The organism is Amycolatopsis sp. NPDC101161 (genome assembly GCF_044768185.1).
Lineage (GTDB): Bacteria > Actinomycetota > Actinomycetes > Mycobacteriales > Pseudonocardiaceae > Amycolatopsis.
In genome coordinates this window covers 993,837-1,047,178 of record NZ_JBIWPI010000001.1, presented here as the reverse complement: position 1 = coordinate 1,047,178, position 53,342 = coordinate 993,837, and the positions used below count along the sequence as shown (strand labels likewise).

General features: G+C 72.3%; 62 protein-coding genes and 1 pseudogene (2 of these 63 cut by a window edge). 26 read left to right on the top strand and 37 right to left on the bottom strand.

Annotation, left to right across the window (positions count from 1 at the left end; genetic code table 11):
• The 3 genes in view from ACIRSS_RS05130 to ACIRSS_RS05120 are tightly spaced (at most 27 nt apart) and all read right to left on the bottom strand, a layout consistent with a single transcriptional unit that may run on beyond the window.
• A protein-coding gene (locus tag ACIRSS_RS05130; RefSeq protein ID WP_400890671.1) for a heavy metal translocating P-type ATPase crosses the window boundary here: on the bottom strand, positions 1-529 show its start. Its footprint begins 1,688 nt before the window's first position; only the first 529 of its 2,217 coding nucleotides appear in the window; its start codon is at positions 527-529; its stop codon lies beyond the left edge, outside the window.
• A gap of 20 nt (positions 530-549) precedes the next feature.
• Positions 550-1,383: a hypothetical protein gene (locus tag ACIRSS_RS05125; protein WP_400890669.1), complete on the bottom strand. Its 834-nt coding sequence runs from the start codon at positions 1,381-1,383 to the stop codon at positions 550-552.
• Between the two features lie 27 nt (positions 1,384-1,410).
• Positions 1,411-1,626, bottom strand: coding sequence for a heavy-metal-associated domain-containing protein (locus ACIRSS_RS05120; RefSeq protein WP_400890666.1), 216 nt, complete (start codon positions 1,624-1,626; stop codon positions 1,411-1,413).
• A 121-nt stretch (positions 1,627-1,747) separates the two neighbouring features.
• Here ACIRSS_RS05120 and ACIRSS_RS05115 point away from each other — a divergent pair, with 121 nt between their 5' ends.
• The 3 genes from ACIRSS_RS05115 to ACIRSS_RS05105 all read left to right on the top strand — a co-directional run bounded on the left by ACIRSS_RS05115 (position 1,748) and on the right by ACIRSS_RS05105 (position 3,526).
• A complete protein-coding gene (locus ACIRSS_RS05115) occupies positions 1,748-2,356 on the top strand; it encodes a TetR/AcrR family transcriptional regulator (protein WP_400890664.1) in 609 nt (202 codons plus the stop codon).
• Positions 2,357-2,441: 85 nt separating this feature from the next.
• Positions 2,442-2,843 carry an ester cyclase gene (locus ACIRSS_RS05110; protein ID WP_400890661.1) on the top strand — a complete coding sequence of 134 codons (402 nt, stop codon included), beginning with the start codon at positions 2,442-2,444 and terminating at the stop codon, positions 2,841-2,843.
• Positions 2,840-3,526, top strand: coding sequence for an SDR family NAD(P)-dependent oxidoreductase (locus ACIRSS_RS05105; RefSeq protein WP_400890659.1), 687 nt, complete (start codon positions 2,840-2,842; stop codon positions 3,524-3,526). The genes ACIRSS_RS05110 and ACIRSS_RS05105 overlap by 4 nt, the downstream gene beginning before the upstream one ends.
• Positions 3,527-3,556: 30 nt before the next feature.
• On the opposite strand, the gene ACIRSS_RS05100 is transcribed toward ACIRSS_RS05105, so the two are convergent.
• Genes ACIRSS_RS05100 through ACIRSS_RS05090 form a run of 3 tightly spaced genes read right to left on the bottom strand, consistent with a single transcriptional unit; the run spans position 3,557 to position 6,525 of the window.
• Positions 3,557-3,871, bottom strand: coding sequence for a DUF4387 domain-containing protein (locus ACIRSS_RS05100; protein WP_400890657.1), 315 nt, complete (start codon positions 3,869-3,871; stop codon positions 3,557-3,559).
• On the bottom strand, positions 3,864-5,228 hold the full coding sequence (locus ACIRSS_RS05095) for an acyclic terpene utilization AtuA family protein (RefSeq protein ID WP_400890654.1): 1,365 nt from the start codon (positions 5,226-5,228) through the stop codon (positions 3,864-3,866). Before ACIRSS_RS05095 ends, ACIRSS_RS05100 begins: the two co-directional genes overlap by 8 nt.
• 19 nt (positions 5,229-5,247) lie before the next feature.
• Complete coding sequence (locus ACIRSS_RS05090; protein WP_400890651.1) at positions 5,248-6,525, bottom strand: MFS transporter; 1,278 nt, start codon at positions 6,523-6,525, stop codon at positions 5,248-5,250.
• Between the two features lie 96 nt (positions 6,526-6,621).
• Between ACIRSS_RS05090 and ACIRSS_RS05085 the strand changes: the two genes are divergently transcribed.
• Entirely contained in the window at positions 6,622-7,338 is a 717-nt protein-coding gene (locus tag ACIRSS_RS05085; RefSeq protein ID WP_400890648.1) for a GntR family transcriptional regulator, read from the top strand.
• Here the strand turns inward: ACIRSS_RS05085 and ACIRSS_RS05080 are convergent.
• Genes ACIRSS_RS05080 through ACIRSS_RS05060 form a run of 5 tightly spaced genes read right to left on the bottom strand, consistent with a single transcriptional unit; the run spans position 7,335 to position 12,087 of the window.
• A complete protein-coding gene (locus ACIRSS_RS05080; protein ID WP_400890645.1) occupies positions 7,335-7,565 on the bottom strand; it encodes an anti-sigma factor family protein in 231 nt (76 codons plus the stop codon). The two genes, ACIRSS_RS05085 and ACIRSS_RS05080, sit on opposite strands and share 4 nt — an antisense overlap.
• A complete protein-coding gene (locus ACIRSS_RS05075) occupies positions 7,562-8,206 on the bottom strand; it encodes an RNA polymerase sigma factor (RefSeq protein ID WP_400890642.1) in 645 nt (214 codons plus the stop codon). The genes ACIRSS_RS05080 and ACIRSS_RS05075 overlap by 4 nt, the downstream gene beginning before the upstream one ends.
• Before the next feature lie 41 nt (positions 8,207-8,247).
• Positions 8,248-9,438 carry a cation:proton antiporter gene (locus tag ACIRSS_RS05070; protein ID WP_400890639.1) on the bottom strand — a complete coding sequence of 397 codons (1,191 nt, stop codon included), beginning with the start codon at positions 9,436-9,438 and terminating at the stop codon, positions 8,248-8,250.
• A 7-nt stretch (positions 9,439-9,445) separates the two neighbouring features.
• A complete protein-coding gene (locus ACIRSS_RS05065; RefSeq protein WP_400890636.1) occupies positions 9,446-10,150 on the bottom strand; it encodes a flavodoxin family protein in 705 nt (234 codons plus the stop codon).
• Positions 10,151-10,161: 11 nt separating this feature from the next.
• Complete coding sequence (locus tag ACIRSS_RS05060) at positions 10,162-12,087, bottom strand: thiamine pyrophosphate-binding protein (protein ID WP_400890634.1); 1,926 nt, start codon at positions 12,085-12,087, stop codon at positions 10,162-10,164.
• 84 nt (positions 12,088-12,171) lie between these two features.
• On the opposite strand from ACIRSS_RS05060, the gene ACIRSS_RS05055 reads away from it, so the two are divergent.
• Positions 12,172-12,786, top strand: coding sequence for a hypothetical protein (locus ACIRSS_RS05055; protein WP_400890631.1), 615 nt, complete (start codon positions 12,172-12,174; stop codon positions 12,784-12,786).
• On the opposite strand, the gene ACIRSS_RS05050 is transcribed toward ACIRSS_RS05055, so the two are convergent.
• Positions 12,776-13,315: a TetR/AcrR family transcriptional regulator gene (locus ACIRSS_RS05050; protein WP_400890629.1), complete on the bottom strand. Its 540-nt coding sequence runs from the start codon at positions 13,313-13,315 to the stop codon at positions 12,776-12,778. The two genes, ACIRSS_RS05055 and ACIRSS_RS05050, sit on opposite strands and share 11 nt — an antisense overlap.
• Positions 13,316-13,430: 115 nt before the next feature.
• On the opposite strand from ACIRSS_RS05050, the gene ACIRSS_RS05045 reads away from it, so the two are divergent.
• Positions 13,431-14,453 carry an SDR family oxidoreductase gene (locus tag ACIRSS_RS05045; RefSeq protein WP_400890626.1) on the top strand — a complete coding sequence of 341 codons (1,023 nt, stop codon included), beginning with the start codon at positions 13,431-13,433 and terminating at the stop codon, positions 14,451-14,453.
• Between the two features lie 6 nt (positions 14,454-14,459).
• On the opposite strand, the gene ACIRSS_RS05040 is transcribed toward ACIRSS_RS05045, so the two are convergent.
• A complete protein-coding gene (locus tag ACIRSS_RS05040; protein WP_400890623.1) occupies positions 14,460-14,819 on the bottom strand; it encodes a hypothetical protein in 360 nt (119 codons plus the stop codon).
• A gap of 99 nt (positions 14,820-14,918) precedes the next feature.
• Between ACIRSS_RS05040 and ACIRSS_RS05035 the strand changes: the two genes are divergently transcribed.
• Positions 14,919-15,587 carry an SGNH/GDSL hydrolase family protein gene (locus ACIRSS_RS05035; RefSeq protein WP_400890620.1) on the top strand — a complete coding sequence of 223 codons (669 nt, stop codon included), beginning with the start codon at positions 14,919-14,921 and terminating at the stop codon, positions 15,585-15,587.
• 134 nt (positions 15,588-15,721) lie between these two features.
• Here the strand turns inward: ACIRSS_RS05035 and ACIRSS_RS05030 are convergent, their stop codons facing one another.
• From ACIRSS_RS05030 to ACIRSS_RS04995, 8 genes are read right to left on the bottom strand one after another with little or no spacing between them, the layout of a single operon-like run.
• The gene (locus tag ACIRSS_RS05030) at positions 15,722-16,735 is read right to left on the bottom strand and encodes a hypothetical protein (RefSeq protein WP_400890617.1); all 1,014 of its coding nucleotides are present in this window, start codon (positions 16,733-16,735) and stop codon (positions 15,722-15,724) included.
• Positions 16,736-16,789: 54 nt separating this feature from the next.
• Complete coding sequence (locus tag ACIRSS_RS05025; RefSeq protein ID WP_400890615.1) at positions 16,790-17,089, bottom strand: EthD family reductase; 300 nt, start codon at positions 17,087-17,089, stop codon at positions 16,790-16,792.
• 45 nt (positions 17,090-17,134) lie between these two features.
• On the bottom strand, positions 17,135-18,286 hold the full coding sequence (locus tag ACIRSS_RS05020) for an alpha/beta hydrolase family protein (protein ID WP_400890613.1): 1,152 nt from the start codon (positions 18,284-18,286) through the stop codon (positions 17,135-17,137).
• Between the two features lie 11 nt (positions 18,287-18,297).
• On the bottom strand, positions 18,298-19,020 hold the full coding sequence (locus tag ACIRSS_RS05015; RefSeq protein WP_400890611.1) for an SDR family NAD(P)-dependent oxidoreductase: 723 nt from the start codon (positions 19,018-19,020) through the stop codon (positions 18,298-18,300).
• Positions 19,017-19,892: a fumarylacetoacetate hydrolase family protein gene (locus tag ACIRSS_RS05010; RefSeq protein ID WP_400890609.1), complete on the bottom strand. Its 876-nt coding sequence runs from the start codon at positions 19,890-19,892 to the stop codon at positions 19,017-19,019. The genes ACIRSS_RS05015 and ACIRSS_RS05010 overlap by 4 nt, the downstream gene beginning before the upstream one ends.
• Positions 19,892-20,818, bottom strand: coding sequence for a VOC family protein (locus tag ACIRSS_RS05005; RefSeq protein WP_400890606.1), 927 nt, complete (start codon positions 20,816-20,818; stop codon positions 19,892-19,894). The genes ACIRSS_RS05010 and ACIRSS_RS05005 overlap by 1 nt, the downstream gene beginning before the upstream one ends.
• Before the next feature lie 17 nt (positions 20,819-20,835).
• A complete protein-coding gene (locus ACIRSS_RS05000; RefSeq protein WP_400890604.1) occupies positions 20,836-21,960 on the bottom strand; it encodes an FAD-dependent oxidoreductase in 1,125 nt (374 codons plus the stop codon).
• A gap of 9 nt (positions 21,961-21,969) precedes the next feature.
• The gene (locus ACIRSS_RS04995) at positions 21,970-22,932 is read right to left on the bottom strand and encodes a cyclase family protein (RefSeq protein WP_400890602.1); all 963 of its coding nucleotides are present in this window, start codon (positions 22,930-22,932) and stop codon (positions 21,970-21,972) included.
• A gap of 83 nt (positions 22,933-23,015) precedes the next feature.
• Between ACIRSS_RS04995 and ACIRSS_RS04990 the strand changes: the two genes are divergently transcribed.
• The 3 genes from ACIRSS_RS04990 (at position 23,016) to ACIRSS_RS04980 (ending at position 26,039) form a co-directional block, all read left to right on the top strand.
• A complete protein-coding gene (locus ACIRSS_RS04990; protein WP_400890600.1) occupies positions 23,016-23,939 on the top strand; it encodes a LysR family transcriptional regulator in 924 nt (307 codons plus the stop codon).
• Between the two features lie 84 nt (positions 23,940-24,023).
• Positions 24,024-25,247 carry an MFS transporter gene (locus tag ACIRSS_RS04985; protein WP_400890598.1) on the top strand — a complete coding sequence of 408 codons (1,224 nt, stop codon included), beginning with the start codon at positions 24,024-24,026 and terminating at the stop codon, positions 25,245-25,247.
• A gap of 129 nt (positions 25,248-25,376) precedes the next feature.
• Positions 25,377-26,039: a lytic polysaccharide monooxygenase gene (locus ACIRSS_RS04980; RefSeq protein WP_400890596.1), complete on the top strand. Its 663-nt coding sequence runs from the start codon at positions 25,377-25,379 to the stop codon at positions 26,037-26,039.
• A gap of 23 nt (positions 26,040-26,062) precedes the next feature.
• On the opposite strand, the gene ACIRSS_RS04975 is transcribed toward ACIRSS_RS04980, so the two are convergent.
• On the bottom strand, positions 26,063-26,635 hold the full coding sequence (locus ACIRSS_RS04975; RefSeq protein ID WP_400890594.1) for a TetR/AcrR family transcriptional regulator: 573 nt from the start codon (positions 26,633-26,635) through the stop codon (positions 26,063-26,065).
• On the bottom strand, positions 26,632-27,354 hold the full coding sequence (locus ACIRSS_RS04970; protein WP_400890592.1) for an alpha/beta fold hydrolase: 723 nt from the start codon (positions 27,352-27,354) through the stop codon (positions 26,632-26,634). Before ACIRSS_RS04970 ends, ACIRSS_RS04975 begins: the two co-directional genes overlap by 4 nt.
• Before the next feature lie 128 nt (positions 27,355-27,482).
• On the opposite strand from ACIRSS_RS04970, the gene ACIRSS_RS04965 reads away from it, so the two are divergent.
• Positions 27,483-28,874 carry a PLP-dependent cysteine synthase family protein gene (locus ACIRSS_RS04965; protein WP_400890590.1) on the top strand — a complete coding sequence of 464 codons (1,392 nt, stop codon included), beginning with the start codon at positions 27,483-27,485 and terminating at the stop codon, positions 28,872-28,874.
• A 196-nt stretch (positions 28,875-29,070) separates the two neighbouring features.
• On the opposite strand, the gene ACIRSS_RS04960 is transcribed toward ACIRSS_RS04965, so the two are convergent.
• Positions 29,071-29,424 carry a hypothetical protein gene (locus ACIRSS_RS04960; protein WP_400890588.1) on the bottom strand — a complete coding sequence of 118 codons (354 nt, stop codon included), beginning with the start codon at positions 29,422-29,424 and terminating at the stop codon, positions 29,071-29,073.
• A gap of 449 nt (positions 29,425-29,873) precedes the next feature.
• Between ACIRSS_RS04960 and ACIRSS_RS04955 the strand changes: the two genes are divergently transcribed.
• The gene (locus ACIRSS_RS04955; protein WP_400890586.1) at positions 29,874-30,419 is read left to right on the top strand and encodes a zinc ribbon domain-containing protein; all 546 of its coding nucleotides are present in this window, start codon (positions 29,874-29,876) and stop codon (positions 30,417-30,419) included.
• 1 nt (position 30,420) lies between these two features.
• Here the strand turns inward: ACIRSS_RS04955 and ACIRSS_RS04950 are convergent, their stop codons facing one another.
• Complete coding sequence (locus ACIRSS_RS04950; protein ID WP_400890584.1) at positions 30,421-30,753, bottom strand: hypothetical protein; 333 nt, start codon at positions 30,751-30,753, stop codon at positions 30,421-30,423.
• Positions 30,746-32,464, bottom strand: a complete 1,719-nt coding sequence (locus ACIRSS_RS04945; RefSeq protein WP_400890582.1) for a hypothetical protein — start codon at positions 32,462-32,464, stop codon at positions 30,746-30,748. The genes ACIRSS_RS04950 and ACIRSS_RS04945 overlap by 8 nt, the downstream gene beginning before the upstream one ends.
• Positions 32,465-32,856: 392 nt before the next feature.
• Between ACIRSS_RS04945 and ACIRSS_RS04940 the strand changes: the two genes are divergently transcribed.
• From ACIRSS_RS04940 to ACIRSS_RS04920, 5 genes are all read left to right on the top strand, one after another.
• Positions 32,857-34,665 (top strand): arabinofuranosidase catalytic domain-containing protein, encoded by a 1,809-nt coding sequence (locus tag ACIRSS_RS04940; protein ID WP_400890580.1) that lies wholly within the window; start codon positions 32,857-32,859, stop codon positions 34,663-34,665.
• 109 nt (positions 34,666-34,774) lie between these two features.
• Complete coding sequence (locus ACIRSS_RS04935) at positions 34,775-35,749, top strand: D-isomer specific 2-hydroxyacid dehydrogenase family protein (RefSeq protein ID WP_400890578.1); 975 nt, start codon at positions 34,775-34,777, stop codon at positions 35,747-35,749.
• Positions 35,742-36,782 (top strand): D-alanine--(R)-lactate ligase, encoded by a 1,041-nt coding sequence (gene vanA, locus ACIRSS_RS04930; protein WP_400890576.1) that lies wholly within the window; start codon positions 35,742-35,744, stop codon positions 36,780-36,782. Before ACIRSS_RS04935 ends, vanA begins: the two co-directional genes overlap by 8 nt.
• Positions 36,779-37,387 (top strand): D-Ala-D-Ala dipeptidase VanX, encoded by a 609-nt coding sequence (gene vanX, locus ACIRSS_RS04925; RefSeq protein ID WP_400890574.1) that lies wholly within the window; start codon positions 36,779-36,781, stop codon positions 37,385-37,387. The genes vanA and vanX overlap by 4 nt, the downstream gene beginning before the upstream one ends.
• Positions 37,368-37,856, top strand: a complete 489-nt coding sequence (locus tag ACIRSS_RS04920) for a GNAT family N-acetyltransferase (RefSeq protein ID WP_400890572.1) — start codon at positions 37,368-37,370, stop codon at positions 37,854-37,856. The genes vanX and ACIRSS_RS04920 overlap by 20 nt, the downstream gene beginning before the upstream one ends.
• Here the strand turns inward: ACIRSS_RS04920 and ACIRSS_RS04915 are convergent.
• Together ACIRSS_RS04915 and ACIRSS_RS04910 are read right to left on the bottom strand one after the other, a co-directional pair.
• Positions 37,813-38,907 (bottom strand): sensor histidine kinase, encoded by a 1,095-nt coding sequence (locus ACIRSS_RS04915; protein ID WP_400890570.1) that lies wholly within the window; start codon positions 38,905-38,907, stop codon positions 37,813-37,815. The genes ACIRSS_RS04920 and ACIRSS_RS04915 overlap by 44 nt on opposite strands.
• Positions 38,900-39,577: a response regulator transcription factor gene (locus ACIRSS_RS04910; protein ID WP_400890568.1), complete on the bottom strand. Its 678-nt coding sequence runs from the start codon at positions 39,575-39,577 to the stop codon at positions 38,900-38,902. Before ACIRSS_RS04910 ends, ACIRSS_RS04915 begins: the two co-directional genes overlap by 8 nt.
• A gap of 87 nt (positions 39,578-39,664) precedes the next feature.
• On the opposite strand from ACIRSS_RS04910, the gene ACIRSS_RS04905 reads away from it, so the two are divergent.
• Positions 39,665-40,114 (top strand): M15 family metallopeptidase, encoded by a 450-nt coding sequence (locus ACIRSS_RS04905; protein WP_400890566.1) that lies wholly within the window; start codon positions 39,665-39,667, stop codon positions 40,112-40,114.
• A gap of 79 nt (positions 40,115-40,193) precedes the next feature.
• On the top strand, positions 40,194-40,442 hold the full coding sequence (locus ACIRSS_RS04900) for a nitroreductase/quinone reductase family protein (RefSeq protein WP_400890564.1): 249 nt from the start codon (positions 40,194-40,196) through the stop codon (positions 40,440-40,442).
• A gap of 21 nt (positions 40,443-40,463) precedes the next feature.
• On the opposite strand, the gene ACIRSS_RS04895 is transcribed toward ACIRSS_RS04900, so the two are convergent.
• From ACIRSS_RS04895 to ACIRSS_RS04875, 5 genes are all read right to left on the bottom strand, one after another.
• Complete coding sequence (locus ACIRSS_RS04895; protein ID WP_400893385.1) at positions 40,464-41,456, bottom strand: zinc-binding alcohol dehydrogenase family protein; 993 nt, start codon at positions 41,454-41,456, stop codon at positions 40,464-40,466.
• Positions 41,457-41,519: 63 nt separating this feature from the next.
• Entirely contained in the window at positions 41,520-41,933 is a 414-nt protein-coding gene (locus ACIRSS_RS04890) for a 2'-5' RNA ligase family protein (protein WP_400890562.1), read from the bottom strand.
• Between the two features lie 90 nt (positions 41,934-42,023).
• Positions 42,024-42,944 (bottom strand): SDR family NAD(P)-dependent oxidoreductase, encoded by a 921-nt coding sequence (locus tag ACIRSS_RS04885; RefSeq protein ID WP_400890560.1) that lies wholly within the window; start codon positions 42,942-42,944, stop codon positions 42,024-42,026.
• 13 nt (positions 42,945-42,957) lie between these two features.
• Positions 42,958-43,431, bottom strand: coding sequence for a TspO/MBR family protein (locus ACIRSS_RS04880; protein WP_400890558.1), 474 nt, complete (start codon positions 43,429-43,431; stop codon positions 42,958-42,960).
• Positions 43,428-44,795: a TIGR01777 family oxidoreductase gene (locus ACIRSS_RS04875; protein WP_400890556.1), complete on the bottom strand. Its 1,368-nt coding sequence runs from the start codon at positions 44,793-44,795 to the stop codon at positions 43,428-43,430. The genes ACIRSS_RS04880 and ACIRSS_RS04875 overlap by 4 nt, the downstream gene beginning before the upstream one ends.
• A gap of 155 nt (positions 44,796-44,950) precedes the next feature.
• On the opposite strand from ACIRSS_RS04875, the gene ACIRSS_RS04870 reads away from it, so the two are divergent.
• From ACIRSS_RS04870 to ACIRSS_RS04860, 3 genes are read left to right on the top strand one after another with little or no spacing between them, the layout of a single operon-like run.
• Positions 44,951-46,519: a cytochrome bc complex cytochrome b subunit gene (locus ACIRSS_RS04870; protein WP_400890554.1), complete on the top strand. Its 1,569-nt coding sequence runs from the start codon at positions 44,951-44,953 to the stop codon at positions 46,517-46,519.
• Positions 46,516-46,884 (top strand): hypothetical protein, encoded by a 369-nt coding sequence (locus ACIRSS_RS04865; protein WP_400890552.1) that lies wholly within the window; start codon positions 46,516-46,518, stop codon positions 46,882-46,884. Before ACIRSS_RS04870 ends, ACIRSS_RS04865 begins: the two co-directional genes overlap by 4 nt.
• Positions 46,881-47,174, top strand: a complete 294-nt coding sequence (locus ACIRSS_RS04860) for a DUF3099 domain-containing protein (RefSeq protein ID WP_400890550.1) — start codon at positions 46,881-46,883, stop codon at positions 47,172-47,174. Before ACIRSS_RS04865 ends, ACIRSS_RS04860 begins: the two co-directional genes overlap by 4 nt.
• On the opposite strand, the gene ACIRSS_RS04855 is transcribed toward ACIRSS_RS04860, so the two are convergent.
• Entirely contained in the window at positions 47,139-47,984 is an 846-nt protein-coding gene (locus tag ACIRSS_RS04855) for a MerR family transcriptional regulator (protein WP_400890548.1), read from the bottom strand. The two genes, ACIRSS_RS04860 and ACIRSS_RS04855, sit on opposite strands and share 36 nt — an antisense overlap.
• A gap of 105 nt (positions 47,985-48,089) precedes the next feature.
• On the opposite strand from ACIRSS_RS04855, the gene ACIRSS_RS04850 reads away from it, so the two are divergent.
• Positions 48,090-48,542 carry an ATP-binding protein gene (locus ACIRSS_RS04850; RefSeq protein ID WP_400890546.1) on the top strand — a complete coding sequence of 151 codons (453 nt, stop codon included), beginning with the start codon at positions 48,090-48,092 and terminating at the stop codon, positions 48,540-48,542.
• A 5-nt stretch (positions 48,543-48,547) separates the two neighbouring features.
• On the opposite strand, the gene ACIRSS_RS04845 is transcribed toward ACIRSS_RS04850, so the two are convergent.
• On the bottom strand, positions 48,548-49,096 hold the full coding sequence (locus ACIRSS_RS04845; RefSeq protein WP_400890544.1) for a TetR/AcrR family transcriptional regulator: 549 nt from the start codon (positions 49,094-49,096) through the stop codon (positions 48,548-48,550).
• Positions 49,097-49,159: 63 nt separating this feature from the next.
• Between ACIRSS_RS04845 and ACIRSS_RS04840 the strand changes: the two genes are divergently transcribed.
• The 3 genes and pseudogenes from ACIRSS_RS04840 to ACIRSS_RS04830 all read left to right on the top strand — a co-directional run bounded on the left by ACIRSS_RS04840 (position 49,160) and on the right by ACIRSS_RS04830 (position 50,669).
• Complete coding sequence (locus tag ACIRSS_RS04840) at positions 49,160-50,098, top strand: SDR family NAD(P)-dependent oxidoreductase (RefSeq protein WP_400890542.1); 939 nt, start codon at positions 49,160-49,162, stop codon at positions 50,096-50,098.
• Between the two features lie 39 nt (positions 50,099-50,137).
• Positions 50,138-50,359: pseudogene (locus tag ACIRSS_RS04835) on the top strand (FAD:protein FMN transferase); the annotation flags it as partial.
• Positions 50,360-50,531: 172 nt separating this feature from the next.
• Positions 50,532-50,669, top strand: coding sequence for a hypothetical protein (locus tag ACIRSS_RS04830; protein WP_400890540.1), 138 nt, complete (start codon positions 50,532-50,534; stop codon positions 50,667-50,669).
• Here the strand turns inward: ACIRSS_RS04830 and ACIRSS_RS04825 are convergent.
• The gene (locus ACIRSS_RS04825; RefSeq protein ID WP_400893384.1) at positions 50,651-52,132 is read right to left on the bottom strand and encodes a tannase/feruloyl esterase family alpha/beta hydrolase; all 1,482 of its coding nucleotides are present in this window, start codon (positions 52,130-52,132) and stop codon (positions 50,651-50,653) included. The two genes, ACIRSS_RS04830 and ACIRSS_RS04825, sit on opposite strands and share 19 nt — an antisense overlap.
• Positions 52,133-52,289: 157 nt before the next feature.
• Positions 52,290-53,342 carry the 3' portion of an MFS transporter gene (locus tag ACIRSS_RS04820; RefSeq protein WP_400890538.1) on the bottom strand. 330 nt of this gene lie beyond the right edge of the window, so the window shows 1,053 of its 1,383 coding nt (coding positions 331-1,383); its start codon lies beyond the right edge, outside the window — the gene reads right to left on this strand; the stop codon is at positions 52,290-52,292.

The following is a 53,342-nucleotide window of genomic DNA, read 5'->3' as shown; positions in this document are numbered from 1 at the left end:
TCCCCGGCGTCCCGGCCGTGCCGAACAGCAGCGCCCACACCGACCACGCGAACGCGGCCAGCACGCCCATCGACACGAGGTTGTCCATGGTCGCGGCGCCGTGGCGCAGGTTCGTCCAGGCCGCCCGGTGGAACGGCCACGCGCCCCAGGTGACGACCGGTGCGGCCAGCGTCAGCGAAATCCACTGCCAGTACGTGAACTGCAGCGCCGGCACCATGGCCAGGAGGATCACCGGCACCGCGAGCGCCGCGCTGGTGATCAGCCGCTGCCGCAGCGGCCGCGTCGGGTCGTCCTCGCCCGTGGCCGGTTCGGGTGCTTCCGGCTGGGGCAGCGTCGCCTGGTAACCGGCGGCTTCGACCGTGGCGACCAGCGTGGCCGGGTCGACGCCTTCGGGGGCGTGCACGCGTGCTTTCTCGGTGGCGTAGTTGACCGAAGCGGTGACGCCGTCGAGCTTGTTGAGCTTGCGTTCGATGCGGTTGGCGCACGACGCGCAGGTCATGCCACCGATCGCGAGTTCGATCTCGGTCATGATCGGCTCTCCTTCCGCGGTCAGTGGCCGGTGGTGAGGGTGAACTCGGCGGTCCGGACGACGCCGCCGTGCCGGAAGTCGAGGAACAGCCGGTAGGTCCCGGCGCTGGGGACCTCGGCGGCGAACTTCACCTGGGGCCCGGCGCCGGGTTCGCCGTCGGGGTGGACGTGCAGGTAGGCGAGGTCGCCTTCGCGCAGCGCCACCAAGTGCCCGTAGGCGCCGAGGTAGGGCTGCAGGTCGGTGACCGGGACGCCGTCGCGGCTGACAGTCAGCGTAAGGGGCGACGTCTTCCCTGCGGTGAGGTCCCCGGCGAGCTCGACGCGGTAGCCGTCGACGGTCGCGACGCGGCTGGGCGCGAAGGTCGCCGGCCGGTAGTCCCCCGCGACCGAGAGGTCGACGCCGAGGGTCATCGGCTTCCCGCCGGTGGGCGCGAAGTCGGCGAACGCGCGGTAGGAACCCGCGGCGGGCAGGCTCAACGGGACGCTCCACGTGCCGTCCGGCGACAGCTCGGGGTGGATGTGCCGGAAGCCCGAGGTGTCGCGGCGGACCACGATCAGGTGCAGCTTCTTCTCGTGCTCGACGTCGAACGCGGTGACGGGCTTGCCGTCGGGACCGGTGATGCGGAACGTGAAGCGCCCGGCTTCCGCGACCGGGTCGGCGAAGGTGTAACCGTCCGAACTGGACGCCAGGCCGCCCGGCAGGTCGGCCGCGGCGGTCATCTCCGCGTGGCCTTCGCCGTGCGCGGTGTCCTCGGCGGCCGCGACCGGCCCGGCCGCCTTGCCCACGGCGAATCCGCCGGCGGCGAGCAGGGCGAGCGCTCCGCCGAACACGGCGAGCCGTGCTGTGGTGTTCATGGTTGTTCCCTCGGTTCCGGTCGCCGGTCAGCCGCGCTGCCCGGCGAAGGTGTACCCGGCTTCTTCGACGGCGGCGCGGACGCGCGCTTCGTCGACCGGCTCGGCACTGGTGACGGTGACGGCTCCGGTGGGCAGGTCGACGGCGACGTCGGTGACACCGTCGATCGCGCCGACCTCCTCGCCGACCGACGCGACGCAGTGCCCGCAGGTCATGCCGGTGACGGTGAACGTGGTCTGGCTCATGGGGTCTCCTCCGGGGTCGGTGTCTCGACCCGGTCGACCATACCCCTAGGGGGTACCAGTATCAAGCAAGTCTTTCCGAGCGATTCCGCAGCGATCGATGCGAAAGAGGTAGGCTGAGGTGATGGAAACCGGGAAGCGCCGCCCGACCGGCCGGCCGCGGGCCTTCGATCCCGACGCGGCGCTCGAGCGCGCCCTGCTGGTCTTCTGGGAGCACGGCTACGAGGGCGCGAGCCTGGCCGGCCTGACCGAAGCGATGGGCATCTCCACCACCAGCATGTACGCGACCTTCGGCAACAAGGAAGAGCTGTTCCGCAAGGCCCTGGAGCGCTACACCGAAGGTCCGAGCGCGTACGTCGTCGACGCCCTGGAAATGCCGACCGCGCTCGAGGTGACCACCGCGCTCATCGCGGGCACCATCGAGACGACCACCCGGCCGGCCGGACCCCACGGCTGCCTGGGCGTCCAAGGTGCCCTGGTCACCGGCGACTCCGGCCGCGGCGCCCGCGAACTGCTCGTCGGCTGGCGCGACGACGGCTACACCACCCTGCGCGACCGGTTCGAACGAGCCGTCGACGACGGCGACCTGCCTCCGGAAGCCGACCCCTCGGTGCTCGCCCGCTTCGTCACCGCCCTCGCGTACGGCATCGCCGTGCAGGCCGCCAGCGGCGTCGCCCGCGAGGAGCTGCAGGAGATGGCCGACGCCGCCCTGCGCAGCTGGCCGCTTTCCTGACCTTTCCGCATCGATCGATGCAAAACGTGCTACGGTCGAATTCCGCATCGATCGATGCGGAACTCGACGAGAGCGGGACCACCCGATGTCCGACCTGCGTGCGTTCTACCTGCGCTACCTCGACCAGCTCAACGCCCACCGGTTCGACCGGATGGACGAGTTCATCGACGACCGCACGACCCTGAACGGCGAGCCCGCCACGCGGGACGACCTCATCGCCGTCCAGAAAGCCGACGTGGCCGCCGTCCCGGACCTCCACTGGGAGCTCCAGGAGCTGCTCTTCGACGGCGACCGCCTGGCCGCGCGCCTGGTCAACACCGGCACCCCGGCGCGGGAGTGGCTCGGCGTCGCGCCCACCGGCGCGTCGTTCGAGATCACCGAGTACGCCATCTACCGCGTCCACAACGGACGGTTCGTCCACATGGCCGCCCTGCACGACGCCGGCGAGCTGCGCCGTCAGCTCGCCGCCGGAAAGGAAAGCGCATGACCGTCACCCTGATCACCGGCGCCAACAAGGGCATCGGGTTCGAGACCGCGAAACAGCTCCTGCGGCGGGGCCACACCGTCTACCTCGGCGCCCGCGACCCCGAGCGCGGCGAGAAGGCCGCTGCCGAGCTCGGCGCGCGGTTCGTCCCGCTCGACGTCACCGACGACGACTCGGTCACCGACGCGCTCGCCACGATCGACGCGGCTGAGGGACGCCTCGACGTCCTGGTCAACAACGCGGGCGTGCTCGGCAGCGAAGGTCTCGACGGGCCCACCGCGCTGCGCGTCTTCGACACCAACGCCGTGGGGATCGTGCGCGTCACCGAGGCGGCGCTTCCGTTGCTGCGCAAGTCGTCGAACCCCACGGTGGTCACGGTGTCGAGCAGCGCGGGTTCGTTCTGGGCGGTGACCAACCCCGAACGCCCGGAGTACCAGCTGCCGCTCGCGCTCTACTCCGCGTCCAAGGCGGCGGCCACGATGCTGACGCTCCAGTACGCGAAGGCCCAGCCGGGCATCAAGTTCAACGCGGTCGAGCCCGGCACCACGGCCACCGACATGACGGCCGCGTTCGGCATCGGCCGGTCGCCGGAGGAGAGCGCCGCGGTCGTCGTGCGCCTGGCCACCTCGGACGCCGACGGCCCGACCGGAACACTGCAGGACGAGACCGGGGTGTTGCCCTGGTAGGGCGCGCCATCCGGTGGTGCCCGGTCTAGCTCACGGCACCACCAGCCGCGCGAGGGGGACGTGGTGCTGGCCCGCGTGCATGTCGCGGTCGCGCAGCGAGCCCTGGCTGACCGGGCGGGGGAAGGAAATCTTGACGACGTTGAGCGACGGGATCCGGAAGATCCGGATCGTGCTCTCCTCCACCCGGTACAGCGCGGCGATCACCCGCTCGTTCAGGAACGTCTCGTCGGCCGCGACGCGGTAGCCGTCCGCGTCGCGCAGGAACAGCTCCATCGTGACCCAGAACGGGCCCGCGTTCTTCGACCGGACCTCGTGGGCCAGGTCCGCCAACGTCGTTTCAGGCACGGGTTTTCCCTTCGACGCCGAACTCGGTCCGGAACAGCTCCAGCGGCGTGCAGTCGACGACGTGGTTCAGCACGAACTCGTACGCCGCGCCGCGCTCGACCTCCGCCGGCGACGACGCGAACGCGAAGCTCGGCAGGTAGTCCATCGACGGCGTCGGCAGGTGCAGCATCAGCGGGTTGGCCACCTTCGCCACGGCCGTCGCGGTCGCCTGGTCGGGGGCGTTGACCAACAGCATCACGCCCACCTCGCGCGGCGGCCCGGTCTCGGGTTCCAGCTCGCCCAGCACCGCGTTGTGGCCGTACAGGCGGAGGTCGAACGCGTATTCGCCGTCGGCCAGGCCGAGGGTCTGGCCGACGCGCTGGGTGATCAGCGTGCGCATCAGCTCGGCCCAGGTGTCGATTTCGGCGAGGACCAGCGGGTCCCGGATCGCCGAGAACGACATCGTTTCGTACCCGGTGATCCGCGCGCCCTCCAGCTTGATCGTGTGCTGGGCGGCGCGGTGGAACTCCGACCCCGTGACGCGGACGATCCGGTCGTCGACGGCGGTGTACTCGGCGGCGCTGACGTCGAGGGTGCCGTCGGGTTCGCGCATCCGATGCGGGTCCGCGGTCTCGTAGAGCATGTGCGCGGCCACCGAGATCGGCGTGCACGCCGACGCCGGGTCGAGCGGCTCGATGGTGAAGCCGTCCGCGTCGATCGTGGCCAGGACGCCGCCGGCGCGCGGGTTGCTGGTGCACTGGCCGCCGCATTCGATGATCTTGGCGGCGTGCCAGGTCGGTCCGGCGGGCATGCCCATCATCAGCGGGTAGGCGGCCGCGACCGCCGTGTCGGTCGCGCGGCCGGCGAGCACGACTTGAGCTCCCGCGCGCAGCGCTTCGACGATCGGCTCGTGGCCCATCGCGCCGACGATGTGCGTGCAGCTTTCGAGGGTCTCGGCGTCGAGTTTTCCCAAGGGCGGCAACGGGTGGATGCGGTCGAGGTACTCCTTGAGGCCGGTGGCGTCCTGCTCGCTGTAGATCCGCGCGACCGTCAGCTCCAGGCCCTCCTCCGCGAGCACTTCCGCGGCGATCCCGGCGACCCAGTCGACGCCGGTGTCCGTGCCGCTCGTGCCGCAGGAGCCGACGACCACCGGGATCCCCGCGCCCGCGGCCGCCGTGAAGAGGCTGCGCAGGTCGCGCGCCACGGCTTTGGCCGTCGTCTTCGCCGTCGCGGCGCCGAGGTAGTACGGGCCGGAGTCGGTGGAGCCGCCGTCGACGCTGATGACGTCGGCGCCCAGGGCGATGCCGCGCTCGACCGTCGCGTGGTCCCAGCCGGCGCCGAGCATGCCGCTCGGCGCCAGCACGCGCACTGCGTCCATGGTCCTCATTCCTCTCGGTTCACCACGAATCCGGCCCGGCGGCCGGGGGGCGGTGGCGCTGCAGCGCGGCGACGCGGGCGACGAGCAGCACCGCGACCGCCGTGACGACGCCGACGTCGAGCAGCATGAACCGCCACCCGGTCAGGTCGACCATGCCGCCGACCAGGGCCGGGCCGGCGAAGCCGCCGGCCGACCAGCCGACCGTGTAGAGGCCGGAGTACGTGCCGAGCACGCGGGCCGACGGCGCGAGGTTCCACAGCACGACCGCCGTGTTGACGATGAACGCCGCCGCGCCCGCGGCCGCGACGCACATCGCCACGACGATGCCGGCGGGCGTCGAAACCGCGGTGCCCAGCACCATCGCGGCGGCGAACACCACCATCCCGGCCAGGATCACGCGCAGCCGCCCGAAGCGCTCGGCGAGCAGGGCGACCGGGTAGGCGGCCACGATGAAGGCCAGCCCGCTGGGCAGCGTCAGCCCGCCCGCGTCGCCGCGGGACAGCCCCAGGGTTTCCATGCCGTAGTTGGTGATCAGCGACCGCGACGCGAACCACGCGCCGCCGAAGGCGAAGACGGCGGCGATGACCAGCAGCCGGCTGCGGTCGGTGTCGCGGACGATGTCGAGCAGGACCTCGCGCATCCGCACTCGCGGCGAACCCTCGCCGGGTTCGGCCCGGTCCTCTTCGAGCGCGGCCCGGTAGGCCGGCGACCGGCTGTCGCGCACCTTCCACGCGAGCACGGCCACCGAGCCCACCATCACCACGGCCGGGATCGCGAACGACAGCTTCGGGAAGTCGTCGATGAGGAACAGGCTGATCAGCGCGGCGACGATCACCGTGATGCTGGAGGCGATCTTGACCGCCGCGTTGGCCCGGCTGCGCCGTTCGGGGGCGATGAAGTCCGGGAGCAGCGACTCGGCGATCGGCTTGAAGGAGTTCGCGACGAGCGCGTAGCCGAACATCGTCAGGATCAGCAGGGGCAGCGAAGCCGCCGCGTGCGGGATCAGGACGAACAGCAGCGCGGCGACCGGCATGCCGACGACGAGGTACGGGATGCGGCGGCCCCACGCCGTGCGGGTGCCGTCCGAGCGGTTGCCCATCCACGGCTGGACGAAGATGCCGAGCAGGTTGTCCATCCCCATCAGCGCGCCGATGAGCGCGGCGCTGCCGAGGTGCTCGCGCAGCAGCGGCGGTACCTGCGAGTCGTAGAGGTTCCACGTCGATTCCTGGGCGAAGACGGCCAGGGCCACGAAGAACGTGATGCGCCCGGTCCGGACGCGCGGGGTGGTCAACGTCATCGTCGGCCCCTTCCGTCGGTTCGTGGCCGCCACCGTACTTTTGCTATAGCAAGACGGTCAAGAGTTGCATATGAGTTTTGCCGTAGGCTGTGCGGCATGCTGGGTGAAGCACTGCAGACCGACACGCTGGCCGACCGCGTGTACCGGGCCCTGCGCGACGCGATCACCACCGGCGAGCTGCGCCCGGGCCAGAAGGTCACCGAACGCGGGTTCGCCGAGCGGCTGTCGGTCAGTCCGACGCCGGTGCGCGAAGCCATCCGGCGCCTGGAGCAGGACGGCCTCCTCGAACGGGCCGGGCCGCGGACGGTCAAGGTGGCGATGTTCGGCGGCGTCGCCGTCCAGGACCTCGCGGAGGTCGAGGTCGGCCTGCGCGGGATGGTGGCCCGCTTCGCCGCGCGGCACGCGACCCCCGAGCAGCTCGACCGGCTCGACGCGATCCTCGACGAGGCCGACGACCTGCTGATCCTCATCAAGCAGCGCCACGAGTCCGGGCAGGAGGTGGCCAAGCACGTCGGCCGGCTCTTCGACGCCGTGCAGCGGTTCAACGGCGTGGTCGAGTCGTGCGCGGGCAACCCGGTTCTCGTGCGGCTGCTCGACCAGACGCGGGTGTTCTCGTCGCCGGAGCGGCGGTCGCGGGTGCTGGAGCGGGTCAGCGTGGACGAGACGTTCGGCTTGGACCGCTACGCGACCCACCGGCAGCTGGTGCACGCGCTGCGGGCCGGCGACTCCGCGGCGGCCGAGGCCCTGGTGCTGGCGGACGCGCGGGGTGGCCTCGGCGATCTGTTGGCCGGCAACGCATCCCCGCCGGATTAGGCCCCGCGCCAATCGCGGAAGGCGCCGAGGACGGTGTCGCGCACGTCGGGCGAAAGGGTTTCGGCCGGTAGCGCACCGAGTTCGGCGATCGTGGTGCGGAACTGGTCGAGGTACGTTTCACAGCCTTCGCACAACGCCAAGTGCTCGACGAACCGGGCTTCGGTCCCGGGATCCAGTGCTCCGTCGAGGAAAGCCGTGACGAGTTCGACGAACTCTTCGCACGTCATGCCGATTTCCCCTCGGCACCCAGGTACTCCGCGAGCCGCTCGCGCACCGCGGCTCGCGCGCGGTGCAGGAGCACCCGCTGGTTGGCCGCGGTGATCTCGAGCAGCGCGCAGACCTCGTCGGCGCTGTGGTCGGCGACGTCGCGGAGGCTGATGACGGCGCGCTGGCGAGCGGGCAGCTCGTCGAGCGCGCCGGCGATCACCTGCCGGACTTCCAGGGCCAGGGCGGTGTTTTCCGGCGACGGCCACCGGGCGGGGAACTGGCGCCAGCCACCGGGGTGGGCGTCGTCCGGGCCGCGGAACCGGGCCGGGTCGACGGTGGGGCCGCGGTCTTCGCCGTCGGGGGCGAGGCTGGCCCAGGGAATGCTGCGGTGCTCGGCCGTGCCGCGTTTCTTGGCCGTGTTGACCAGGATCCGGTACACCCACGTCTTGAACGCCGCGCGCCCCTCGAACGCGTCGAGGCTCTTGACGACGGCGAGCCACGTGTCCTGGACGACTTCCTCGGCGGACGCGTGGGTGGAGACGAACGAGCGCGCCAGGCGCAGCATCGGCGCCGACCACGCGTCGAGGACGGCGGCGAAGGTGCCGTCGTCCCCGCCGCGCAGTGCCGCGAGGAGTTCCGTATCCGGCGGAAGTGGGCTCACCAGCCGAATATAGCTGCGGAAACAGCCGAAACAGGTGACGGTCATCTTACGGGCGCCCCCTCCCGCGACCGCAGCAACGACAGCGCGCCGGCGGGGAACAGCAGCACCGAAAGCAGGCCGGCGCACACGAGCGCGGCCGCGGTCACCGGGGTCATCAGCCCGGTGAGCACGCCGATCTGGGTGGCGGTGACCAGGAACGGCAACGACGTCGCCTGCAGCAGACCGGCCGCGATCGCTTTCCCGGCCCCGAATTCCCGCGCGAACAGCACCGCCGGGACGCCGCGCGCGAGCAGCAGCGCGGCCAGGAACAGCGGGACGCGCGCGAGCGCGGCCGCGTCGGCGAGCAACCCGGACAGGTCGAGCCGCAGGCCGCTGGTGACGAAGAAGACCGGCACCAGGAAGCCGTACCCGATGGCGTCGAGCTTGACCCGGAACCGCGGGTGCGACGCGGAGTCGCGGTCGAGCAGCCCGACGACCGCGCCCGCCAGGAAAGCGCCGAGAATGCTTTCCAGGCCGAAAGTCTCGGCCAGCGCGACGAACGCGACCAGCAGCACCACGGCCGCGCGGACGCGGATCTCGGCCGTGGTGTCCTGCAGCCGCAGCAGGGTCGCGCCGAGCCGGCGCGACCGGCCGGCCAGCGCGACCACGACGGCGGTCACGACGACCAGGCTCACGAAGGCCACGAGCAGCACCAGCCGCGCGCCGGTGCTGCCGCCGGAAGCCGAGAACAGCAAAGAAACCAGCAGGACGGCGGCGAAGTCGGCCACCGACGCGGCGGCGATGACCGCCTGCCCCAAGCCGCCTTCGGCCTGTCCCGCGTCCTTGAGCACCGGCACGACCAGACCGAGCGAAGTCGCCGACAGCGCCACCGCGACCAGGAGCGGGCTGCGTACCCACCCCGCGGCGGCGAAACCCGTGCCGACGGCGAGCCCGATGGCCAGCGTCAGGACGTAGCCCAGCAGCGCCACCCGCAGGGCCCGGCCGCGCAGCCGGTGGACGTCGATCTCCAGTCCCGCCAGGAAGAGCAGGAAAGCGAGCCCGAGCAGGGCGACGATCTGCACCGGCAGGTCCGGGGTGATCCAGCCGAGCCCGGACGGCCCGAGCGCGATCCCGGCCACGATCTCCAGCACCACGGCGGGAACGCGCAGCTTCGGCACGAGGCCGAGCAGCAGCGGGGCGGCGAGCGCGATCGCCGCCACCGCGAACAGGTTGACGAACCCGACGCCGGGCACGGCGGGCTCAGCGGTACTCGGGGTTGGTGAAGTCGAAGCGGCAGCCGGCGTCCCACTCGCTGCGCTGGTTGCCGTGCGCCGGGATGCCGCCCGCGTCCTTCAGCATCCGGGCCAGGTGCAGCAGGTTCCAGGTCATGAACGTCGTGTTGCGGTTGGTGAAGTCGTTCTCCGGGCCGCCGGAGCCCGGGTCCAGGTAGGACGGTCCGGGGCCGGCCTCGCCGATCCAGCCCGCGTCCGCCTGCGGCGGGATGGTGTAGCCGAGGTGCTGGAGGCTGTAGAGGACGTTCATGGCGCAGTGCTTGACGCCGTCTTCGTTGCCGGTGATGAGGCAGCCGCCGACGCGGCCGTAGTAGGCGTACTGGCCGGCGTCGTTGAGCAGGTGCGAGCAGGCGTAGAGCCGCTCGATGACCTGCTTGGTGACGGAACTGTTGTCCCCCAGCCAGATCGGCCCGGCGATCACCAGGATGTCCGCGGCCAGCACCTTTTCGTAGATGGCCGGCCAGGCGTCGGTGGCCCAGCCGTGCTCGGTCATGTCGGGCCAGACGCCGGTCGCGATGTCGTGGTCGATCACCCGCAGCACCTCGACCCCGACCCCGTTCTTCTCCATGATCCCGCGGCTGACGTCGATCAGGCCGTCGGTGTTGCTGGGTTCGGGCGAGCGCTTGAGGGTGCCGTTGAGGAACAGGGCGCGCAGGTCGTCGTAGTTCGGCATGGTCGTCCCTTTCAGAGGAGTTCGGCGTCCTGGTCGACGCAGAGCAGGGTGGGGCCTTCGGCGGCGAAGAGCGCGGTCATGGCGTCGTCGAGCTGCTCGCGCGCGGTGACGCGGATGCCCTTGGCACCACACAGTTCCGCGTAGGCGGCCCAGTCCGGGTTGACCAGCGACGTCTGCCACACCGGGTAGTCCCCGGCGAGCTGTTCCTTGCTGATCTTGCCGAGCGCGTTGTTGTTCAGCAGCACGTGCTTCACCGGGATGCCGTACTTGACGGCCGTGGTCAGCTCGGTCGCGTACTGCCCGAACCCGCCGTCACCGGTGACGGCCACGACCGGCCGCTCCGGTGCCGCCGCCCAGGCGCCGAGCGCCGCCGGGTAGCCGAACCCGATCGAGCCGAGGTAGCCCGACATCAGCACCGGCTGGCCCTTCGACTCCAGGTAGCGGCCCAGCGAGTAGGCGTGGTTGCCGACGTCCACGGCCACGACGGCGTCTTCGGGCAGGTGGCGCGACAGCGCGTCGAACACCGCCGCGGCCGAGACACCCCGGCCGCGGTCGTCGGCGACCCGGCGGGCCTTCTCCGCGCGCCAGATCGCCCAGCGGGCGGCGACATCGGCGCGCTGGTCTTCGGCCTTCGCCTCCCCCAGCTCGGCCGCGAGCGCGTCGAGGGCGAGCCGGGCGTCACCGAGCAGCGACGCCGTGACCGCGTCGAACCGGCCGATCGCGCCCGGGTCGTCGTCGAGCTGCAGGATCGGCTTGTAGGCGGCGATCCCGGTGTGGTTGCTGAACGACGCGCCGACCGCGACGATCAGGTCGGCTTCGTTCATCAGCCAGCTGGCGACCGGCGTTCCGCTGCGGCCCAGCACGCCGGCCCCGAGCGGGTGGGTGTCGGGCACCAGGCCCTTCGCCTTGAACGTGGTGAGCACCGGCGCGCCGAGGCGTTCGGCCAGCGCGGTGAGCTCGGAGCCGGCGCCGCGGGCCCCGTGCCCGGCGACGAACACCGGCCGCCGGGCGTCGCGCAGGAGCGCGGCGGCCGTGGTGACGGCGACGGCGTCCGGCCGGCCGGCCCGGCCCGCGCGGCGGCCGTCCGGTGGGGACGGTGGCGCGTCGCTCGGCTGCACCTGGACCTCGTCGGGCAGCACCAGGTGCGCCACGCCCCGCCGGTCGACGGCGTGCTTGACCGCGAGCGCCGCGAGCTCGCCGTGGTCGCTTCCGCTGTGGACGGTCGTGGTGGACACGGCGACGTCGCGGAAGACGGCGGCGAGGTCGACGTCTTGGAACGCGCCCCGGCCGAGCACCTTCGACGGCACCTGCCCGGAGATCGCGAGCACCGGCGCCCCGTCGAGCTTGGCGTCGTAGAGGCCGGTGAGCAGGTTCGTCGAGCCCGGCCCGGCGATCGCGAAGCACGCCGCGGGCCGGCCGGTGAGCTTGCCGTACGCACTCGCCGCGAACGCCGCCGCGCCCTCGTGCCGGATCCCGAAGTACGTCAGCTCACCCCGGGCTTCGGCGCGGCGCAGGGCCTCGGCGAACCCGAGGTTGGAGTGCCCGACCATGCCGAACACGTGCCGCACGCCCCAGGCCACGAGCGTCTCGACCAGGACGTCGGCGACGGTCCGGACCGCGGGCGCCGGTTCCGGCAGCCGGACGAAGACGCCGTCCGCGCGCTCCTCGACCGGGTAGGTCGGCACCGCGTCGCCGAAGCCCCCGGGCGACTCGCCGGTGACCGGGTCGTAGTCGTAGCCGTGCCAGGGGCAGCGCAGCCAGCCCTTCTCGATCGAGCCCTCGCCGAGCGGGCCGCCCTGGTGCGGGCAGCGGTTCTCCAGCGCGCCGAGCCGCGCGCCGCACCGCGACAGCGCGACGCTGCGCCCGGCCACGGTGACGCTGCGGACCCGGCCGTCCGCGGGCACGTCGGTGGGATCCACCCGATGCCACTCCGCCATGTAACGCCTCCTGGGTTCGGGGACACTGCGGTGACGGCAGGCTCAGTGCCCGGAACCCTCCCGGGCGTTACACGAGGAGTTCGGATGGACTGGGAACCGACGCGCCGGTCGCTGCACGGCGTGGCCGAGCTGCTGCTCGCCGGCCCGCAGCACCGCGCGACCGGGCGCATCGACCTCACCGTGGCCGACGGCGGTTTCGCGACGGCCGCCGAGCCCGCACTGCGCGTCGAAGGGGACGAACTGCTGGCGGGCACCACCCGCGTGCGGCTCGCCGGGCGCACGTTCGCCGAAGTGGCGGCGGAAGCGGGGGTCGAGGCGGGCGCCCCCGCGGGTGTCTACTCCGGCGGTCCCGGCATCCGGCCGGACGAGACGATCGTCTTCGCCGCCGACGCGCTGAAGCTGCTGCTCCAGGCCTTCGCCGACGGCGACCGCGCCCTGCGCGCGTTCCTGCCGGGGTCGGTGCCGATCCTGTGGCCGGAGCACTTCGACGTCGCCATCACGCTCGACGAGGTGAACTACGGCGTCTCCCCCGGCGACGGCCACCTGGGTGAGCCCTACGCGTACGTCGGGCCGTTCACGCCGCGGCAGGGCGAGTTCTGGAACGCTCCCTTCGGCGCCGCCCGGCCGGTCGGCGACCTCGGCGACGCCGGCGCGATCGCGGCCTTCTTCGCCGAAGGTCGCGCCGCGCTCACCTCGTAGGAGCGCTCAAACCGTCCAGGATGAGGGCGAGCATCGACGGCGACCGGTCCTCCGGCCCCGACGCGGCCCGCCACAGCGCGCCGGTGAGCTGCAGGAAGTCGCGGGGGTCGGCGTCGGCGCGGATCGTGCCGTCGGCCTTGCCCGCGTCGAGCAGCCGGGTGATGGCGGCGATGACCGGGCCGTAGGTCTGCTCGGTGATCGCCTGGTGCGCGCCGGGGCTGAGCGCGTCGCCGAGGCCGTGCTTCTTCCGCATGGCCGCCACCAGGTCGACGGTCCACTCGCGCAGCGCCTCCAGCGGGGGCAGCCGCGCGAGCAGCTCCGGGACGGTCTCGAGGAGCCGGTCGACTTCGTCCTGGTAGATGGCCAGCACGAGAGCTTCGCGCGTCGGGAAGTTGCGGTAGAGCGTGCCGGGCCCGACCCCGGCGAGCTGCGCGACCCGGTTCATCGAGACGTCACCCGCCTCGGTGAACGCCGCGCGCGCGACCTGCAGGATGCGAGCCCGGTTTTCGCGGGCGTCCGAGCGAACCATGTGCCGTCCTTGCTATCCGGAGAGGTCTCCACTACCGTAGGTGGAGACCTCTCCGGAACCATAGGCGAGGACGGGTCGCCACACCAACTCCCACTCCGACTTGCGAGGGTTTTCCATGGCTGAAGTACTGGTCACCGGTGGCTCCGGCTACATCGGCAGCTGGTGCGTGCTCGCGCTGCTGGCCGACGGCCACACGGTCCGCACCACCGTCCGCGACCTGAAGAAGGAGCCCGCGATGCGGGCGATGCTGCACGCGGGCGGAGCGCCCGGCGACGCGAAACTGTCCGTCCTGCGGGCGGATCTGCAGGAGGACGCCGGCTGGCGCGAGGCCGTCGAAGGGTGCGACTACGTGCTGCACGTCGCTTCGCCGACGCTAACCAGCGTGCCCAAGAACGACGACGAGATGGTCGTGCCCGCCCGGGACGGCGTCCTGCGCGTGCTGCGGGCCGCGCGCGAGGCCGGCGTCAAGCGGGTCGTGCTGACGTCGGCGTTCGGCGCGATCGGGATGGGGCACCCTGAGAAGTCCCGGGTGTTCACCGAAGCCGACTGGACCGACGTCGACGCCGGGGTCGCGCCGTACCAGAAGTCCAAGACCCTGGCCGAAAAAGCGGCGTGGCAGTTCGTCGCCGAGCACGGCGGCGTCGAACTGGCCGTCGTGAACCCCGTGGGCGTGCTCGGGCCGGTGCTCGGCCCCGACTACTCGCCGTCGCTGGGCCTCCTGCGGCGGATGCTGGACGGGGAACTGCCGGCGCTGCCGAAGTTCGGCATGGGGTACGTGGACGTGCGCGACGTCGCGGACCTGCACCTGCGCGCGATGACCGACCCGGCCGCGGCAGGCGAGCGGTTCCTGGCGATCTCCGGGCACAGCCTGTGGGTGCGCGAGATCGCGGCGATCCTGCGCGACCGCCTCGGCGACCGCGCGGCGAAGGTGCCGACGCGCGAACTGCCGCTCTGGACCGCGCGCGTCCTCGAGCGCGTCAACCCCGGGCTGCGCGTGCTCGGCCCGCAGCTGGGCCGGAACTACGACGCCACGTCGGAAAAGGCCCGGCGGGTACTGGGCTGGTCGCCACGGCCGATCGCCGACACCATCGTCGAGACCGCGGAAAGCCTGCTGGCGCTGAAGAACGTGGCTGCCTGAGGCGTCTTACGGGACGAGAGCCGAGGCGGCGCACAGCGCGGCCCAGGTCGTGGCGAACGCGGCGACCTTCTTGCGGGCGGACCGGTCGGGCAGGTTGGTGCCGAAGACGACCGCGTCGGCGGCGTCGGACGCCACGCGGGCGGCGAACGCGACCTGCAGCGGTTTCCCGACGGGGGCGAACACCATCGCGAGGCCGATCGCCGCGTCGCGGGCGCCGATGCCGGCGGTCAGGGTCCGCACGGCGGCGGTGACCCCGCCGGTCGGCGTCGTCAGGCCGCAGGGTTTGGCCAGCACGCGCGGTGCGGCGATGATCGTGACGCTGTAGGCGGCGGTCACCGCTCCGAGAACGCGGGTCAACGCGGGCATCGGCACTCCTTCATCCGTGGAGTCCCCGCTTACCCGGTGAAAACGCCGGCAAACCGATGCGGGCCCGGCTCCGAATGCCGGGAAAAGGGAGGGGTGCGCGTGCCGACGTGGACAGGCCGGCTGCTCGACGCGGCCGCCGTCGTGCTGCCCGGCATCGGCCGGGTCCGGGCGCAGAAGGAGCCGTTCGCGCGGGCGTGGGAAGAGATCAACCACGCGGCGCTCGCGTCGGGCCGGCCGCTGTGGGTGGCGCTCGGCGACTCGATGACGCAAGGCATCGGCGCGGGCACCGTCGCGGGCGGCTGGGTGCCCCAGCTGAACGCCCGGCTCGGCGCGCCGTTCGCGGTGGTGAACCTGTCGGCGTCCGGCGCGCGGGTCGCCGACGTGCTCGCCGGCCAGCTCCCCAGGTTGCCCGCGGAGCCCGCCTTGGTGACGGTTCTGGTGGGCGCCAACGACATGCTGACCCGATCGCGCCGCCGCGGGGTCGCCGGCCGGTTCGCCCGCCTGCTCGACGAACTCCCGCCGGGCCGGTCGGTGGTGGCAACGCTGCCCCGGCGCAACGCGGCGGCGAGCGAGGTCAACGCGCTGATCGACACCGCGGAGGCGGCGGGCCGGGTGCGGGTGGCGGACCTGCGCGGCCCGGCCCTGGGCCCGATCCGCGGCACCCTCGCGGATGATTGGTTCCACCCGAACGAAATCGGCTACGCGCGCATCGCGGACTTGTTCGAGGCACCGGTCCGCGCGGCTGCGCAGCGCGATTGCCGAGACTGAGGCCGCTGGGCGCGTGGGTTGGGGCTGAGGCCGCGGCAGGTAGGCGCCCGCCGACCCGGGCCACCGCGGGCCAGGCGCACGCCAGCCCGGCCACCCCATGCCAGCGCCGACCTTCCCCAGCCCACGCAACCCCGTCAGTGCGGGAGCGAGTCGTAAACCTTCCTCGCGACTCCCCCTAGGTCCCCGGCCGGCGGGTGATCGGCCTGGTACTCGACCAGCACCCGGTCCCGGCCCGCGCGGAACAGGATCTGCTGCCGGCCATCCGCCCCGGGAGACGTACAACTGACCTCGCCGATCGCAACCGGCGAAGCCTTCCAGCCCGGCTCGGACTCGCACAGGAACCGGGTCTCGGCGGCCGCCGCGTCGGCGTCGCGGTAGATCGTCTGGGTGACCGTCATCGTCTCGCGCTCCGCTGATCCGCGCGTGCAGCTGATCTTGATGTTCGTGCCCGACACCGAAAACGCCTCGTGCTGCGTGAACGACTCGCTCCGGCTGCCGTCCGCCGGGTGGGCCGTGAGCGCGGTGAACAGCCCGTCCGGCAAGGCGTCGCACGGCTTCGCCGTCAGGTCGTACGGCGCCGGGTACCGGTACGCGGGCGCGGGTTTCGGCCCCTCCGCGAGCCGCGCGGCGACGCCGTCGATCAGCTTGGCCAGCACGCCTTCCCCGTCGTGGATGACGGCGACGTGGGTGAGCTGCAGCTTGGCCGCCGGGAAGACCACCACGGCGTCGAGGACGCCGTCCTGGCGCTCGTACCGGATGCCGTGGCTCGTCGCCGGGCCGGTCACCTTCTGCTCGCCGACCGTCAGCAGCACCGTCGGGGCCGAGCTCGCGGTCACCGGCTCGACCGGGCCACCGCAGGAGTTCGGCCCGGACGTCTTCACCACCGCCGACGCGTACTTCAGCCCCGCCGCGGCGACGACGTCCGAAGTCAGCACGGCGCACGCGTCGAACTCGGTGGCGGTCCCCGTGCCGGGGACGGTCTCGACGTCCACCGCGGCCGGAACCGGCGTCGTCGGCGCGGGCGCGGCACTGGGCGCACTGACCCCCGAGACCAGCCCGCGCACCAGCGGGAACAAGACGATCGCCAGCAACACCGCGAGGATCAGCAGGAACTTCCGGTTCCGCCCACCACCGGACAACTCGGTCATCGATTCCTCCCCAGACACGATGAGCAGCAGCTCACCCTACCGGGGCCGGCCGGCTCAGCTCAGCGGGTAGTGGATCAGCTCCGCGCCGCCGGAGGCGTAGTTCGGCACGTCGGCGGACACGGCCTTGCCCTCCGCCGAACCGAGCGCCGCCATCATGGCCTCGGCCGACTCGAAGTCCGCGTGGAAGACCGCGAAGTACTTGCTCTCCCCGCCGAGGGAGGCCACGTCGAACGAGTACTGCCACGCCAGCAGGCCCGGGAGCTTCTCGGCCAGCGGCAGGTGCGTCCGGACGTAGTACTCGCGGAAGTGGGCTTCGTCGGCGGGCGGCGGGTAGAGCACGGTGAGCCGGTGCATCGGGGTCCTCTCGGCCGGGTCGGGTCTCCCCCACCCTGGCACAGATCACCGGTTCCCGGTGGCCGCGAACGTGTCGGCCACCCAGTCCGCGATGTACGTGCTGACGTGGGCCAGGTGGTCCAGGCCGATGTGCTCGGTCGCGCCCTCCTCCGGGGTGAACACCCGCAGCTCGCGACGCGGCGAGTTGACCGCCTGCTCGTACGACCGGTGCGCGTACTCCAGCGGGATCTGGCGGTCGTTCTCGCCGTGGGCGATCAGGAACGGCACCGTGATCTTCTCGACGACGCCGTCGAGGTGGACGCCGTCGGCGAACTCGATGAACGCGTCGAGGTCGTCGTGGCCCCACACCCACAGCACGTGCTCCCAGTAGTGCGGGACGGGCCGCTCGCCTTCGCGTTCGAGACGCCGGCGCTGCACCGCGCCCCAATTGTGGTTCGCACCCCAGGCGACGCAGAGCGCGAACCGCTTCTCGAACGCCGCCGCGCGGGGCGCGTAGTAGCCGCCGAGCGACCAGCCGACGATCCCGATCCGGCTCGTGTCCACATCGGACCGCGTCTCGAGCCAGTCCACGGCCGCGCCGGCCCAGGCTTCGGCGTCGATGCGGGCCGTGAGTCCCTGCAGCCGCAACGCTTCCCCGGTGCCGGGCTGGTCGAGCATCAGACACGAGACGCCGCGGGCGGCCAGCTCCTGCCAGTGGCCCGAGCTGTACATGTGTTCCTTGGTCGAGTCCAGGCCGTTGACCAGCACCACCACCGGCGCCGACGCGCCCGCGGAGCTGAAGTAGGCCGGCAAGGTCGTGCCCTCGTACGGGATCGCGACCCGGGAGACGCCGGGATCGCGCAGCGCGAAGGACTTCTGCGCGAGGTCGAGGACCCGCCGGTAGGTGGGCAGCCGGTTCGGGTCGGAGTGGGCGAGCATCCGCTCGGCCTGGCAGAGGTAGTTCGTGGCCCGGAAGTACAGTTCGCCGGCGGTGCGGTTGTGACCGGCCTTCTCGGCTTCTTCGGCCTGGCCGACGAGCTGGTCGGTCAACGCGGTCCACGCGCGCAGGAAGTCGGGCGTGCCCGCGTCCGAACCGCGGGCCGCGGCTTCGCGGATGGGCCGGCAGGCGCGGTCGACCTCGTCGATCAGCCCGCCGCTGTTGAGCGCGGCGACCACGCCGAGGTTCCACACGTAGTTGCCGGGGAAGTATTCGAACACGGGAAGTCCTTTCAGGTTCGGGTGGCGTCGCTGATCGACTTGACGCCGCCGTGCGCGGTCAGGCCGCCGTCGACGGGGATCTCGGCGCCGGAGATGAACGCGGCCGCGTCGCCGAGTAGGAACGCGACGAGCGCGGCGACCTCGTCGGCGGTCCCCGTGCGGCCGAGCGGGGTCTCGGCGAGGTTCGCGGCCCGGAACCCCGGCGGCGCCGAGGCCGTCATCGGGGTGTCGATGTAGCCGGGGTGCACGGCGTTGACGCGGATGCCGCGGCCACCCAGTTCGAGGCAGGCCGCCTTGACGACGCCGCGCAGCGCCCACTTGCTCGCCGTGTAGGCGACCGGGTAGTGCCCGGTCAGCGCGGCGGCGGAGCCGACCACGACGATCGACCCGCCGGCCGGCATCAGCGGCACCACCGCCTGCACCGCCCGCAGGACCCCGCCGACGTTGACGTCGTGGACGTGGGCCAGATCGGCGACGTCCAGCTCACCGAGCCGGGCCCGCCACGTGAGGCCCGCGCTCGCGACGAGGCCGTCGACCCGCTCCAGGCTCGCGGCGAGGGCGGCCCAGCCGGCGTCGTCGGTGACGTCGAGCCGGTGGTGTTCGACGCCGGGCAGGCCGGGGTCTTCGGCGCGGTCGACCCCGATCACCCGCGTCCCGTCCGCGGCCAGCCGCCGCGCGGTCGCCGCGCCGATGCCCTGCGCGGCACCGGTGACGACCACGACCTCGCCGGTCATCGCGGCCGCCGCCGGGCCGGGCGGACCGGCGGCAGCTCGACGCCGGGGACGACCGTGTTCCGGATCGTCCCGATGCCCTCGACCGTCATCTCCACGACGTCGCCCGGCCGCAGTGGGGCACGCGTACTGCCGCGGCCCCACAGCTCGGCGAGGCAGCCGCCGTTGCCGCACGTGCCGGACCCCAGGACGTCACCGGGCCGGGTGCGGGTGCCGCGGGCGGCGTAGGCGGCCAGTTCCTCGAACGGCCACCCCATGTTGGACAACAGGTCGTGACCGACCTCCTCGCCGTTGACCGAGACGCGCATGTCCAGCCGCAGGAAGCCGTCGGTGTCCCGGTAGGGCTCGAGTTCGTCGGCCGTCACGAGCCACGGCCCCAGCGTCGTGGCGGAGTCCTTGCCCTTGGCGGGGCCGAGGTTGACCTTCATCTCGCGCGTCTGCAGGTCCCGGGCGGACCAGTCGTTGAAGATCGTGTAGCCGAAGATTCCTTCGGGGCCCAGGACGGCGGCGACCTCCAGTTCGAAGTCGAACCGCCGCGAGCCCGGCGGGATCGGCACGTCGTCGTGCGCGCCGATCAGGGCGGCCGGGTTGGTGAAGTAGAACGTCGGCGCCTCGTACCACTCCGGTGGCACGGACCCGGGCGCGACCATGGCCTCGACGTGCGCCTCGAAGGCGACGAAGTCCCGGACGGCCGGCGGGTCGAGCGGGGGAAGCAGCCGCACCTCGGCCAACGGCACCGGCGGTCCACCGGGGACGGCCGACCCGCCGCGGACCAGGTCGAGCACGGTCACCCCAGCTGGGAACGCTTGGACGCCGTCGCCGGAGACGACACCAGCGTGCACGGTTCCGCCGTGCTCGTAGGTGGCGAGGCGCATCAGACCGGCGGGGCCACGAACAGGCCCTTGTCCGGGTCGTTGAACGACCGGCGCGCGACGAACTCGTTCATCGCGTTCGCCGTGCCCCACTGGTCGGACACCTCGGGGTCGCTGAAGTCGTAGAGGTGCGGGTGCCAGGTGTCCTCGTCGACGTGCTCCAGTTCGGTCGTGTACTCCACCGTGTTGCCGTGCGGGTCGAGGAAGTAGCTGAAGGTGTTGTTGCCCGCCAGGTGCCGGCCGGGCCCCCAGATCTTCTCGACGCCGGCGCGCAGCAGCCGCCCGGTGCCGCGCATGTACTCGTCCAGGCCGCGCATCTCGAACGACACGTGGTGCAGCGACGGGTGCGGGCAGCGCGCGATGGCCATGCTGTGGTGCCACGAGTTCACCCGCAGGAACCACATCATCTCGCCCATCCGCGGGTGCATCAGGATGTCCGACAGCCGGAACCCCAGGTGCTTCTCGTAGAACGCCCGCGTCGCTTCGGGGTTCGTCGAGTTGATCACGACGTGGGAGAGGCGGACCGGCACGGATTCGCCCGCCTCGATCTTGCGGTGTGCGCGGACGGCGACGTCCGCGCTGATCTCGATGGTGCGGCCCTCGTTGTCGAAGAACCGGAACCCGTAGCCCCCGCCGGGGGTGTGCAGGGCGCGGGGTTCGTGGACGAGCGTGACGCCGCCGGTGGCCAGCCGGGCGGCGAGGGTGTCGACGTCGGCCGCGGTGGCGACGCCGAACGCGATCAGGTCGATGCGCTTGTCGCCGGCCTGGCGCAGCCGCACGACGTACTGCTCGGGCGAGCCCTCGGAGGCGAGGAAGGCGACGCCGGAGTCGGTGTGCTCGGTCTTCAGGCCCCACGCGCCGGTGTAGAAGTCCTGCTGGCGGGCCAGGTCCGGCACGGCGAGGTCGACGTGCCGCAGGTGGGTGATCATCTCTCTCCTTCGGGAGGTCAGGCGGGCTGGCTGACGAGCGCGGCGATCCGGGCCATCAGGCCGGGCACGTCACCCGGTTCCCGGTCCAGGAGCCACTGTCCCAATTGGACGGACGCGGTGACGACCTCGGCCGCCCGGGCGTGCCGGCGCTCGGTGAACGCGGTCCAGACGTCCTCGTCGAGGGTGTCCGCGGCGAGCAGCAGTTCCGTCAGCACCGCGGCGTCTTCGAGGGCCTGGGCGCCGCCTTGGGCGAGGGTGGGCGGGCAGGAGTGCGCGGCGTCGCCGATGAGCACGATCCGGCCGCGGTGCCACGGCGCCGGCAGGAGGTGGGTCTCGAACCACGTGTAGTTGACCCGCGCCGGGTCGGTCAGCGTGGCGCGGATGTCGTCCCACGGCCCGTGGTAGGCCGCCGCGAGCTCGCGCAGGGTCGCGAGCCGCTCCTCAGGTGACAGGCCGCTGCGGTCCTGGGCGTCTTCGACGATGTAGGCGTACAACGTGCCCTCGCCGGTCGGGCAGTACCCGGCGATGTAGGAGGCTCCGCCGTAGCAGAGGTCCGTCCGGGTCACCGACGCCGGGCGCGGGCCGAACGCACGCCAGATGCCCATGCCGGTCGGCCGGGTCTCCAGCGCGATGCCCAGCAGCCGGCGAACCGCCGAGCGGATCCCGTCGGCGCCGACCACGAGGTCGTAGCGCCCGGTCGTGCCGTCGGAGAAGGTGACGTCGACGCCGGTCGCGTCCTGCGCCAGCGCGGTCGCGGTGCAGCCGAACCGCACCTTCACCCCGGCCGAACCGGCGCGCTCGGCCAGGATCCGCGCCAGGTCCGGCCGGGGCATCCCCACCGTGGCCGGGAGGTCGGGCCCGCCGGTGCGCGCGTCGGGGATTTCCGCGAGCAAGGTGCCGTCCGGGGCGCGCAGGCCGAGGCTGTCGAAGCCGTACCCCCGCTCCCGCACGGCTTCCCAGACGCCGAGCTTGCGCAGCTCGCGCAACGCGTTGCCCTGCAACGTGATGCCCGAGCCGGCGGTGGCGATGTCCGGCTTGACCTCGACGAGGTCGACCGCGACGCCGCGCTCGGCGAGCGGGATCGCGGCGGCGGTGCCGGCGAGGCCGCTGCCGACCACGAGGACGGTGTGCACGGCGGGCATGGGGACTCCCTACTTGACGGCGATCGGGGCGACGGGCGCGCCGACCGCGCCGGTCACGGGCAGCGGGTCGGCGGTCAGCCAGAAGTCGTAGCGGCCGTCTTCGGCGCAGTCCGCGGCGAGCGCGTCGAGGTCCCACATCTCGCCGAGGAACAGCCCGATGTGCGGGATGGCGACCTGGTGCAGCGGCTGGAAGGCGTCGTCGAACTCGTTGGGCCGCACCTCGAACCCCCACGTGTCGGTGGCGATCGCGGCGATCTCGGTGCCGTGCAGCCAGTCCGCGGTGGTGAACGACAGGCCCGGCGCGGGGCCGCCGGCGTAGTCGCCCCAGCCTTCGCGCCGCGCCCGGGTGAGCCGGCCGGTCCGCACCAGGAGCAGGTCGCCGCGGCCGACGCGGGCGGTTTCCCCTTGCGCCGCCAGGGTTTCTTCGAGGTGGGCGACGGTGATCGCGAACCCGTCCGGCAGTTCGCCGTCGGTGCCGAGCGCGCGGCCGACGTCGAGCAGGACGCCGCGCCCGGCGATCCGGCCCGACGTGGTCTCGATCCCGGTGACCCGGTCGCCTTCGCTGGTCACGACGTCGCCGGCGCGGCGGCCGTTCCACGCGGCGCCGTGGTCGAAGATGTGGCCGAGCCCGTCCCACTGCGTCGAAGCCTGCAGCGGCATGAACACGACGTCGTCGGCGCCGCCGATCCCGTGCGGGAAGCCCTGGGTGCCGCGCTCGGCGTCCAGGCCGGTGTCGAGCATGGTGTGCACCGGGTTGGTCCGGCGGCGCCAGCCCTTCTGCGGCCCGTTCGCGTCGAACCGCTGGGCCAGCGAGAAGCTCACGCCGCGCCGGACGAGCGCGGCGCCTTCGCGGCGCTTGGCGTCGTCGAGGAAGTTCAGCGTGCCGAGGACGTCGTCAGCGCCCCAGCGGCCCCAGTTGGAACAACGCTTCGCGGCGGCGGCGATCGCGGCTTCGGGATCGGTGCGGTCCATGGGCCCACCGTCCGGCACCGCCCGGCATCAGGGAAGACGAAATACCCTATGCGCGGTATCACCGCGATGGATAACCTGAGGTCGTGAACCTGGCGAGCCTCGACCTCAACCTGCTGGTCACGCTGGACGCGCTGCTGGAGCACCGCAGCGTGAGCCGCGCGGCCGAGCAGGTCGGTCTCAGCCAGCCCGCGGTGTCGGCCCAGCTCGCGCGGCTGCGCCGGCACTTCGGCGACGACCTGCTGGCCCGCTTCGGCAACACCTACCGCCTCACCCCGCTCGCCGTGCAGCTGCGCGGCCGGGTGCGGACGGCGGTCACCGGCGTCGAACGGGTCTTCGCCGCCGAACCGGACTTCGACCCCGCGTCGACGTCCCGCGAGTTCTCGGTGGTCATGAGCGACTACGGCGTCGCCGTGCTGGGTCCGGTCCTCGCCACCGCGCTCGAGCGCGAGGCGCCCGGCGCGCGCCTGCGGTTCCTCGCCAACACCCCGGCGGTGGTCGACAACGCGCGGCAGGCCCTGACCGCGATCGACCTCCTGGTACTGCCGCACGGTTTCCTCGACGGCCTCCCCCACCGCGACCTGCACCGCGACGACTGGGTCTGCCTCGTCGACGCCGGGCACCCCGCGGCCGAAACCGGGCTGACCGTGGAGCAGCTGCAGACGATGCCGTGGGTGGTCACCTACCACGGGCCGACCGCGTCGACCCCGGCCGCGCTGCAGATGCGGATGCTCGGCATCGAACCGCACGTCCGGATCGTCACCGAGAACTTCCTGACGGTGCCGGGCCTGATCGCCGGCACGGGCCGGGTGGCGTTGCTGCAGCGCCGCCTCGCCGACCGCATTCCGGGCGACCTCGGCGTCCGGGCGCTGCCGTGCCCGTTCGAGGCGGGGGCGCTGGTCGAGGCGTTCTGGTGGCACCCGATGTACGAGCACGACCCCGAGCACCAGTACCTGCGCGACCTGCTTTCCCGCGTCGCCGAGGAAGTCGCCGGGCATCCACCGGGCTGATACCGCGGTTCGGGAGAAGTGATTTCCGCTCGGCCGCACGGGAACCCACACTTTCGGCACCCTCACGGAAGCCCTGGTGCCGCCATGTCCGAAAGCTCCGCCCTGAACGTGCCGCCGGCCGTCGCCGCCCCCGCCGCGGACCGGTCGCCGGGCCTGCCGCAGCTGCTCCTGCTGCTCGCCGGCAGCTGCCTGTCCGTGCTCGGCGCCGTCCTCATCGCCCCCGTCCTGCCGCAGATGACGCGGGCGTTCGCCGCCACGCCGGGTGCCGAGGTGCTCGTGCCGATCGTGCTGACGGCGCCGGCGCTGCTGATCGGGCTCACGGCGCCGTTCGCCGGCGTCGTCGCCGACCGGATCGACCGGAAACGCCTGCTGCTGCTGGCGATGCTCGCCTACTCCGTGTTCGGCACGGCCCCGCTCTACCTGGGTTCGCTCGGCGCGATCCTGGCCAGCCGCGTCCTGGTCGGGCTGTGCGAGGGCGCGATCATGACCTGCTGCACCACGTTGATCGGCGACTACTGGTCCGGCGCGCGCCGGGCGCGGTACCTCGGCCTGCAGACGCTGGTCGCCACCCTGTCGGCGACGGTGTTCCTGGCGCTCGGGGGTGTGCTCGGCGCGTCGGGCTGGCGGACGCCGTTCTGGCTGTACGTCGTCGCCGCGCCCCTGGCGCTCCCGATGGCACTCAAGCTGTGGCAGCCCCGGCGGCGGTCCACGGCCGGGCACCTGGCGAAGCTCCCGTGGCGGCAGCTCGCCGCACCCTGTCTCGTCACGCTCTTCGGCGGAGTCGTCTTCTACGCCCTGATCGTCGAACTGTCCTTTGTGCTCACCGGCGTCGGGGTCGCTTCGACCGGGACGATCGGCGCGGTCTCCGCGATCATGTCCCTGGCCACGGCCGGCGGGGCGATCGCGTTCGGCCGCCTGGCCGGGAAGACACCCCGCGTCCTGCTGCCCGCCGAGTTCGGCCTCTCGGCCGCCGGTCTGCTGCTGGTCTTCGCGACGGCGTCGCCGGTGGTCATCACGCTCGGCGCGGTACTCACCGGCTTCGGCACCGGCATGCTGCTGCCGACCCTGCTGACGTGGGCGGTCAACCGGCTTTCGTTCGAGCAGCGCGGCCGCGGCACCGGCCTGTGGACGGGTGCGCTGTTCCTCGGCGAGTTCGCCTGTCCGCTCGCGCTGGCCGCGATCGGCGGGGGCACCGGCGGGCTCCAGGGCGCGCTCGCCGTCCTCGGGATCGCGTCCGTCTTGGCGGGCGTGCTGACGGCGGTCACCCTGCGCCGCCACGACCGGCCGCTCGACGCGACCGAACACTGACGACGGGAACAGTCCCACCATCCGGCTTTACTGTTGGTTGAACTTTCGCCGGGCGACCGATAAGCTGCCCAGCACGCTGGGAGCGCTCCCATGGATCACCACGCTCATCCCGAGAATGGAGGCCCATTCATGCGTATGCGCAGCAGCTCCGGGTCCGGCAGCCGCCGGCGGAGCGTCCTCACCTTGATCGTCGGCACCCTCGCCGGACTCCTCGTCTGGGTCCCGGCGGCGTCCGCGCACGGCACCATCGTCGGCCCCGCCACCCGCGCCTACCAGTGCTGGTCGGACTGGGGCAGCCAGCACACGAACCCGGCCATGCAGCAGCAGGACCCCATGTGCTGGCAGGCTTTCCAGGCCAACGCCGACACCATGTGGAACTGGATGAGCGCGCTGCGGGACGGGCTCAAGGGCAACTTCCAGGGCGCGACCCCGGACGGTCAGCTGTGCAGCAACGCCCTCGCCCGCAACGACTCCCTGAACACCCCCGGCCCGTGGAAGACGACCAGTCTCGGCAGCACCTTCTCGATGCACCTGTACGACCAGGCCAGCCACGGCGCCGACTACTTCCGGGTCTACATCAGCAAGAACGGGTTCGACCCGGCCACGCAGCGCCTCGGGTGGGGCAACCTCGACTTCATCACCCAGACCGGCAAGTACGCCCCGGCCAAGGACATCACCTTCACCATCCAGACGCCGGGCTCGTACCGGGGACACCACGTCGTGTTCACGATCTGGCAGGCTTCGCACCAGGACCAGACCTACATGTGGTGCAGTGACGTGAACTTCGGCTGACCGATCCGGTCCGGCGCCCCGCCTCAGGGGTGCCGGACCGCCAGCCCCGCGACCAGCAGCCGCACGAGGTGGCGCGCGTCGTAGCCTTTCGCGCTGCCCGCGCACAGGCTTCCCACGCCGCGCATCAGTTCGTACGCGTCCTGGCCCGGGTTGATCTCCCCCGCCTCCGCGGCCGCGTCCAGCAGCGCGGTGCACACCGGGCCGAGCCGCTCCAGGAAGTACGCGTGCAGCGGGTCGTAGCACGGTTCGTCGGACTGCAGCACCGAAGCGAGGCCCTGCTTGGTGATGACGAAGTCGACGAACCGGTCGATCCACTTCGCCAGGGCCTCGTGCGGTCCCGGTTCGGCCGCCAGCAACGCGGGGCCGGCTTCGGCCAGGGACTCCACCTGCAGCCGGTACACCGCGAGGATGAGGTCCGCCCGGGTCGGGTAGTGGCGGTAGATGGTCGCCGTGCCCACGCCGGCCCGCGCGGCGATCTCCCGGATCGGGGCGTCGACCCCCGACGTCACGAACACCGCCGCCGCGGCCTCGAGGACGTTCGACGCGTTGCGCCGCGCGTCCGCGCGTTGCGGGGCCGCCGCACGGGAATCCGTCACACCGGCATGCTAACCGGGACGTCGAGCAGCATCCCGGCGAGCTCCTCGGGCGCGGTGATCATGCAGTCGTGCCCGGTGGCCAGCTCCCGCACGTCCGCGGGCTCGCCGTTCGGCTGCACGGCGGGTACCGGGCGCCGGTCGAACCCCTCCGGTTTGACCGTGCAGTGGATGTGCGTGCGCGGGATCGCGGCGAGGCCGGGGTGGTCCATGGCGACGGGCTCTTCGAGGCACCGGACCGACTGGTCGGACAGCATGGTCCGCACCCACGCGACGTCGCCGGGATCGGTGACGCCGAACAGCCCGAACGGTGCCGGAAACTCCGGCAGCGGGGGAACCCGCCAGTCCGTCCCGAGCATGCTCCGCGGGATCGGCATGACGTCGAGCGCGGTTTCCCCGTGCTCGGGCACCATCGCGTCGAGGTAGACCAGCCGCGCGACGCGTTCGGGCACCTGGTTGGCCACCGCGGAGATGACCATGCCCGCGTAGCTGTGCCCGACCAGGACGACGTCCCGCAGGTCTTCCTCCTCGAGCAGCCGCACGACGTCGGCGGTGTGCGTGCCGAGCCCGACGTCCGGGCTCAGCAGGTGCGCGGTCTCGCCGTAGCCGGTCAGCGTCGGGGTGAACACACGCCGTCCGCTCGCCGCCAGCCGCGGCACCACCCGCGCCCAGGCCTGCCCGGTGTGCCAGGCGCCGTGGACCAGTACGTACGTCACCGTCATGACCGCTCATTTCCTCAAGTGGGACGTTGTCCCGGTTAACATACGGGACAACGTCCCACTTAGGCAACGCGGGCTTCTGGCACGCTGGCGGGGACAGCTGTGGACTACCCGGACCCGAGGGAGCGCGCGTGGCAGCCGAAGAACCCGCCGAGATCGAGGCGTTCGACTCCGTGCTCGACGCGATCGGCCGCACCCCGCTGATCCGGCTGGCCCGGGTCGCGCCGCCGGGCGGGCCGCGCGTGTACGTCAAGGCCGAGTTCCTCAACCCCGGCGGCAGCGTCAAGGACCGGGCCGCGCTGGCGATGGTGCTCGACGCGGAACGCTCGGGCGCGCTCCGGCCCGGCGGCCTGATCGTCGAAGGCACCTCGGGCAACACCGGTATCGGGCTGGCGATCGTGGCCGCCCAGCTCGGGTACCGGCTGACCGTCGTGGTGCCCGACAAGACCAGCCGCGAGAAGATCGCGATCCTGCGCGCGTACGGCGCCGAGGTGGTGACCACGCCCGGGACGGTGCCGCGGGAGGACCCGGCGCACGTCCGGCAGCTCGCCCGCCGGATCGCCGGCGAGCGGGACGGCTGGCTCGCCGACCAGTACGACAACCCGGCCAACCCGGCCGCCCACCGCGAGACGACCGGGCCCGAGATCTGGCGCCAGACCGGCGGCCGGCTCACCCACTTCGTCGCCGGGATCGGCACCGGCGGCACCATCAGCGGCGCCGGCGAGTACTTGAAGGAGGTCAGCGGCGGCCGGGTCCGGGTGGTCGGCGCGGATCCCGAGCACTCGGTCTACTCCGGCGGCGACGGCAGCCCGTACCTGGTCGAGAGCATCGGGCACTACCGGCACCCGGACACCGCCGAGGACCTGTGGCCGCGTTCGTACCACCTCGACGTCGTCGACCAGGTCGTGCCGATCGGCGACCGCGAGTCGATCCAGGTCACGCGGCGGCTGGCCCGGGAAGAGGGTTTGCTGCTCGGCGCTTCGGCCGGGACCGCGGTGGCCGTGGCGCTGCGGGTCGCCGCCGGGCTGTCACCGGACGACCTGGTCGTCGTCGTGGTCCCGGACTCCGGCCGGTCGTACCTGTCGAAGTACTACGACGACGGCTGGCTGGACCGCCTCGGCATCCCCGTCGAGCACGCGGGCGAAGCGACGGTCGCCGACGTGGTCGGTCCCCTGCCGCCGGCGGCGCCGGGTCTGCCCGAAACGGCGACGGCTGGCGAGGCATTGGCTTCGGCCGGCGGGCACGCGATGCGGCCGGTGGGTCTTCGGGCTTCCGCGCAGCCGCCGTCGGTCGCGGAGGTGACGGGCGCGCTCGACGTCGCCGAACTCCGGCGGGCGGTCGAGGCGGGCGTCGTCCAGCCCGGCGACACGATCGCCGGGTACGTCACCGCTTCCCTGCCCGCCGTCGGGCTCGGCGAAACTCGGGCCGCGGCCGCGGAACGCCTCGGTGGGCGCGAGGCCGCGTGGCTGCTGTCGGACGGGCGCGTGGTCGGGTCCGTCCACAAGGGACAGCTCGAACCGTAGCCGCCGGCAGGTGGGGCCGGCTCGTGACCGGCCCCACCCGGGCCGGCGTCACCGGGCGTCGCGGCGTGCCCGGGACGGGGAACCGGAGTGTGCGGCTCGCTCCCTGTTCCGGGCACGCGGTACGACGTCCGCGCCACGCCGGGATCCGCGCCGGGCCGGCTTCCGCACACACCACGGGCGACCTCGGCGCGGGGACTCAGTTGTCCTGGCTGGTGCCACCGTCGGCGATGGCCCCGGACGCGCAGTTCTGCGGGTTCTCGCCACTGGCCTCGTTGTCGCCCGGCGACAGGATCGGCACACCGATGCCGTTGAGGGAGTTCTGGATCGGCACCTGCACGCCCAGGACGTTGATGTTGTTGTCGCAGACGCCGGGGGTGACGTTGACGTTGTGCAGCGCGTCGGTGTTGCTCAGGTTCAGCAGGCCGAGCTGGCTGCTGTGGTCGTGGCCGTGGTGACCGTGGTGGTCGGGCGTGCCGGCGGCGGCGACACCGCCGGCCAGGAACGCGCCCGCGGCCGTGGCGGCCACGACGAAACCGAGCTTCTTCAGCATGGGAACTCCTCGAGTAGACGTACGAAACGACCGGGACCGCGGCGAGGTGTGTTGGCCGTCCCGGGTGAGGAAAACGTACTGAAGAACGGCGTGCGGTTCCGCGCGGCGCCACCATCGTGTGCGTGGCGGAAGCCGCTGACCGGGGAGCCGATGCCCCGATGGGGTTGATTCCACGGCGCCGGTCCGGAAACGCATTCGCACAGTTGTTCAGAACATAACCACCCGGAAAAGGAATGCGAAAAACGGCGGCCGGGTGTAACAGCGCGTCCCCGTGCGCGGACTTCCGGGGTATGAACCCCTGCTCGACGTGCGGACGGGAACTCGCCCCGCAAGCCCGGTTCTGCGGGTCGTGCGGAACGCCCGCCGGCGGAGTTTCCCCGGAGCCGCAGAACGCCCCCGCCGTCGCTTCGCCGGGCGCGCCACGATCACGGCAGACCACGGGTTTCGTGGTGGCCGCGGTCGTCCTCGTCGCGACCGCGGGGGTGACGACCTTCGCCCTGACGCGGGGCTCGGACCCCGCGCCGCCGGAGCCCGCCGCTTCGCCGGTGACCGTCCCCGTGACGACGGCGCAGGCGCTGGCACCGACGGAAACCGTGACGTCGAGCGCGGTTCCGCTCCCGGTCACCGAGGCGGACCTGCGCCGGCAGGTCACCGGCGACAGCGCGGTCGCCGAAAGCATCGTCGGGCGGTGGGTTCCGCAGCTGTCGTCGAAGAGCCTCGGCCTCGTCGTCGGCGGCGTGACCTACGACTACCCGGCGATCATGACCGACTTCCGGCGGCTGCACGATCGCTTTCCCGACGCCATCATGGTCAATTCCGGCGATTTCACGAACTTTTCGCGCCACGAATTCTGGGTGACCCTCGAGCCGGCGGCCTTCCGGACGGCGGAGGAAGCCAACGCGTGGTGCGACGAACAGAACTTCGCCCGCGAAGACTGCCACGCCAGCCGGCTCATGCACACCGGCGGCCCGGCGGGCAACTCCAAGCCCCGGTGACCTAGCCGAACAGTTTCGCCACCATTTCGGCGATCTTGCCGACGGGCTCGGTGAGCGTGCCGATCAGGGTGGTGACCGTTTTCCAGCGGGAGCTGACGACCGCGCCGCGCGGGGTGTCGCTGCGCAGCTCCGCCTCGATCCTGGCGAGCGCGTCGCGCACCTCCTCGCGGTCGGGCTCGGGGGCCGCCGCGGCGATCGCCTCCCGCGACTGCACGAGGGCCGCGACGAGCTCGGGCACCGACGCGGCGGCCGCGGAGTCGTTGTGGACCGTGGCGCCCGTGCCGATGGCGCTGGCGGAGATGGTCGCGTCGCGGAAGTCGTACCGGTCACCCATTCGTCTGCTTTCCCTTCGCGGAACCGTTGTTGTTGGTCACTTTGCTCTTCGTGCCGACGGCCGAGTCGACGAACGTGCTGCCGCGCATGTCGTAGCTGTTGACGACCGGATCGGCCAGTTTCATGAACTCGACCACCGAGTAGCCGCGGTCCTGGAGGTACTGCCCGACCGCGCGGAACAGCGTCGCGTCCAGGATCCGCACGTACCGTTCGACGTCGACGTCCTGGAAGTAGCTCTGCACCCGGTCGGCCTGGGCCAGCTCGCGCAGGCTGCGGTCGGCGCCGTACTTGGCCGGGACGGCCTCGCCGGCGTCCTGCCGCAGCGGCTTGAACGGCCGGAACACCGAGCTCGCGCGGCGGAACACCGTCGCCGGAAGGACCCACAGCTCCAGCACGGTGTGGCCGAGCGAGCGGGCCAGCGAGTGGTGCCGGTCGATCGCGCGGAACTCCGGCGCGATCGGCAGCAGCGCGAGGAACTGCCACTCCAGGTACAGCATCCGCTGGTCGGTCCCGACGTGGAGGTAGCACGACGTCGCGAGGTCGCGGTCCCAGGATTCGACGCGGTAGCAGCGGTAGTAGCGCGCCCATTCCACGACGCTGTCGGACAGGGCGCGCGCCCGCTCGACCGGCAGCCGGTGGACGGGCGGACGGTCGAGGCTCGCGAGGATCTCGGGGACCGCGCGGTGGTCGACGACGAGCCGGTCGGCGGGCACGAGCACCTGCTCCCGGTGGATCAGGTTTTCGAGGCGGCGGCCGGGTCCCAGCGACGACGTCTCCTTGAGCAGTTCGATCGCCTCGCCGACGTGCTGCTGCAGCTCGGGGACGCTGATCGGCCGCGGTGCGACGTCGTCGTCCGAGGAGTCGAGCGGCAGGGTGATCACCTGCTGGTGCACCGGGATGCCGGCGCCGACGAAGGGCGAGAAGCCGCGGTGCACGACGACGTCGGCACCGGCCTCGTGACTCGCTTCCTCGGCGGCGACCACCCGCTGCAGCGGCAGCTGGAAGGCGTCGAGCCCGAGCCCGCGCAGCCGCCGTTCCCCTTCGGAGGCGCTCCGGCGCCCGTCGGCGACGAAGGTGCCGCGGCGGAACCGCCGCAGGACGAGGAACCGCACGGCCAGCCGGTCGGCGAGCAGGACCCCGGCCATCAGCAGGCCGAGCACGACGGTCAAGACGACCGTGCGGAACGCGCTGTCCACCGCCGACGAAGAGCCGAAACGGCCGGCCGACAGCACGGTGCTCGCGACTTGGATGCTCGTGACGAAGGCAGCGGTGGCCATGAGCCCGACCGCGACGACGAAGTCGCCGATGCCCCGCGCCCGGAACGGCCCGGGGACGAGCGCCAGCACGACGGCCGCGAAGAGCCAGAAGAGCAGCGCGGCGGGGTCGACGAAGAGGAAAACCAGCAGCAGCACGAGAAGAACGCCGTCCCGGATCCGCCGCCGGGTACGCGCGGCAACGGCTTCCCGCAGCACGGCGGCGCTGTCGACCCCGGGGGCGGGCGGAATGGCCCGCAGCGGTTCGACGAGGAACTCCCGCATGGCGGCGTCGGCGTAGTCCTGGCTGAGCTGAGCGGCGGCGCAGAGGTAGCGGGTGGTGTTGTCGCGGTGGACGAGCGAGGCGCCGCACTGCTGGCAGAACCCGTCCCCGGGCAGGTTGACGGCCCGGCACCGCCAGCAGTTCTGGTTCCGCCCCGCCCCGACATCGACCGCCATGACACTCCTTCCGACCGACTGTCCCGGCCAGGAGTCGCTCGGTGCGAGGGGCGTTGTTACAGGTTTCGGACCGGCGATGGTTCACCCGTGACAATGGGTTCCGGGCGGATCCGCGGTGAACGGAAGTCGACCTTTCGCCCGCCGAGGCGCGAAAAGATCGAGTCCGAAACCGCCGCCGGATGCCCCCGTGAGCCCCGCCAAGTCCGGCGCCCGCAGTCCCGCTCTACGCCGTCCGGTGGTGGACTGGACCACTACCGTTGACACGGCCGAGAACGCGGCCCTACCCTTCCCCCATCCCGATCGCTTCCCCCGCGTCACCCTTCTCTCCCGGAAATACAACGTTGTAAAAATCCGCCCGGGTCCTCGACCTGCGGCTCGAGAGTGAGGTTCCCGTGTCCGCCGGTCGAAGGCTGCTCGCCACCCTCCTGCTCGTCCTCGGCACCGTGCTCGGCCTGGCCGCCCCCGCGCAGGCCGCCGGGTCGTTGCCCTGCGACATCTACGGTTCCGCCGGTACCGCCTGCGTTGCCGCGCACAGCACCACCCGGGCCCTGTACTCGGCCTACGGTGGCGCGCTCTACCGCGTGCAGCGCGCCTCCGACCGGGCCGAAACGGACATCGGCCTGCTCGCCACCGGCGGGTACGCCAACGCCGCCGCGCAGGACTCCTTCTGCGCCGGGACCTCCTGCGTCATCACCGTCATCTACGACCAGTCGCCGCGCCACAACGACCTCACCGTCGAAGGTCCGGGCACCGCGGGCGGGCAGGACGTCGCCGCCGTCGCGACCGCCCTGCCGGTCACCGCCGGCGGGCACAAGGTCTACGGCGTCTACGTCTCCCCCGGCACCGGGTACCGGCACTACGTCGGCGCCGGCGTCGCGGTCAACGGCCAGCCCGAAGGCATGTACATGGTCGCCAGCGGCACGCACGTCAACGGCGGCTGCTGCTTCGACTACGGCAACGTCGAGGCGCAGATCGCCGACACCGGCAACGGCCACATGGACGCCGTCAACCTCGGCACCACCTGCTACTTCCCGCCCTGCACCGGCATCGGGCCGTGGGTCGCGGGCGACCTCGAGAACGGCCTGTTCCAGGGCAACCGGTCCAACACCGCCAACCGCGGCAACGCCACGCCGTTCGTCACCGCGCTGCTGAAGAACAACGGCCAGACCACCTTCGCGCTCAAGGGCGGCAACTCCCAGAGCGGCGGCCTCACCACCTGGTACAACGGCACGCTGCCCTCGGGCGGGTACACGCCGATGCACCAGGAGGGCTCGATCGTGCTCGGCACCGGCGGTGACAACAGCAACGCCTCCATCGGCTCGTTCTTCGAAGGCGTGATGACCGCGGGCTACCCGACCGACGCCGCGGACGACGCCGTCCAGTCCAATGTGGTCTCCGTCGGCTACGCCGGCAGCACCGGCACGCCACCCTACGCCGCAACGGTTTCCGGGCCCGGTGGCAAGTGCCTGGACGTCGCCGGCGACGACACCGGCGGCAACGGCACCGCCGTGCAACTGTGGGACTGCCAGGCTAACGCGGCCGACCAGCACTGGGCGCACAACGCGGACTCGTCACTGTCCACTTTGGGCCGCTGCCTCGACATCAACGGCAACGGCACGGCGAACGGCACCCAAGTCGAGCTCTGGGACTGCAACGGCGTCGGCGGCCAGAAGTGGGTGCAGCAGGCCGACGGCTCGCTGCGCAACCCGCAGTCCGGCCGCTGCCTCGACTCCCCCAACGGCGCCACGGCCAACGGCACGCGGCTGCAGATCTGGGACTGCAACGGCTCGGCAGCGCAGAAGTTCTCCGTCACCGGCGGCGGCCCGATCACCGGCCCCGGCGGCAAGTGCGTCGACGTCGCCGGCGACGACACCGGCGGCAACGGCACCGCCGTGCAGCTGTGGGACTGCCAGTCCTTCGCCGTCGACCAGCACTGGTTCCACCTCTCCGGCGGCGCGCTGCGCACGCTGGGCCGCTGCCTCGACATCAACGGCAACGGGACGGCGAACGGCACGCAAGTCGAGCTGTGGGACTGCAACGGCGTCGGCGGCCAGGGGTGGACGCAGCAGGCGGACGGGTCGTTGCGCAACCCGCAGTCCGGCCGCTGCCTCGACTCCCCCAACGGCGCCACCGCCAACGGCACGCGGCTGCAGATCTGGGACTGCAACGGCTCGGGCGCCCAGAAGTTCGCCCTGCTCTGACCTGGACCCGAAGCGAGCCGCCGCGGTGATCCGCGGCGGCTCGCCTTATCGTCGGCGTATCGGAAAACGCATACGTGCCGGCAACACCGCCTCGCCTTGACTGGCGGGCATGACCGACACGGCGCTGGGCATCACGATCTACGGCTGCGAGCCGGACGAGGCCGCGTTGTTCCGCGAGCTGGCGCCTCGCTGCGGCGTCGTGCCGACCATCACCGGCGCCGCGCTTTCCGAAGCAAACGTCGAGCTGGCGTGCGGAAACCGGTGCGTCAGCGTCGCGCACAAGACCGCGATCACGAACGCCACCCTGGACGCGCTCGGCCGCGCCGGCGTGCGGTACCTCTCCACGCGCAGCATCGGGTTCGACCACCTCGACGTCGACTACGCGAAGAGCGTCGGCATCGAGGTCGGGAACGTCGCCTATTCGCCGGACAGCGTGGCCGACTACACCGTCATGCTGATGCTGATGGCGGCGCGGGGCGTCAAAGCCCTGCTCCGGCGCGCGGACGTCTACGACTACCGGCAGCCCGACGCCCGCGGGCGGGAACTGCGCGACCTGATCGTCGGGGTCATCGGGACCGGCCGCATCGGCGTGGCGGTCATGGACCGGTTGCGCGGCTTCGGCTGCCGCGTGCTGGCCTACGACATCCGACCCCGGAACTCCGCCGACTACACCTCGCTCGAGGAACTGCTGCAGCTGAGCGACGTCGTCACGCTGCACACGCCGCTGACCGCGGACACCCACCACCTCCTCGACTCCCGCCGCATCGCGCAGCTCAAGCGCGGCGCGGTCGTCGTCAACACCGGCCGCGGTCCGCTCCTGGACACCCGCGCGCTGGTCGAGGCGCTGGAAAGCGGCCGGCTGGGCGGCGCGGCGCTGGACGTCCTCGAAGGGGAGGAAGGGATCTTCTACGCCGACCACCGCACCAGATCGCCGGACAGCGATTTGCTGGTGCGCTTGCAAAGCCTGCCCAACGTGCTGATCAGCCCGCACACCGCGTACTACACGGACCACGCGCTGAGCGACACCGTCGAAAACAGCCTCATCAACTGCCTGACCTTCGAAAGCGAGCTGCGACATGGATAAGGTGAAGGTTGGAATCATCTTCGGGGGATCCACCGAAGAGCACCCCGTTTCCGTCAAATCCGCGCAAGAGGTCGCGAAGCACCTCGACACCGGGAAGTACGAGCCGTTCTGGATCGGGATCACCCGCGCCGGCACCTGGCTGCTGTGCGACGGCCCCGGCCCCGGCTGGGAAACCGGCCGGTGCCGCCCGGCCGTGCTGTCCCCGGACCGCGGCGTGCACGGCCTGCTCGTCCTGGAAGACGGGAAGTACGAGACGATCCGTCTCGACGTCGTGCTGCCGCTCCTGCACGGCCGGCTCGGGGAGGACGGTGCGACGCAGGGTTTATTGGAACTCGCCGGCGTTCCGTACGCCGGCTGTGACGTCCAGAGTTCCGCACTGTGCATGGACAAGTCCCTGACGTACCTGGCCGTGCGGAGCGCGGGGATCGCGACGCCGGAGTTCCGGACGGTCACCGCGGACGAGAAGGTCGATCCCGACCGGCTCACCTTCCCGGTGTTCGTCAAACCCGCCCGGTCGGGATCTTCCTTCGGCGTCAGCAAAGTGACCCGCGAAGAAGAACTCGCCGGTGCGGTGGAAACCGCACGGCAGTTCGACTCGAAGGTCCTGGTCGAAGAAGCCGTCGCCGGCCGCGAGATCGGCTGCGCCGTGCTGGGCGACGACCCGGACCTGGTCACCGGCGAGCTGGACCGGGTCGCGCTCACCCACGGCTTCTTCAAGATCCACCAGGAAAGCAACCCGGAAGGCGGTTCCGAGAACTCGACGTTCATCGTTCCCGCCGACATCCCCGAGGAGGCGCGCTCCCTCGTCCTGGAGACGGCCAAGGCCGTGTACCGCGCCCTGGGCTGCCGGGGACTGTCCCGAGTGGACATGTTCCTGAAGGACGACGGGACCGTGGTCCTCAACGAGGTCAACACGTTGCCCGGCCTGACGTCCTACAGCCGGTACCCGCGGATGATGGCGGCCGCGGGGATCCCGCTCGGCGACGTGCTCGACCGGGTGGTGTCGCTGGCGTTGAAGGAGAACCCCCGGTGAAGGCCGATTTCGTGTACGTGGACGAGGTCGCGCCCGGAATCCGCTGGGACGCCAAGTACGCCACCTGGGACAACTTCACCGGCAAGCCGGTGGACGGCTACCTGGCGAACCGGGTCGTCGGCACCACGGCCCTGGGCACGGCCCTGCGGCGGGCGCAGGAGAAGGCGGCGTCCCGCGGGTTCGGCCTGCTGCTGTGGGACGGCTACCGCCCGCAGCGCGCCGTGGACTGCTTCCTGCGCTGGTCCCGGCGGCCGGAGGACGGCCGGACGAAGCCGCGGCACTACCCGAGGCTCGACCGGGCCGAGATGTTCGAAAAGGGTTATGTGGCCACCAAGTCCGGTCACAGCCGCGGCAGCACGGTCGACTTGACGCTGTACCACCTGGACACCGGCGAGCTCGCGGCCATGGGCGGCGACCACGACCTGATGGACGCGATCTCCCACCACGGCGCGAGCGGGATCACCGAGACCGAAGCGCGGAACCGGACCGATCTCTGCTCCATCATGGAGTCGTGCGGGTTCCGGCGGTACGACCGCGAGTGGTGGCACTACACCCTGACCGACGAGCCCTACCCGGACACGTACTTTGACTTCCCCATCGGATAGCCGGGAGATCCGCCCGGTACGGGCCGCCGACGCCCCTCGGCTGGCCGGGCTGCTGGCCCAGCTCGGGTACCCGAGCGACGCCGGCGCCGTGACCCGCCGGCTGGCCACCATCCTCGATTCGGCCGCACAGCAGGTGTTCGTCGCGGCCGACGGCGCCCGCATCGACGGTTACGTCGGCGTCGAGCGGCGGCCGGCCCTGCTGCACCAGGACGAACACGCCGAGATCACCGGGCTGGTCGTCGACGCGGCGGCCCGCCGGGCCGGCCTCGGCCGCACGCTCGTCCGGGCCGCCGAACAGTGGGCGGCCCGGCAGGGCCTGCCCGCGATCGTGGTCCGCTCGAACGTCGTGCGCCCCGCGTCCCACCCGTTCTACGAAGGTCTCGGCTACCTGCGCACGTCGACCTCGCACAGCTACTTCAAGGACCTCACCGCGGGAGGCGGGCGACGCAGATGGGCAGCCGGACCGTGACGTGGAGCCCGCCGCCGTCGCGCGGGGTCAGCGTCAACGTCCCGTCGTGGGCCTGGGTGATGCTGTGCACGATCGCCAAGCCGAGCCCGACGCCGGCGTCGTCGGTGCGGATGCGTTCCGTGCCGCGGCGGAACGGCTCGACGAGCGTCGACACCAGCTGGGGCGTCAGCGCCGCGCCGGTGTTCTCGACCGTGAGCACCACGCTGCCGGGGCGCACGCTGGTCGTGGCCCACACCGTGCCCTCGCCGGGCAGGTTGTGGACGATCGCGTTGTGCACCAGGTTCGTCGTCAGCTGCTGCAGGAGCGCGGGCGACCCGAGCGTGGGCGTCGGCTCGCCGGACGTCTCGATGGTGACGCCGCGTTCTTCCGCGAGCGGCAGCAGCGTCTCGGCGGCTTCTTCCGCCGTGAGCGACAGGTCCACGCGTTCCCGGGCGAACGACCGCCGGTCGGCCCGGCTGAGCACGAGCAGCGCCTCGGTGAGGTCGATCGCCCGGGTGTTGACCGCGTGCAGGCGGTCGACGAGCTCGCCCGCGTCGCGGGTGGGGTCCTTGCGGGCGACGTCGAGCAGCGTCCGCGTCACGGCCAGTGGCGTGCGGAGCTCGTGCGACGCGTTGGCCGCGAACCGCTGCTGCGCGGTGACGTGGGACTCGAGCTGCTCCAGCATGGTGTCGAAGGCATCGGCGAGCTCGCGGAACTCGTCCTTGCGGCCCGGCAGCCGGATCCGGTGCGAGAGCGAGCCGTCCGCGGCGAGGCGGGTGGCGTCGGTGACGCGGGTCAGCGGGGCGAGCATCCGGCCGGCCAGCACCCAGCCCCCGGCGAGGCCGAACACCAGCAGGAAGATCAGCACCGCGATCGCGGACGGCGCGAAGCCGCGGATGAGGACCCGGCCCGGCGGCGACATCACCACCGGCATGGTTTCCATGCCCAGTCGTTGGTAGTACAGCAGGAAGAGGCCCACCGCCGCGAGCAGCAGCGCCCCGGCGACCATGACGAAGCCGGCGTAGCTGAGGGTGAGCTTGAGGCGGACGCTCAGGCCGGGCTTCCTACCCACGGTCGCCTCCCGGGGCTTCGATGCGGTAGCCGACGCCGGGCACGGTGGCGATGAGCCAGGGCTCGCCGAGCCGCTTGCGCAGGGCGGAGACGGTGATGCGGACGGCGTTCGTGAAGGGGTCGGCGTTCTCGTCCCAGGCCCGCTCGAGGAGCTCTTCGGCGCTGACGACCCCGCCTTCGGCACCGACGAGGACCTCCAGCACGGCGAACTGCTTGCGGGTCAGCCCGACGTACCGGCCGTCGCGGTGGACCTCGCGGCGGAACGGGTCCAGCCGCAGGCCCGCGATCTCCCGCACCGGCGGCCGGTTGTGGGCGCGCCGGCGGTCGAGCGCGCGCAGCCGCAGCACGAGCTCCCGGAGCTCGAACGGCTTGGTGAGGTAGTCGTCGGCGCCGAGCTCGAACCCGGTGACCTTGTCGTCGAGCCGGTCGGCGGCGGTGAGCATGAGGATCGGCATGCCGCTGCCGGAGGCGATGATGCGTTCGGCGATCTCGTCGCCCGAGGGGCCGGGGATGTCGCGGTCGAGGACCGCGAGCTCGTAGGCGTTGACGCTCAGCAGCTCGAGCGCGGTGTCGCCGTCGCCGGCGATGTCGGCGGCGATCGCTTCCAGGCGCAGCCCGTCGCGGATCGCCTCGGCCAGGAAGGGTTCGTCCTCGACGACCAGCACACGCATGCCCCCGATGCTACGAGCGGGCCCGTATCGCCGGCTTATCGAAAACCGCATACGGGCCGGCAACGCGCCGCCGCCTCGACTGGGGGCATGGACTTCACCGCGCACGGCGCCGTCCCCCGGCCGGTGCCCGTCTTCGACGACACGACCCCGGCCGTGGTCAACCTCGACCCCGCCCTGCTCGGTGCCCTGCGCCGGGCCGCCGCGGACGCCGCGTTCGGGTTCTTCGTCAACGGCGGCTGGCGGTCCCCGGAGTACCAGGAGCACCTGTTCCGGCAGGCGGTCGCGAAGTACGGCTCGCCGGCGGAGGCCGCCCGCTGGGTGGCCACGCCCGGCACGTCGGCGCACGTTTCCGGGGACGCGGTCGACGTCTGGCCACCCGACGCCCGGGCGTGGCTGGCCGAGCACGGCGGCCGGTACGGGCTGTGCCAGATCTACCGCAACGAGCCGTGGCACTACGAGCTGCGTCCCGAGGCCGTCGACCAGGGGTGCCCGCCGCTGTACCCCGACCCGTCGCAAGATCCCCGGATGCGGCGGTGACCGCGTGTCGAGAAAGCGGGACCGGCTCCGTCCCCGGCACGATCGACCACGACCGACCGCACCGGAAAGGACCGCCACCATGGCCGTCGCCGCCGACCTCGACCGCGCCGCCGACGAGGACCCCGCGTGGTTCAAGAACCTGGAGGCCGAGCCGAGCGTCGGCGTCCAGGTCGGCCCCCGCCGGTTCACCGCCCGCGCCCGCGTGGCGTCGCCGGCCGAGCGTGCAGCCCTCTGGCCGCGGATGGTCGAGATCTTCCCGCTCTACGCGGAGTACGCGCGGAAGACCGAGCGCGTGATCCCGGTCGTCCTGCTCACGCCGCAGGCCTGACGACCAGGTCGACCGCCCGGTTCAGCCGGCCCGGAGCACCGCCGCGCCGGTGACCCGGTCGGCGGCGAGGTCGGTCAGCGCCCGGTCGGCGTCGGCCAAGGCGTAGGGCACGGTGCTCACGCTCAGGTGGTGCGTCCCGGCGAAGTCGAGGAACTCCCGCGCGTCGGCCCGCGTGTTCGCCGTGACGCTGCGGACCTGACGTTCCTGGAACAGGTGACGCTGGTAGTTCAGCGGCGGGACGTCGGACAGGTGGATGCCCGCGATCGCCAGCGTGCCGCCGCGGTCGAGCGCTTCCAGCGCCGGCGGGACCAGGGTGCCGACGGGAGCGAACAGGATCGCCGAGTCCAGGGGTTCGGGCGGCGCGTCGCCGGCTGACGCGGCGCCCAGCGCCAGGGCGAGTTCGCGGGCTTCGGCGCTGCGCGTCACGACGTGGACGGTGGCCCCGCGGGCGATCGCCACCTGGGCGGTCAGGTGCGCGCTGCCGCCGAAGCCGTAGATGCCCAGGCGCCCCTGGTCGGGGACCTCGGCGCGGGCGAGCGCGTGGTAGCCGATGAGCCCGGCGCAGAGGAGGGGTGCCAGCTCGTCGTCGGAGTAGCCGGCGGGCAGCGCCAGGGCATAGGCCGCCGGGACGACCGCGAACTCGGCGTAGCCGCCGTCGGCGTCCCAGCCGGTGTACCGCGAGTCCGGGCACAGGTTTTCCCGGCCCCGCAAGCAGAAGCGGCAGGTGCCGCAGGTGTGCCGCAGCCAGGCGATCCCCACCCGGTCACCGATCCCGAACCCGGTGACGTCGGCGCCGAGTCCGGCGACCTCGCCGACGACCTCGTGCCCCGGCGTGACGCCGGGCCGGTGGACGGGGAGGTCGCCTTCCGCGACGTGGAGATCGGTCCGGCAGACGCCGCAGACCCGCACCCGCACGAGCAGTTCCCCGGCGGCGGGGCTCGGGACCGGGACGCGGGCGGCTTCGAGGGGGTGGGAAGCCATCGGCCCGGGCCGCGTGACGCGCCAGGCGGTCATGGTGGACGGCAGGGTCATCGCGCCTCCTCTGTCACCGGACCAGCATGCCGCACGCGCCGGTGCTCAGCCGCCGAAAGGCAGCGCCTTCACCAGCTCCCACGGGCCGCCCACGTAACGCCACACCGCCAGCCCGGTCGCCGTTCCCACACGAGGGCCGAAATCCTCGCGCAGCACCTCCAGTGTCGCCGCCGCGGTCTCCGGACTCACCTTGTTCTGCACCGTCACATGCGGCTTCAGCGGCTGCTTGTCCTGCGGCGTCAGCCACTCGACCCACCGACTCCGCACCCGCGCGTGCACCGCCACCAGTTCCGGAGACCGGACAACCAGCGCCACCCCGCGGCCTAGTGACCGAACCCCGTCCACCGCAAGGGTGAACGGGCCCGTCGAGCCCGCGACCGCCGCGCACTCGGCGACGACCTCGTCCTCGTGGCTCCCCGGCAACGCGTGGAACAACGTCACATGCGCGCCGACGACCAACCGCTCCGGCGGAAACCAAGCCCGGGCGCAAGGAATCCCACGCCGCCTGGGTCAGCTCGTCCACCGTCGCCGTGAGCACCACCGGGGCGTTCACAAGCCCACGGCCGCCAGGCAGTACCGCAGCAGGCGCTCGGCATCGCCCGGGGCCGGGCGCGTCCCGGGGAGTACGTGCGTCGGGCGGTCGCGCCGGTCGTGCCAGAACCGCCCCGGCGAGACCCCCGGCTGGGTCGCCGCGAGCCAGACCGCCGTGTCGGCCCCCTCCGCCGCCGTGCGCAGCGCCGGTGCCAGCAGCCTGCGGAACGCCGGGAGCGAATCCGCGAGCCCCGGGGTGTCCGCCCACCCGGGATGCGTGCTGTGCACGGCGATCCCGTCCGCCCGCCAGCGCTCCGCCAGCAACGGCGTCAGCTCGACCTGCATCCGCTTCGTCCGCGCGTACGCCGTCGCGCCGCGGTAGCGGCCGTCGCGGAACTCCGGGTCGTCGACCGGGAGCCGCTGGGTGTACATCCCGCCGGACGACACGAAGATCACCCGCGCGTCGCGCAATGCGGGACGCAGGAGCTCGGTCAGCAGCAACGGCCCGAGGACGTGCGTGGCGAACGTGATCTCGTGCCCGTCGACGCTCTCCGTCCGCTCCGGCGGCAGCACCCCGGCGTTGTGCACCAGGACGTCCACCCGCGGCTCCCGGGCCGCGAACTCCCGCACCGAAGCGAACGAGGAGACGTCGCACCGGGCCGTCCGGACCTTGGCCTCCGGCACCGCCGCGCGCACGCGGGCGAGCGCCGCGTCGCCGCGCTCGAGGTCGCGCACCACCAGCACCACCTCCGCGCCGAGCCGGGCCAGTCCGGTGGCCGTGGCCTCGCCCAGGCCGGAACTCGCGCCGGTCACCAGGGCGACCCGGCCGCGCAGGACGTCCGGAGCGGGGTCGTCCGCCGCCCACGTGCGCCGGCGCAGCGCGTAGCCGAGGCGCGAGTAGCCGAGGGCCACCGAGCGGTCGAGCAGCGTGTCGAGCAAGCCGGTTCTCCGATCAGTTCAGGACGACGATCGCCGCGTTGAGCGCGGTCGCGAACAGCGTCCACGCCAGGTACGGCAGCTGCAAGGCGGCGGCCGTCGCCGAGCGGCGGCGGAACACGAGCGCGGTCGCCGCGATCACGACGTCCAGCACCACGATCTCCACCAACGCGACGGTGTAGGCGCCCGCGGCGAAGAACAACGGCGTCCACGCCGCGTTGAGCACCAGGCCGCCCGCGTACCAGGCGAACTCGCGGCGCGGGGCCCCGGTGCGCCAGAACAGCCAGCCGGACACCGCGATCAGCACGTACAGCACTGTCCACACGGGACCGAACAGCCAGGACGGCGGCGCCCACGGCGGCTGCGCCAGTCCGGAGTAGACCGCGCGCGACCGCGTGGCGGCGAGGCTGCCGACCGCGGCGACGACGGCCACCGCCGCGACGAACCCGGCCAGGGCGAGCGGCGGAGCGGGGCGGGGCACGGTGGTCATACCGGTTCTCCTGCGGTCGGCCGGGCCGGGACACCGGAGTCGGCGCCCAGCACGTGGGCGAGGGCGTCCCGGAGCCCGGAGTGGCGGAATTCGTGCCCGGTGTCGAGCAGCCGCCGCGGGCACCCGCGCTGGTCGGCGAGCGCCAGCTCGCGGGCGCCTTCCCGGCCGAGCAGCAGCCGCGGCCCGAGCGACGGCACCGCGAGCGCCGCCGGGCGGTGCAGCACCCGCGCGAGGACCCGGGTGTACTCGGCGTTGCGCACCGGCTCCGGGGCGACGGCGTTGACCGGGCCGGCGAGGGCCCGGTCGGTCAGTGCCCGCAGGTAGATGTCGGTCAGGTCGTCGAGGCCGATCCACGGCGTCCACTGCCGGCCGGTCCCGAGCGGCCCGCCCAGCCCGGCCGCGAACAGCGGGCGCTGCAGCCGCAGCACGCCGCCGCGCGGGCTGAGCACCAGGCCGGTGCGCACCCGGACGACGCGAATCCCCGCCGCGGCGGCGGGTCCGGTGGCGGCCTCCCAGTCGTCGACGACGTCGGCGAGGAAGCCGGTGCCGCGGGCGCTGTCCTCGGTGAGGATCTCGTCCCCGCGTTCCGGCCCGTAGAACCCGACCGCGGACGCCGTGACGAACACGCCGGGCCCGTCCGGGGTGCGGGCCGCGAGCTCGGCGAGCTTGCGGGTCGGGCCGATCCGGCTGTCCCGCACGGCCCGTCGGTGGCGTTCGCCGAACCGCCCGGCGACCGACGCGCCGGCGAGGTGGACCACGGCGTCGACGCCGGCGAGCAGGTCGGCGGCGGGCTCCTCGGGCTGCCAGGTTCGTTCGTCGGGGGTGCGCGCGGGCCGCCGGACCAGGCGGACCACCCGGTGGCCGCCGGTGGTGAGCAACGCCGTCAACGACGTGCCGACCAGGCCGCTCGCGCCGGTCACCGCCACGGTCAGCGGCTCGTGCCAGTACCGCCGTTGCGCGGCCAGGTCCGCGGCCAGCTGCCGGTGGCGGTAGGCGAACATCGACCGCAGTAGCGCCGCCGGCACCGGCGTCTCGACCTGGTCGGTGACGACCGTGCGGCCGGGGCCGTCGGCTTCGAACCGGTGGGTGTGCTGCCACGGCAGGAGGGTCGAAAGCACCGGCGTGGCCAGGCGGTCGACGAACTGGTGCGGCGGCCGGTACGCGGCGGCCTGGTGCGCCGCGATCCACTTCGGCCCGCCGGGCAGGACCAGCTCGGCCGTCCCGTCGCGCAGGGACCCGGCCTCCGCCCCGACCCGGGCCGGCTGCCACGGCGGCGCGAGCCGCGTGATCGCCCCGGGCAGGCCGTGCCAGGCGAACACCTCGTCGACGGGCGCGCCGACGACGCTGGAGAACTCGAAAACCACGCGCACCTCCGATGCAGATTCGCCGCAAGCCTAGCTCGCGCACCCGATTTCCGCTGATCTTGCCGTTGTCAAGCGATTCATCTTCGATGCAACGACGTGCATTCCCGGCGGACCGGTGTGACGATCGGAGTAACCCACCGAGCGGGAGGGGCCCGATGAGTTCACTCACCACGCCGACCAAGGGGTCGAGCCCGGTCGAGAAGGCGTTGGGCGACGCCGCGGACAACGCCGACCAGCGGTACCACCTGGCCAAGGGCCTGCGGCACCAGATGAACAAGGTGTTCCCGACCCACTGGTCGTTCCTGCTGGGCGAGATCGCGCTCTACAGCTTCATCATCCTGCTGCTGACCGGCGTCTACCTGACGTTGTTCTTCGACCCCTCGATGCAGGAGGTCGTCTACCACGGCAGCTTCAAGAACATGCAGGGCCTGGAGATGTCGCAGGCCTTCCGCACCACCCTGGACCTCTCGTTCGACGTCCGTGGTGGGTTGTTCATGCGGCAGCTGCACCACTGGGCGGCGCTGATCTTCGTGGCGTCGATGGCCGTGCACATGCTGCGGATCTTCTTCACCGGCGCGTTCCGGCGCCCGCGTGAGGCGAACTGGGTGATCGGCGGGCTGCTGCTGATCCTGGGCTGTTTCGAGGGCTTCTTCGGCTACTCCCTCCCCGACGACCTGCTCTCCGGTACCGGGATCCGGGCGACCCTGTCGGGCATCGTGCTGTCGGTGCCGGTGATCGGGACCTGGATCCACTGGGCGCTGTTCGGTGGGGAGTTCCCCGGGGATCAGATCATCCCGCGGTTGTACACGCTGCACATCCTGCTGCTGCCGGGCATCATGCTCGCGCTGGTCGGGGTGCACCTGGCGCTGGTGTGGTACCAGAAGCACACCCAGTTCCCCGGGGTGCGGCGCAAGGAAACCAACGTCGTCGGGGTGCGGATCATGCCGTACTTCGCGCTCAAGGGCGGGGCGTTCTTCACCCTGGTCATCGGGGTGCTGGCGTTGATGTCGGGGTTGTTCCAGATCAACCCGGTGTGGAACTTCGGCCCGTACAACCCTTCCCAGGTTTCCGCCGGGTCCCAGCCGGACTGGTACATGGGGTGGGCCGACGGGCTGCTGCGCGTGTGGCCGCCGTGGGAGCTCTACCTCGGCGACCACACCGTGCCGCCGGTGTTCTTCGCCGGCGCGATCGGCATCGCCGTGCTCGTCACGCTGCTGCTGAGCTACCCGTTCATCGAACGCCGGCTCACCGGCGACACCGCGCACCACAACCTGCTGCAGCGCCCGCGCGACGTCCCGGTCCGCACCTCGCTGGGCGCGATGGCGATCACGTTCTTCCTCGTGCTCACCCTGTCCAGCTTCAACGACATCCTCGCCGTCCAGTTCGACGTCTCGCTCAACGCCATGACGTGGGCGGGCCGGATCGGGCTGCTCGTCGGGCCGCCGCTGGCCTACTTCGCCACCTACCGGCTCTGCGTCGGCCTGCAGCGGGCCGACCGCGAGGTGCTCGAGCACGGCGTCGAGACGGGCATCATCAAGCGGCTGCCGCACGGGGAGTTCGTCGAGATCCACCAGCCCCTGGCCGCGACACCGCTCGAGTACCAGGGCGCGCCGGTGCCGAAGAAGATGAACAAGCTGGGTTCCGGCGGCCACGCCGTCCCGGGCTCGCTGCTGACGCCGGACCCGCCCGAAGAGACGCGGGCCCTGGACCGGGGGCGGCGATGACCGTCATGGTCACCACCCGCCTGGCGGCCGGGTGCGCGGCGGGGGCGGCCCTGCTGTCCGCGTTCGCCACGACGGCCAGCTTCGGGTGGCTGCCGCTGGAATCGCCCGCCGTGGCGGCGGGGATGGCGCTGACCGTCCACGGTGTACTGCTGCTGACCATTGTGGACAGCCACGACCGGCGGCTGCGCGGCCCGGCGATCACCGTCGGCTCGGTGCTCGCCTGCTTCCTGCTCGCCGGTTCGCTCTGGACCGCGGCCGCGCACTTCCCCGGGCAGCCGGGCCTGATCGCCGTGCAGATCCTCGAGAACGTCGCCGGGCCGCTGGCCGTGCTCGCCGTCCACAACGGACCGAAGGTGGTTTCGTGAGCAAGCCCGTCGTGATCACCACGGCCGCGCCGTCGGCCGACGAGCAGCTCGCCCGCCGGCGCCGCAAGTACGTCGTGATGATGGCCTGCCGGATCCCGTGCCTGGTCCTCGCCGGGCTCACCGCGCACATCTGGTGGCTGGCCCTGGCGTTCCTCGCGGTGTCCGTGCCCCTGCCGTGGGCCGCGGTGCTCATCGCCAACGACGTCCCGGCGAAGCGGAAGCACCCCGTCCGGCACCTTCCGCGGCGCGAGCTGTCACCCGGAGAAAGCCGCGAGGGCCGCCGTGAATGACGCCGGCACCGGCTCCCCCACGATCGGCAGCCCCCGCCACCCCGGGCCGGCCGGGCGCACCGGCACCCCGTCGGCGTGCAGGGCGCGCAGGATCCGCACGTCCGCCGACTGCGACGTCATCGACCACACCACCACGCCCGACGGCGTGAAGCGGTCGGCCACCACGCGCAGGACGTCGAGCGAGACCAGGCCGCCCAGGAACCACGCCGGGGCGCCGTCGTCGTTCAGCGCCGCGCACAGCACCTTGATCGGCAGCTCGTGGCGCTCGGCCGGGCCGCACACGAACAGCACCGGCGCCCGGCCCGCGCGGGCCGGTGCCGGGTACCGGTCCAGCGCCGCGGACGACGCCGTCGCCAAGGCCCACTCCGCGGCCATCGCCGCGCGGTCGCCCAGCCGCGCCCACCGCTCCCCGATCGCGCGCAGCACGGGCGCGATCACCTCCGTCCAGGCCTTCGCGACACCCAGGCTGCCGAGCGCGTCGTCGACCAGGCCGCCCATCGTGGCCAGGTCCAGCGACTCCGCCGCCTCGGCCAGCCGCTGCCGGCGCTGCCCGGCGGTCACCTCGGCGGCCGAGCGCTCCAGCACCAGCCGGGCGGCGTCGCGCGCGCTGGTCCCCTGGGCCTGCAGGGCCCGCATCCGGCGCAGCCGTTCGACGTCCTCGGGCGTGTACCGCCGCCGTCCGTTCGCCTCCCGCTCCGCGGCCCCGATCCCGTACCGCTGCTCCCAGGTGCGCAGCGTCACCTGGGACACCCCCAGCGTCCGCGCCACCTCGCTCGAGCTGAGCGGCCGCGGTCCGGCGTTACGGCTCATCCGGCCTCCTTCTGGACGCGTATTGAAACACGGAACGGCCGGTCAGGCCGGACGTCGCCACGCGGGAACCCCCGGCTGGATCGCATTCGCATCGGAGGTGCTGCCGTGGACACCCAGCCCGAGCACCGCTGGCTGACCATCCAGGTCGGCCGCTTGAGCGCGAAGATCGCCGACGTCGCCGAAGGCTGCCTCGACCTCCGGCCCCGGCCGGAAGCCCCGGCGGTCCGCCGCTGGCTCGCCGACCGGCTCACGTTCGGCGCGGCAGCCACCGCCGCGCTGGGCTACACGGTGCTCGTCGCCGACGAGCTGGTCACCAACGCGTACGTGCACGCCGAAGCACCGCTGCAGCTGCGGTACACCCGCCACCGCACGGGGCTCCTGCTCGAGGTCACCGACGCGGCACCGCACCGGACGCAAACGCTCACGGCCATCCGCGACGGCGCCCGCGGGCCCGGCACCGGCCTCGCGGTCGTGTCGAACCTGGCGCTGGCTTGGGATGTCCACCACGACGCCGTCGTGAAGACCGTGTGGGCCTTGATGCCTTGGCGGTCCTCGTAGCGCGGCTACGGGACCAGCAGCTCGACCGCGGTGGTGAACCGGCGGAGGTAGTCCTCGCGGGTGGCGACCTGGTGCTTCAGCCCGACCGACGCGCTGATCAACGTCTGCGCGACGCGGGTCGCCGTCGCCCGCCCCGTCACCTCGGCGAGCGCGTCGGTCACCAGCGCCTCGAAGCGCGCCGGAGCCGTCTCGACGATGTCGCCCAGCAGGTCCGGGTTCTGCTCGATCACCCCGGTCACGTCCCGGCTCAACGGCCCGACGTACCGGCCGGCCCACTGGTCGAACGCCCCGGCGACCCGTTCGCGCAACGGCTTGCCCGCGTCGCCGAGGAGGCGCTCGGCCACGGCGAGGTCCTGCTCCAGCGTGCGCGTGACCGCGGCCCGGAACAGCGTCTCCTTCGACTCGAACAGGAAGTAGAGGCCCGGCCGGGAGATCCGGGCCGCGCGCGCCACCTCGTCCATGGACGTCTTCCGGTAGCCGTGCCGGGCGAACGTCTCCAGCGCCGCCTCGAGCACCGCGTCACGACGGCCGGCCTTCGCCGGTTCGGAAACCATGCGGCCACCCTACGAGCACTAGACTCACTTTACAACTTTGTTCTAAGTCGTATAGTCGAAGCCGTGCCCACTTTGATCACCACACCGTTCACCGCCGCCAGCACCGCGACCGAGGTGCTGGCCGGCGTCGACCTCTCCGGGGTCCGCGCGATCGTGACCGGCGCGTCTTCCGGCCTCGGCGCGGAAACCGCCCGCGTGCTGGCCGCCGCCGGCGCCGAGGTGACGTTCGCCGTCCGTAACCCGGCCGCCGTCGCGGGTCCGTCGCGGGTCGCGCGGCTGGACCTCGCCGACCAGGGGTCCGTCCGGCGGTTCACCGAAGCCTGGGACGGCCCCCTGCACCTGCTCGTCGCCAACGCGGGCATCGTCACCGGGGGCCCGGCCCGCACGCCGGAGGGGTGGGAACTGCAGTTCGCGACGAACCACCTCGGCCACTTCGCCCTGGCCACCGGCCTGCACGACGCCCTCGCGGCGGGCGCGGCGGAGCGGGGCGAGGCGCGGATCGTCTCGGTCAGCTCGACCGCGCACATGCGCGCCGGCGTCGACTTCGCCGACCTGCACTTCACGAGGCGGCCGTACGACCCCCAGATCGCTTACGCCCGATCGAAAACGGCCAACTCACTCTTCGCGGTCGAAGCGACGCGCCGCTGGGCAGCCGACGGGATCTTCGCCAACGCCGTGAACCCCGGCGGAGTCGCGACCGGCCTCCAGCGCGACTTCACCGACGCGCAGAAGGCGTCCCTGGCCGCGGCCGAAGCGGCCGGGATCTTCCGGTACAAGTCGGTCGGCCAGGGAGCCGCGACGAGCATCGTCGCCGCCGTCGCCCCCGAGTTCGCCCGCACCGGCGGGCACTACCTCGACGACGCGCGGGAGGCCTACACCGTCCCCGATGACGCGGACCTCGCCGACCACCCGCACGGCGTCAAGGAGTGGGCCCTCGACCCCGCGAAGGCCCGGCGCCTCTGGGACGTCTCGGCCGAACTGACCGGGTTTGCCCAGCGCTGACCTTCCGCCGGCACGACCGCCGTGCACGTCGAGCACTGCATGGACACGGTGTTCAGCATCGACGTCCGCGACCCTGGCGACTGGGCCGGGCCGATCGCGGAGGTAGTCGCGTGGCTGCACCGGGTCGACGCGCTGTTCAGCACCTACCGGTCCGAGAGCGAAATCAGCCGCCTCGGCCGCGGCGAGCTGACGGTCGCCGCGGCCGACCCGCTCGTCGCGGAGGTTTTCCGCCTCTGCGAACGGTTCGAAGTCGAGACCGGCGGCTACTTCACGGCCCGCTGGCGCGGCACGCCCGACCCGACCGGCCTGGTGAAGGGCTGGGCGATCGAGCGGGCGAGCGCGCTGCTGCGCGAGCGCGGCAGCCGCAACCACGCGGTCAACGGCGGCGGCGACGTCGGGCAGCGCCGAACGCGGGGCGCACATCATCGACCCCGTGACGGCGGCCCCGGCCCGCGACCCGACTGCGGTCACGGTGACGGGGCCGTCACTCACCCGCGCCGACGCGTGCGCCACCGCCACCTTCGGCTCCGGTGAGCCGCGGTGGGTCACCGGTCAGCGGGTGCAGACGTAGCTCGACGCGCTGTTCGGGTCCCCCGCGCGATACCGAGGCCATCCCGGGTACGCGCACAGCGGCCGGGTTCGGGCGTGGGCCAAGTCGGTCACGACCGGGTTCACCGGCGGCTGTCCTTTGTCGACCCAGTGTTCCAGCGCCGTGAGCGAATCCCAAGCCGCGGCGAACGCCGGGGTGCCGAAGTTGGCGTGGTTCGCGCCCGGCACGACGTAGTACCGCAGGAACGCGTCGGTCGAGCGGGGACCCACCACCGAGCGCACCCGCTCGTAGTAGTCGCTCGTCGAGTACGGCGAGACCAGCTCGTCCGCCGCGCCGTGCAGGAGGATCAGCTTGCCGCCGGCCCGGGCGAACGGGCGCAGGTCCGCGTTGTTGCGGTCCTCGATCTTCGACAGCTCACTGATCCGGGCCAGCCACTGCCCGGGGTGCCTCGGGTCCACGTCGAGCGAGCGGTGCTGCGGATCCCGCGTCAGGAAGTACTTGACCCACTGGTCCCAGTACTGCATCCCGTAGCCGCTCGTGACCGGCATCGGATTCGCCGGGGCGGTCGTCCCGAAGCCGAGGAACGGCGTGCTCATGTCCGCGCCCGACAGGAACGGGAAGCCCGGGTACTGCGTTTCCCCGCTGGCGATCCGGTACGGCCACCGGAACGGCGACGACATCGCCTTCACCGCACCGATCTGCGGATCGGACAGGCACGCGGGACCGGCGTCGGCCCCGCCCGGGCACCGCAGCACGCGCGGGTCGAAGTGACACGCACCGGGGTTCGACACGACGTTGTCCTTCACGCCGTCCAGCCCGTCACACGCGTTGATGACGCTGGTGTACAACAGCTTCTGCTTGTCGGGCCCCAGGAAGGCACCGGGCTGGGACAGAACCTGCACCAGGTAGCCGAGATCCAGGATCTCCGCCATGTTGTTCCAGGCGGGGAACGCGGAAATGACGCCGTCGAACGCGGTCGGCCAGCGCTGCGCGACGTTCAGCGCTTCGCGGCCGCCGGTCGACCCGCCCGCGAAGAACGTCTCGGCGGGTGACGTCCCGTAGGCGTGCCGGATGACGAACAGGCTCGCGTCCCGCGTCTTCTTCAGCGCGTCACCGGCCGCGAAGTTGACCAGGGCCTCGTCGTTCGCGCCGAACGAGCCGTCCAGCGACGGCGGGGACGCCGGGTTCTGCTGGTGCCCCGAGTCGCTCGCGAAGGTCGCGTACCCCCGGGCCAGCGGCACGGGCTGGTCGGCCGGGCCGAACGGCACGTTCGACGCGACGTCGGGGATGGTGCCGTTGTAGCCGCCACCGCCGAACATCAGCGCCTTGCGGTTCCAGTCGCGGGGCAGCGCGACGCGCATCTTGATCGACGGCGCCGTCGGGTCGACCGGGAAGATGTCGGCGTCGACCCGGCAGTACTCGCCGGCGGGACCGGTCGCGACCGACGCCGCCGTGACGCGGCCGCCGGTGGTCGGCAGGCTCATCGTCGACGCCGGGATCGTCAGCCCGGTCAGCCCGGCGCACGCCGTCGTGGCGGTGGCGGGGCCGGCCCCGGCGAGCGTGGCCGCACCGGCCACCAGCACCACGGCGAACAGGGTGAACTTCCGCACTCTGGCCTCCTTTCGGGAGTTCGGGGACGGCTCAGCGGTAGAGGTGCGCGCCGGGCAGGGCTTCCGGGTCTTCGCGGACCGACGCGGGGTTCGTCTCGGGCAGGAACCACGCGCTGGCGAAGGTGATCAGCCCCATCAGCGTGATGTAGCCGGCGACCGGCAGCGTGCTGCCGGTGTCCGCGATGAGCGCGGTCATCAGGAACGGCGTCCCGCCGCTGACGATGATCGCCGAGAGCTGGTAGGCCAGCGACGCGCCCGAATACCGCACCGCCGGCGCGAAGAGCTCGCTGAGGAAGCTCGCGATCGGGCCGTAGGTGAGGCACTGGAAGACGAACCCGACCGCCACCGCGACGAAGATCAGCGGCAGGGACTTGGTGCCCACGAGCCCGAAGTACGGGAAACCCCACGCGGCGACGCCCAGACCGCCGATGAGGATCAGCGGCCGGCGGCCGATCTTGTCGGAGAGGTACCCGGACCACGGGATGGTCGCGAGCATCGCCGCCGACGCCAGCAGCACGACCGCCAGCAGGGCGTCGCGCTTGAGGCCGAGCGTTCCCGTGCCGTAGCTCAGGAGCCCGGAAATGCTGACGTAGAACAGGCTGTTGGTGGCCGACAGGAGTCCGCAGCCGAGCAGGATCGTCCCCCACTTGCTGCGCAGGACCTGCGCGAGCGGCGCCCGGACCACCACCTCGTCGTCGGACTTCGCCGCTTTCTCCTGCAGCTCCCGGAATTCGGGCGTGTCCTCGACCTTGGCCTGGATGTAGAGGACGACCCCGAACATGAAGACGCTGAGCAGGAACGGGATCCGCCAGCCCCAGGACAGGAACGCGGCGTCCGGCATCAGGCCGCTGGCGGCGACGAAGATGAGGTTGGAGATGATCACGGCCACCGGAACGCTGGTCTGGCCGAAGGTCCCGGCGAAACCCCGCCGTTTCGGCCCGGCGGATTCGGTGAGCAGCAGGATGATGCCGCCCCACTGGCCGCCGGTCGCGAGTCCTTGGATGAAGCGGAGGATGACCAGCAGCGTCGGAGCGAGCGAGCCGACGGCCGCCGCCGTGGGCAGGCAGCCGATCAGGAACGTCGC

Bases quoted from the DNA above. Each gene is read 5' to 3' on its own strand.
- ACIRSS_RS04950 (WP_400890584.1), bottom strand. From the start codon at position 30,753: ATGGGTGACCGGTACGACTTCCGCGACGCGACCATCTCCGCCAGCGCC.
- ACIRSS_RS05055 (WP_400890631.1), top strand. From the start codon at position 12,172: ATGGACTGGGAACCGACGCGCCGGTCGCTGCACGGCGTGGCCGAGCTG.
- ACIRSS_RS05125 (WP_400890669.1), bottom strand. From the start codon at position 1,383: ATGAACACCACAGCACGGCTCGCCGTGTTCGGCGGAGCGCTCGCCCTG.
- ACIRSS_RS04945 (WP_400890582.1), bottom strand. From the start codon at position 32,464: ATGGCGGTCGATGTCGGGGCGGGGCGGAACCAGAACTGCTGGCGGTGC.
- ACIRSS_RS05110 (WP_400890661.1), top strand. From the start codon at position 2,442: ATGTCCGACCTGCGTGCGTTCTACCTGCGCTACCTCGACCAGCTCAAC.
- ACIRSS_RS05030 (WP_400890617.1), bottom strand. From the start codon at position 16,735: ATGACCGAGTTGTCCGGTGGTGGGCGGAACCGGAAGTTCCTGCTGATC.
- ACIRSS_RS04995 (WP_400890602.1), bottom strand. From the start codon at position 22,932: ATGGACCGCACCGATCCCGAAGCCGCGATCGCCGCCGCCGCGAAGCGT.
- ACIRSS_RS04900 (WP_400890564.1), top strand. From the start codon at position 40,194: ATGGCCGTCGCCGCCGACCTCGACCGCGCCGCCGACGAGGACCCCGCG.
- ACIRSS_RS05005 (WP_400890606.1), bottom strand. From the start codon at position 20,818: ATGATCACCCACCTGCGGCACGTCGACCTCGCCGTGCCGGACCTGGCC.
- ACIRSS_RS05085 (WP_400890648.1), top strand. From the start codon at position 6,622: ATGCTGGGTGAAGCACTGCAGACCGACACGCTGGCCGACCGCGTGTAC.
- ACIRSS_RS05010 (WP_400890609.1), bottom strand. From the start codon at position 19,892: ATGCGCCTCGCCACCTACGAGCACGGCGGAACCGTGCACGCTGGTGTC.
- ACIRSS_RS04980 (WP_400890596.1), top strand. From the start codon at position 25,377: ATGCGTATGCGCAGCAGCTCCGGGTCCGGCAGCCGCCGGCGGAGCGTC.
- ACIRSS_RS05025 (WP_400890615.1), bottom strand. From the start codon at position 17,089: ATGCACCGGCTCACCGTGCTCTACCCGCCGCCCGCCGACGAAGCCCAC.
- ACIRSS_RS04910 (WP_400890568.1), bottom strand. From the start codon at position 39,577: ATGCGTGTGCTGGTCGTCGAGGACGAACCCTTCCTGGCCGAGGCGATC.
- ACIRSS_RS04865 (WP_400890552.1), top strand. From the start codon at position 46,516: ATGACCGTCATGGTCACCACCCGCCTGGCGGCCGGGTGCGCGGCGGGG.
- ACIRSS_RS04985 (WP_400890598.1), top strand. From the start codon at position 24,024: ATGTCCGAAAGCTCCGCCCTGAACGTGCCGCCGGCCGTCGCCGCCCCC.
- ACIRSS_RS04870 (WP_400890554.1), top strand. From the start codon at position 44,951: ATGAGTTCACTCACCACGCCGACCAAGGGGTCGAGCCCGGTCGAGAAG.
- ACIRSS_RS05080 (WP_400890645.1), bottom strand. From the start codon at position 7,565: ATGACGTGCGAAGAGTTCGTCGAACTCGTCACGGCTTTCCTCGACGGA.
- ACIRSS_RS04970 (WP_400890592.1), bottom strand. From the start codon at position 27,354: ATGACGGTGACGTACGTACTGGTCCACGGCGCCTGGCACACCGGGCAG.
- ACIRSS_RS05015 (WP_400890611.1), bottom strand. From the start codon at position 19,020: ATGACCGGCGAGGTCGTGGTCGTCACCGGTGCCGCGCAGGGCATCGGC.
- ACIRSS_RS05050 (WP_400890629.1), bottom strand. From the start codon at position 13,315: ATGGTTCGCTCGGACGCCCGCGAAAACCGGGCTCGCATCCTGCAGGTC.
- ACIRSS_RS05095 (WP_400890654.1), bottom strand. From the start codon at position 5,228: ATGGACGCAGTGCGCGTGCTGGCGCCGAGCGGCATGCTCGGCGCCGGC.
- ACIRSS_RS05105 (WP_400890659.1), top strand. From the start codon at position 2,840: ATGACCGTCACCCTGATCACCGGCGCCAACAAGGGCATCGGGTTCGAG.
- ACIRSS_RS04855 (WP_400890548.1), bottom strand. From the start codon at position 47,984: ATGAGCCGTAACGCCGGACCGCGGCCGCTCAGCTCGAGCGAGGTGGCG.
- ACIRSS_RS04960 (WP_400890588.1), bottom strand. From the start codon at position 29,424: ATGCTGAAGAAGCTCGGTTTCGTCGTGGCCGCCACGGCCGCGGGCGCG.
- ACIRSS_RS04825 (WP_400893384.1), bottom strand. From the start codon at position 52,132: ATGAGCCTGCCGACCACCGGCGGCCGCGTCACGGCGGCGTCGGTCGCG.
- ACIRSS_RS05115 (WP_400890664.1), top strand. From the start codon at position 1,748: ATGGAAACCGGGAAGCGCCGCCCGACCGGCCGGCCGCGGGCCTTCGAT.
- ACIRSS_RS05120 (WP_400890666.1), bottom strand. From the start codon at position 1,626: ATGAGCCAGACCACGTTCACCGTCACCGGCATGACCTGCGGGCACTGC.
- ACIRSS_RS05090 (WP_400890651.1), bottom strand. From the start codon at position 6,525: ATGACGTTGACCACCCCGCGCGTCCGGACCGGGCGCATCACGTTCTTC.
- ACIRSS_RS05045 (WP_400890626.1), top strand. From the start codon at position 13,431: ATGGCTGAAGTACTGGTCACCGGTGGCTCCGGCTACATCGGCAGCTGG.
- ACIRSS_RS04935 (WP_400890578.1), top strand. From the start codon at position 34,775: ATGACCGACACGGCGCTGGGCATCACGATCTACGGCTGCGAGCCGGAC.
- ACIRSS_RS04880 (WP_400890558.1), bottom strand. From the start codon at position 43,431: ATGACCACCGTGCCCCGCCCCGCTCCGCCGCTCGCCCTGGCCGGGTTC.
- ACIRSS_RS04905 (WP_400890566.1), top strand. From the start codon at position 39,665: ATGGACTTCACCGCGCACGGCGCCGTCCCCCGGCCGGTGCCCGTCTTC.
- ACIRSS_RS04845 (WP_400890544.1), bottom strand. From the start codon at position 49,096: ATGGTTTCCGAACCGGCGAAGGCCGGCCGTCGTGACGCGGTGCTCGAG.
- ACIRSS_RS05065 (WP_400890636.1), bottom strand. From the start codon at position 10,150: ATGCCGAACTACGACGACCTGCGCGCCCTGTTCCTCAACGGCACCCTC.
- ACIRSS_RS04895 (WP_400893385.1), bottom strand. From the start codon at position 41,456: ATGACCGCCTGGCGCGTCACGCGGCCCGGGCCGATGGCTTCCCACCCC.
- ACIRSS_RS05040 (WP_400890623.1), bottom strand. From the start codon at position 14,819: ATGCCCGCGTTGACCCGCGTTCTCGGAGCGGTGACCGCCGCCTACAGC.
- ACIRSS_RS05060 (WP_400890634.1), bottom strand. From the start codon at position 12,087: ATGGCGGAGTGGCATCGGGTGGATCCCACCGACGTGCCCGCGGACGGC.
- ACIRSS_RS05000 (WP_400890604.1), bottom strand. From the start codon at position 21,960: ATGCCCGCCGTGCACACCGTCCTCGTGGTCGGCAGCGGCCTCGCCGGC.
- vanA (WP_400890576.1), top strand. From the start codon at position 35,742: ATGGATAAGGTGAAGGTTGGAATCATCTTCGGGGGATCCACCGAAGAG.